Here is a 51691-nt window from a genome sequence, read left to right on the forward strand (position 1 = left end):
CGATGGTACTGCAGGGGGGACCCTGTGGGAGAGTAGGACGCCGCCGAACAATCATTCACAGAGAACCCCCATCCGGGAAACCGGATGGGGGTTCTTTGCATTTGTGGAGATGTGGCCTGGTGGCCGGCTCCTCTCCCAATGGGCAGCGACACGGCGGCGGGGCGCGCGGTGGGTGGGGCGCAGGGCGGGCAGGGCCTGCCATGTCGAATGTGTGTTCGTGTGGGTGCGTCGGAATGGGGGGATGGGGGAAGAACAGGGGGAGAGGTCGCCTCTCGGATGCCGTGGAGGACCGATGCGCCGGAACGGACGGGTGGCGGATGCCCTGCTCGCGTCGCTGAGCCGGGACTGGGCGGGAGTGCCGGTCGCGGTGCTGGTGGTGGGTGTGGGGGTCGGGCTGGTCGGGGGCGGTGCGGGATGGCTGGTGGCGCTCGGGTGCTTAGTGGTGACTGTGGGTGTGGTGCTGGCGGTCGGCGCGGTGCGGCATCTGGTGCTGGTCGGCCGGGGCGCGGGGGCGGGCGGGGCGCCGGGGCGGCTGGTGGGGGTGGGCGGACGCCGGATGCACGTCCTCGCCGAGGGGGTTGCCGGGGATGGGCCGACGGTGGTCTGGATGCCGGGCGGGCACGCGCCGGGCGAGGAGTTCGGGCAGTTGCACGCGATGATGGCGGCCCGGACCCGCTCGGTGCTGGTCGACCGGTTCGGCTCGGGCTGGAGTGACGTCGGGCCCTTCCCGAGGACGACGGCGGCCGAGGCGGAGGAGCTGGTGGCCGCGCTGGAGGCGGCGGGGGAGCGGGCCCCGTACGTGTTCGTCGGCCATTCCTTCGGCGGGCTGCTGGTCGCGAATGCCGCCAGGCGGCGGCCGGACGTGGTGGCCGGACTCGTGCTGTTGGATCCGACGCCCCTGGAGGTCATCGCCTTCGCGCCGCCCAATCGGCTGGTCGCGGGCATGCGCCGGGAGTTCCTGCTGACGGCGGTGCGGCACCTGTTCGGTGTTCACCGGGGCCGGGGCCGGGACAGTCGGACCGGCCAGTACTGCGCCGCCGCGTCGATCTTCGCGGAGCTCTCGCCCGTCGGCCTGGCGGAGGTGGGCTGGGAGACCGTGGTCTACGACGGGGACCTCGGCGACCTGCCGCTGGTGCTGGTCATACCCCGCGACCTCACGGGAGGGGAGACGGTGCTGGCCGCCGCTGGGGACGCCGCCGAGACCGAGCGGATGGCCCGCTTCTACCTCGGGGCCCGAACCCGCTACCTGGCGGCGTCGACCGCGTCCCGGGTGGTGCACACGCCGACGGGAACCGGCCATGACTTCCCGACCGAGGAGCCCGGGTTCGTGGTCGGGGTGGTCTCGGATCTGGTGAGCGAACTGCGCACCCTCAGCCCATGACCGTGCGGGCGGAGCCGGTCCGGGCCGGGCGGCGGCGGGAGAACGCGCCCAGGTCCACGACGTTGCCGGTGTGCTCGCAGCGGTAGCGGACCGGGTCGCCGTCATGGTCGTGGCCGGCCTCGACCAGGTCGATCAGGGACGCGAGGTAGCGGCCCACCAGCGGTGCGTTCTTGAACTGGTTGCCGCTCGTGCCCATGGCGACGTAGTAGCCGTCGAGGGCGGTGCGGTCGTAGATCGGGGTCCAGTCGTCGGCGACGTCGTACACGCCCGCGACGCCGACGGGCCGGCTGGGGACCGTGATCCCGGGGAAGCGGCGGGCCGCGCGGGTCACCTGGGTCCGGAAGCGGTGGGCGGTGGGGCGCGGGTCGGCTTCGTCCGGGTCGTCGATCCACTCCGGTGGGTCGCAGGCCGGCTGGGTGCCGCCGATGAGCAGGCGGCCCCCGGCAACCGGGCGCAGGTAGGTGCCGAGGTCGAGGTCGGCGACGACCGGAACCGGCCCGGGGCGGGCGCTGGGGCCGCTGGTGAGGCGGGTGGTGGAGCTGTCGGGCGCGGCGATCTGGTGGACCTCCTCGCGCAGGGGGCGTACACCGATGGTGAAGTCGCTGCCGACACCCGCCAGCCGGTTGAGGCCTCCCGACCACGGGCCGGCGGCGTTGACCACGACCGGCGCGGCGATCCGGGCCCCGTCGGCCAGATGGAGGCCTGCCACGCGGTCCGCGTGCCGGTCGACGGCCACCACGGTGCGGTGGAACAGGAAGCGCGCACCCAGCTTCCCCGCCGCGTCGGCGAGGTTCTGGGCCGCGAGCTGCGGGTCGTCGACGAACCCGGCGTCCGGGGTGAACAGGGCACCGAGCTCACCGGCCGGGCCGTCGAAGAAGGCGTCGTCGTCCACGGGCTTCGGCGGCCAGTACCGCCCGGCGTCGATCCCGGGCAGGCGCCCGCGCAGGGTCGCGGTGTCCCACCGTTCGTACGGGACGCCGGCCAGGTCGAACAGGGCCGCGGTGTCGGCGGGTTCGGGGAAGGGCGCGTCGAGCAGCACGGCGCCGGTGCGGTGGAAGGCCGCGAGCGGGCGGCGGTCGGTGGTGAGCCCGAGGTGCTCGGGCCAGGACGCCCACAGGTGGAGGGACTCCCAGGCCGTGGCGACGCCGTCGAAGGTGGAGTAGTTGAACCGGACGATCGCGCTGGACGCGCCGGTCGATCCGTGGCCGGCCGCGCCGGCCTTGTCCACCACGACCACCTGCCGTCCGGTGCGGGCGAGTTCGAGGGCGACGGCGGTGCCGATCACCCCGGCCCCGACCACCACCGCGTCGGGTCGGTCGACGGTCATCGGGACCTCCGGGAGGGCGGTGGGCCGGACAGGCGGGGGACGGCGGCGAGGAGCTCGCGCGTGTAGGGGTGCTGCGGGTCGCGCAGGAGGGCGTCGGTGGGGCCCGTTTCGACGATCCGGCCGCGCTGCATCACCGCCACCGTATCGGAGACGTAGCAGACCGCGGGCAGGTTGTGGCCGATGAACAGCATGGACAGGCCGAGCCGTTGCCGGAGTTCGCGGATCGTGTTGAGGACGGACGCCTGTACCGAGACGTCGAGTGCCGAGGTGATCTCGTCGGCGATCAGGAGTCCGGGTCCGACGGCCAGGGCGCGGGCGACGGCGACCCGTTGGCGCTGGCCGCCGGACAGCTGCCGGGGCAGGCGGCCGGCGAGCCGGGGGTCCAGTCCGACGAGGTCGAGCAGCGCGGCGACGCGCTCGGTACGGGCGTGCCGGTCGAGCCACTGGAAGACGGTGGCGGCCTCGACGAGGGTCTGGCGGACGGTCATCCGGGGGTCGAGCGCGGTGTCCGGGTCCTGGAGGACGATCTGGACCAGGCGGCCGAGCCGGCGCCGGGCACGGACGGTACGGACCCGGACGTCCTGACCGTCGACGAGGACCCGGCCCCCGTGCACGGGGGCGAGTCCGACGATCGCGCGGGCCAGGGTCGACTTCCCCGAGCCGGACTCGCCGACGAGCCCGAGCGTGGTGCCGGCCGGGACCTCCAGTGAGACGCGGTCCACGGCGGTGACGGGGCCGCGCGGGCCGTGGTGGCGGACGGTGAGGTCGCAGAGCCGCAGGCTGGTCATGACGGGTCCGCCTCCACCTGATGTTCCGTAGGTTCCGTCGCCCGGTCCGTCTCTGCCGGCGCCGGAGGGGGGTACCAGCAGGCGACCCGCTGGAGCGCGTCGACGTCGTCCAGCTGCGGAGTCTCCCGGGCGCAGCGGTCCTGCCGGTACGGGCAGCGGGGCTCGAACGGGCAGCCCGGGGTGAGGGCGATCGGGTCGGGCGGCGCGCCCGCCACGGTGGGCAGCGGCCGGTCGCGGTCCGCGGTGAGGTCCGGCACCGAGGCGACCAGGGCCCGGGTGTAGGGGTGCCGGGCGGCGGTGGCGAGCCGGTCGGCGGGGAGGGTCTCGACGACGGAGCCCGCGTACATCACCAGGACGCGTTCGCAGAATCCGCTCACGAGCGCGATGTCGTGGCTGATGAACAGGACGGCGGCGGAGGTGTCCCGCCGCAGGTCGGAGAGCAGTTCGGTGATCTGCCGCTGCACGGTGGTGTCGAGGGCGGTCGTCGGTTCGTCGGCGATGATCAGGCCGGGCCGCATCATCAGGCCGGCGGCGATCATCACGCGCTGGCGCTGGCCGCCGGAGAGCTGGTGGGGGCGTGACCGCAGCAGGGCGGGGGACAGGGCCACCCGTTGCAGGGCGTCCGCGGCATCGCGCAGGGCCTGGGTGCGGCTCGTGCCGAGATGGGTGCGGGGCGCCTCGGTGAGCTGGGTGGCGATCCGGAGCGACGGGTTGAGTGCCGTGGCCGGGTTCTGGAAGACCATCGCCAGGCCGGTCGCGAGGTGCTGGTCGCGCTGCTTCGGCGTCATGGCGTCCAGGTCGGCGCCGAGCAGCCGAAGGGTGCGGTGGGATACCCGGGCGCGCTCGGGGAGCAGGTCGGCGATCGCGAGCGCGGTGAGCGACTTGCCGGAGCCGGACTCGCCGACGAGTCCGACGATCTCGCCCGGCCGCAGGGAGAGGCTCACGCCGCGGACCGGCCGGATCACGCCTTCCGGGGTGGGGAGTTCGACGCTCAGCTCCTCGACCTGGAGGACGAGGCCGTCCTCGTCGGGCCCGCTCGGCCCGCTCGGTGCACTCGGCCCGCTCGGCCCGCTCGGTGCACTCGGCTCACTCGGCTCACTCGGCGCGATCCGCCGCCGGGGCGTACGGTCCGCACGGTCCGCCGGGCTGCGCCGGGCGGCGCCTCCGGCCAGGACCTCGCCGAGCAGTTGGAACGTCACCGCCGCGTAGAGGATGGCCAGGCCGGGGGCGAGGGCGGGCAGCGGCTGTGCGTAGATCCGGTCGAGCCCCTGGTTGAGCAGTTGCCCCCAGTCGTAGCCGGGCGGTTGGACGCCCAGGCCGAGGAAGCTCAGCCCGGAGAGCGCGACCAGGGAGGTGCCCGCCGCCGTGGTCGCGCTCAGCAGCAGCGGTTCGGCGATGTTGGGCAGGACGTGCCGCCACAGCAGCCGGTGCCGGCGCAGGCCGAGGACCCGGGCGGAGGCCAGGTGGTCGGTGCCCGCGACGGCGGCGGCGAGGGTCTGGGCGAGCCGGGCGAAGCCGGGTACACCGGCGACGGCGAGGGCGAGCATCGCCCCGGCCGCGCCCGCGCCGAACACGACCGCGAGGAAGAGCGCGACCAGGAGCGCGGGGAAGGCGAGCAGGAGGTTGATCAGTGCCGCGAGCAGGCGGTGGGCGCGGGGGCCGACGACGGCGGTGGACGCGCCGAGGAGGATGCCCGTGCTCGCGCCGATCGCGGTCGCGGCCAGCGCGAGCAGCAGGGAGGGCCGGGTGGCGGTCAGGACCCGGGCGAGCAGGTCCCGTCCGAGGTTGTCGGTGCCGAAGGGGTGGGCAGTGGAGGGGCCTTGGAGCACCGCCGAGGGGTCGGGCAGGTCGGCCGCCGCGCCCCAGACGAGCGGGCCCGCCAGCGCGAGCACGATCAGAGAGGCCAGCATGGCGGTGGCGGCCCAGGCCATGGGCGAGCGGAGGTACCTGGTGGGAAGGGGCATCGGCACCTCAGCTCTCCCGGATCGTCGAGCGCGGGTCGAGCAGCGCCAGCAGCACGTCGACCAGGAGGGCGGCGAGCAGGACGGTCGTGCCGAGGATCAGGACCATCGCCTGGATCACCGGGTAGTCCTGCGAGCTCACGGACTGCGCCAGGGCCGAACCGATGCCGGGCCAGGCGAAGACCTTCTCCACCAGCACGGTGCCGGCGATCAGGGCGGGCAGCAGGCCTCCGGCGACGGTGAGCGCGGCGGTGGCCATGTTCGGCGCCGCGTGCCGCAGGTAGCGGCGTGCCGGGGACAGCCGCTTCCCCCGGGCGGTGCGCAGGTAGTCCTCGGACAGCACCTTCAGCGCCTCCACCCGGACGATGCGCACCAGGACGGCGGTGGGCGCCACGGAGAGCGCGAGGACCGGCAGGACGAAGGACCCGGCGCCCGCCGTGCCGGCCACCGGCAGCAGTTGGAGGCCGACGGCCAGCAGCGCGGTGAGCCCGGTGGCCAGGACGAAGTCGGGGATCCCGGCCAGGCCGGCGGTGAGCGTGGTGAACGCCAGTTCGCTGCGCGGGTGCCGGCCGTCCCGGGTGCGGACGGCGGCGAGCAGGCCGCCGGGCAGGGCGACGGCGAGGGTGACGAGGAAGGCCAGGCCGGCGATCTCCAGGGTGGCCGGCAGCCGGGTGCGGACGAGTTCCGCGACCGGTGTCGAGGTGACCAGCGAGGTGCCGAGGTCGCCGTGCACGAGGCCGTCGACATAGTGCCGGTACTGGGCCAGGAAGGGTTCGTCGAGCCCGAGTTGGTGCCGGCGTGCGGCCACCAGGGCGGGGGAGGCGTCGACGCCGAGCGCCGCGCGGACCGGGTCTCCGGGCACCAGGCGGATCATCGCGAACGACGCGGTGAGCACGACCCCGAGCGAGAGGAGCAGCCGGGCGGTGCGCCGGCCGAGGAACGCCGTCCACGGGTGCCGCAGGAGGCGGGGCATGAGGTGCCGCGGCAGACGCGGCAGAGGCGGCAGAGGCGGCGAACGGCGGGGTACGGTCACGCGGGTTCCCCCGGTCATCGGTGCAGGCGGATGCTGGTGGGGACGAGCTGGCCGCCGAAGGTGGTGGCGAAGGTGGTGCTGCGCCCGTACACGGTGCTCCGGCCGTCGGCGATCGGCAGGGCGTCGGCCGATCGGAAGAGGGCGGCGGCGGCCCGGTTCCAGGTGGCGCAGCCTTCGGTGTCCGGTTCCCGGAGGGCCTGGGCGACCAGGGCGTCGTATTCGGGGTTGGCCACGCCCGCGAAGTTGAGGCCCTGGGCGGGGGGCGGGCCGGAGAAGAAGGGGATGAAGCCGACGGGCAGGGCGAAGCCGGGGGAGGTGCCGACCACGACGTCGAAGTCGCCGGTCTGGTACATGGCGTTGACGAGCGCGGGCAGGCTCTCGGTGACCAGCTTGACGTCCGCGCCCAGCACCGTCCAGGTCCGGGCCATCAGCTCGGCGACGGGTGCCAGCGTGGGGCCGAGGTCGGGGCTGGTGATCAGGCGCAGCCGGAGCGGCTTGCCGTCCTTGGTCAGCCGGCCGTCCGGGCCACGGGTCCAGCCGGCGACGCGCAGTGCCTCGGTGGCGTCCTGCGCGGGCAGGTTGGCGGTGGCGAGGTCGGCGTGGCAGACGGCGCCCTCGGCGTCGAAGTCGGTGGCGGGCGTGCCGGTGCCGCCGACGGCGACGTTGGCGAGGCCCTGGCGGTCGAGCGCGGACACCAGGGCCCGGCGCAGGGCCGGTTCGGCCAGCGGCCGGCCGGGGCGCTGGTTGAAGAAGGTCATCCCGACGACGGTCGCCACGTCGGTGGTGGACAGGCCGTGGCCGGTGAGCCGGGTGCGGTCCGGCCCGTTCACGTCCGCGATGTCGACGCCCCCGGTGAGCAGCAGGTTCGCGGTGGTGGAGGCCTGGGGCACCACCGAGATGACGAGGCGGGCCGGCAGGCCGGGCTCCGCGGTGGTCGCGCCGGCCGGGCCCCAGGTGTAGCCCTCGCGGACGGTGAACTCGTACGGCCCGCCCGGGGTGTAGTGGGTCAGCACGTACGGTCCGGTGCCCCGGGTGGAGCGGTCCAGCGTCCGGGGCCGGTCGAGGCCGGCGGGGCAGACGATCGGCAGCAGGCCGAGGGTGCGGGTGAGGAACGGGAAGGGGGTGGTGGTGGTCGCCGTCACGGTGCCGGTCGCGTCGTCGGCGCTCGCGGTGTACGGGACGCTGGGCAGGACGGTCTGGGCGCCGGCGAGCTGGTTGGCCGGGTCTCCGGCGTAGGTCAGCGCGCGGGCGACGGCCGTGGCGGTGAGGGGGGTGCCGTCGGAGCAGGTGATCCCCGGGCGGAGGGTGAAGACGGCCGTGGTGGTGGTGGCCTCCCAGGAGGAGGCCAGGCCGGAGACCAGGGTGGCGTCGGCGGAGACGTTGACCAGCGAGTCGTAGGCGTAGCGGGCCTGGGCGGCGCCGAAGGCCGTGTACGGGTCGAAGCTCGGCGTCTCGCTGGACGCGGCGATCCGGACGGTCCCGTGTTCGACGAGCGGGGTGCTCGTCGAGGGACGGGCCGCGCCCCCGCAGCCGGCCACCGTGACGGTCAGTGCGGCGGCCAGGACGGTGGTGGCGGCCGTCCGGACGGGCGGCGGGGTACGACGGGGCATGGCCGTCATGGTGCCATCGAGTTCTGCCACTGGCGAGTCAACTCGCTTGCCCGGTAAGAGTGTTCGAATGTGGCACGGTGGTCGGGGTCAGGCGTGCCGGAGGCAGAGGGTGCCCCACTGGAAGCCCGCGCCGATCCCGGACAGGACGTAGGTGTCACCCGGTTGCAGGCCACCCGCGGCGACGGTGGAGTGGAGCGCGGTGAACAGGCCGGCCGATCCGGTGTTGCCGAGCCGGTCGACGGTGACGGGGACGCGGTCCTGAGGGACGCCCATGGCCTTCACGGTTTCGGTGAGGAGGTTCAGGTTGGCCTGGTGCAGGAAGAAGTGCCGGATCTCGTCGAGCGGCACGCCGGCCTGCCGGGCGGCGCTGGTGATGCTCTCGGGCAGGCGGGTGGTGGCGGTGTTCCAGACGGAGCGGCCGTCCATGCGCAGGTAGTGGGCGCCGGCGGCCAGGGTGGATGCGCTGGTGGGCAGCCGGGAGCCGCCGGCCGGGACCTGGACGTCGTAGGAGAGCTGGGAGCCCAGGTCGTAGGAGAGCAGGCCCGCGCCCGCGGTCTCGGAGCGGGTGAGCACGACGGCGGCCGCGGCGTCGCCGAAGAAGACGCCGGTGGTGCGGTCCGTGGGGTCGGTGATCCTGGAGGCGCAGTCGGCGGCGAGGACCAGGATGGTGGTGATGGAAGGGTTCTGGAGGAGGTGGGCGGCGATCAGCACGGCCTGGACGCCGGAGGCGCAGGCCGCCTGGGTGACGTCCAGGGACAGGGCCCGGTGGGCGCCCAGGGCGTCCTTGACGATCAGCGCGGTGGAGGGCAGGGGCTGGTCCCAGGTGTAGGTGGCGACGATCACCGCGTCCAACTGGGCGGGGGCGGTGCCCGCCGCGTCCAGGGCCTGGTGCGCGGCGTCGACGCACATGTCGGAGGTGGCCAGGTCCGGGGCCAGGCGGCGGCGTTCACGGATGCCGGTGCGGCTGGTGATCCATGCGTCGCTGGTGTCGAGGGAGCGGGTCAGCTGCTCGTTGGTGACGACGGTCGGGGGCAGGTGTACCCCGGTCCCCGCGACGGCGAACGGGGCGGGTAACCCCGCGCCGGTGTGGTGGTGCAGGGGCTTGTCCTGGGTGACGGTCATGCGACGGTGCTCCGCTCGGGCGCGATCAGGACCTCCGGGGCGGTGTGGCGGCGGCCGGAGGCGCAGGGGTCGCCGAGCACGCTACGTCGGGCGGTCCGGGGGGTGAGGGCGCCGCGATCCCGGGAACCGGCTGTGGCGCACGCACAGCCGACCCTCCCGGCGCGCCGACCGGGGACAAGTAAGCTCATCAGAACGTCCGTGCGCACGGTGACATCCCGGGGCTCCGGTTGATGCGGTCGCCTTCCGTGCGGGTCGGGGGCGAAACCCGCCGCCTCATCCGTTCGGGGGATACCGAGGCCGCTGTTTCGGGCGACCGGGCAGGGCGGCAGGCCCGGCACCGCCACACTGGCCGCATGAGCGCGAGGACGAACGAGCCGGGCCGGGCGACGAGCCATCTGGCGGACCGCTACTGGGAGTTCCTGCTGGAGCGCGATCCACTGCTGAGAGTCCGCCAGGGGCTCCCGGTCGAGACGCTCCCCGGAGCGTCGCCCGCCGAGGCCGAGGAGCGGGCACGGTTCGCCGAGGAGGTGCTGGCCCGGGTGCGGACGCTCGACGGCGCGGAGCTGTCCGGTACCGATGCCGACACCGTCGGATTCCTCGCGGGCTTGGCCGAGCAGGAGGTGCGCACCCACCGCTGCTACTGGCTGATGCCCGCGGCCACGCCGTACCGGCTGTTCCCGCTGTCGCAGTACGTCGACGTGGTCCTGCGGGGCCACCGGTTCGGCGAACCAGCGGACGCCGAACGGTACTTGGTGCTGGTGCGCGAGCTGGCCCGGGTGGTCGGCTCGATCGGTGACAAGGCGGCGGGGCAGGCCGCGCGCGGCTTCCGGGTGCCCGCTCCGGCCCTGTCCGGGGTGCGCGCCACCCTCGCGGGCCTGCGGGCGTCGGTGGCGGAGCGCGTGGAGGTGGACGAGGCCCGGCTCGGTGAGTTGGGGCCGGCCGAGCGCGGACGGGTCCGGAGCGGCGTGCGGCGGCTGGTGGAAGCCGAGTTGCTGCCGGCCTTCGACGGCCTGCTCGCCGTCCTCGACGACCCGGGCTACCTGCGCGAGGCGCCGCGGGCCGTCGGCTGGGCCCGGTACGAAGGCGGTGAGGAGGCGTACCGGGAGTTCGTCCGGATCCACAGCGGGGGCGACACGCCGCCCGAGCGGCTCCACGAGCTCGGCCGGGAGCAGTGCCGGGAGCTCGCCGAGCGGATGCGGGAGGCCCGAGCCGCCCTCGGATTCCACGGCCCGGAGGGGGAGTTCCACGAGCGGCTGCGCACCGAGCCCCGGCTCTACGCGCGGACTCCCGAGGAGGTCGAGGCCCGCTACCGCGGCTACCTCGACCGGCTCGCCCCGCTGCTGCCGCGCTGGTTCGCGGTGCTGCCGGCCGCGCCGTACGGACTGGCGCGGCTGGATCCGGCGCTGGAGGCGGGGATGACCTTCGGGTACTACGAGCTGCCCACTCCGGCCGCCCCGATCGGGCGCTACCGCTACAACGGTTCCGGTCTGGAAGGGCGCTCGCTGATCGGCGCGGCCTCCCTGATCCACCACGAGCTGGCCCCCGGGCACCACTTCCACCTCGCCCGGCAGGCCGAGAACCGCGTGCTGCCGCAACTGCGTCGTGAGGTGGCCGAGTTCGGCGCCTTCAACGAGGGCTGGGCCGAGTACGCGGCGGGCCTCGGCTGGGAGATGGGCCTCTACGACGACCCCTGGGACGCCTACGGGCGCCTTGCGCAGGAGCGATTCACCGCGCAGCGCCTCGTCGTGGACACCGGGCTCAACCTTGGGACGATGAGCCTGGAGCAGGCCCGGGACTTCATGCGCGCCAACTCCACCGAGGCGGACGGCCAGATCGCCTCGGACCTGCTGCGGTACTCGACGGACCTGCCCGGGCAGGCGCTGTCCTACCGTGCGGGCTACCTGGAGTTCGTTCGGTTGCGGGCCCGGGCGGAGGCCGAGAAGGGGGCCGGTTTCGAGGTGCGGACCTTCCACGAGGCCGTGCTGGGTGGTGGCGGGCTGCCGTTCCCCGTGTTGCGCCGACGGGTGGAACGAGGGGCCCAGGACGGGACCTGATAGTTAAATAGGATAATTGGCTTATTTGGTGAGTATGCATATGTTAACCCGTGGAGGCGGATTGGATTTAAAGCACTCGCACGGGTGAATTCGGCCAAGGACGTTTGCTCTCGGTGGACCTGGCTCGACTACGGTGACCAGGGAGCGGGCGGTGGACCCCAGAGGAATTTTCGGCCCAGCAGGGAATCCGGCACGGGAACGAGGAATTTCGGACATGGGTGCTTCCGTCCGCCCTGTTGTGTGTGCTCCGGAGTTCGCAGTGCCCCCGGGGTCCCCTGTCATCCGTCTGCGTGGAGAGGTTGGAGCATCATGCCGCCCGTAGTACCGCCCTTCCTGATCGGCCTCATCGTCGCGCCGCTGGCCAAGCGGCTCCTCAAGCCGCTGGTCCGTGGCGTCGTCAAGACGTCCGTCGGCATCGCCATGGAGGTGAAGAAGGCGGCCCATGAGGCCGGAGAGGGAATCCACGACCTCGCGGCCGAGGTGGCCGCCGACATGGTGGCCGCGCAGATCACCTCCGACGAGTACCACCGGGCCGCCGAGGGCCCCGTCCCGCACAAGGAGAAGACCGAGCCCGTCCACCGGGTCGAGCACGAGTCGAGGGCCCCGAAGATCCGCGCGACCGCGACCGTCGGCGCCGGCAAGACTCCCTGACGCTCCGCCCCGCGGACCGATCAGTCGCTCGGGCGCATGTTTCGACCGGTCTCGGAAGATGTGCCCGAGCAGCTACCGCCGCCCTGTCGGCCGTATCGCTTTCCCCTTCAGACTTTCCATTTGCCGCGGTGCTCCGTCATGCCCAATGACGGTCCATCCGTGACCTCCGCAAACAGGTGATCGTACACATGCCATCTCTGCTGGCCGCAGCAGCCGGGAACCTTCCCGTGGATTCGGACGTGCGCCCGCGCTCGGTCATCCCGGGGCGCCAGCGCTGGGACGTCAAGCCGGTCCTCGGACGGCCCCGGACGGCCGAGATCCTCGCCGCCGCCCTGCGGCGCGTCCCCGGGATCACCGAGGCGCAGGCGAGTCCGGTCACCGGTGGGGTGCTCGTCCGGCACGACGCGCGGGTGCGCGCCGCGGACGTCGGCCGGATCGTCCGCAGGGCCGTCGCCCTGGTCGTGCAGGGGCCGACCGGGACGGTGAGTCCGGCGTCGGCGCGGCCCGCCGCACCGGCCCCGCGCCCGGACCGCGGCCTCGTCGTGCGACCGGTCCTCGCCGTCGGCGGCGGGGTGGCGGCCGGCGTCGCGCTGATCCGGGGGTCGGCGCTGAGCAGGCAACTGGTGGCACTCGGCGGGGTCGCGACCGCGACCGTGGCCGTCCTTCGGAAGGCCTGGCGCGGAACGGCCGACACGGCCGGCCAGCCGGCCGGGACCGGAACCGAACGCCACCCCCTGCTGGAGGTCGTCGGACCGCACCGGAGCCGGCTCTTCCGCGCCTCCGCGCTCTCGGTCGCCTGCCAGGTCGCGGAGATGGCGCTCGCCACCTTCCTCGGCTGGACCGCGCTGGTCCTCATCAAGGGCGAGGCCGCGCCGTTGGTCCGCATCGGTCTGACCACCGCGTCCGCCCAACTCTGGGGCCTGGCAGGGCTGGTGGCCGTCGCTTGTGCCGCCGTCGCGGGCCTCTCCTACTCCTCGAACCTCCAGTGGCGCCGACTCGGCCAGGACATCGAGCACGACTGGCGGAGCCGCACGTACGACCACGTCCAGCACCTCGAACTGCGGCACCTGGAAGGCGAACGGACCACCCGGATCGCCGGCGTGCTCACCGACGACGTCCGCCAGCTGGGCGCCTTCTTCACCACCTCGGCCAACGACGTGCTCCAGCTGGGCACCAGCCTGGCCATCCTGGTGCCGGTGTTCCTCCTGCTGGCACCGCAGATCGCCTGGATCGCGTTCCTGCCCATCCCGGTCATCGCCTGGCTGTCGCTCCGTTACCAGGAGAAGGTCACGGCCGACTACGCCGTCTCCGGTGAGGACCGGGCCAGGCTGCACAGCCAGCTGGTCAACAGCCTGGAGGCCGGCGCCACCGTCAAGAGCTTCTGCACCGAGGACTACGAGGCCGAGCGCATCGACCGGCTGAGCGCGGCGGCCCAGGAGAGCAACGAGCGGACCGACCGGAGCACGATCCGCCACGTCGAGACCGTCCGGGTCTGCACGACCAGCTCGATGGCCGGCACCCTGCTGATCGGCGGCCGGTCGGTGCTCGACGGCAGCCTGCCGTTCGAGGTGTTCAGCCCGCTGATCGGGCTGCCCCAGATGGTGCTGCTGCGGATGAACCGACTCGGCGGCATCGTCGACCAGTACCAGCGCACGCTCGCCGCCTACGACCGGGTCCACCACCTGCGGGCCCTGCCCGTCGAGGCCGAGGGCACCGGCGGACCGCTCGACACCGGGAAGGTGCGGGGCGAGATCGTCCTCGACGACGTGACCTTCGCCTACCCCGGCCGCCCGCCGGTGCTGGAGGACCTCTCGCTGACCATTCCCGCAGGCCAGGTCACCGCCCTCGTCGGCGCCACCGGCTCCGGCAAGACGACCGTCGCCAAGCTGCTGATGCGCTTCCAGGACGCGGAGTCCGGCGCCGTGCTGCTCGACGGGCGCGACGTGCGCGACCTGCCGCGCCGGGACCTGCGGGACGCGGTCGGGTTCGTCGCCCAGGACCCGTTCCTCTTCGACGGCAGCATCGCCGACAACATCCGCTACGGCAGCTTCGGCGCCTCGGACGAGGCCGTGGTCGAGGCGGCCATGATGGCCGAGGCGCACGCCTTCGTCGCGACGCTGCCGGACGGCTACGACACCCTGATCGGCGAACGCGGCGCCGCGCTCTCGGGCGGCCAGCGGCAGCGGATCGCCCTGGCGCGGGCGATCCTCAAGGACGCGCCGGTCGTGATCCTCGACGAGGCCACCTCCGCCGTGGACAACGAGACCGAGGCCGCCATCCAGCGCACGCTCCGGAGGTTCGCCGCCGAGCGGACCATGGTCGTGATCGCCCACCGGCTCTCCACCGTCCGCCACGCCGACCGGATCTACGTCATGGACAAGGGCGGCGTCGTGGCCGAACAGGGCACCCACGACGAACTCCTCGCCCAGCACGGACTCTACGCATCCCTCTGGCAGCTCCAGGCCGGCGAACTCGCCGCCTGACCGCAGCAGCCGCGCCACCCGAGCACCCACCGCGTGACGTCACCGCGATCGGTGTGCTCCGGCGCGCCCTGCGACCACGCCTGCCCACACTTTCGGAGGTACCCCCATGTCCCGTCGCGATGGCGACACCCTTCCCCTGACAGCCGCCCAGCGCGAGATCTGGCTCGCCGAACAGCGGTCCCGGAACCCGATCCCGGGCTACCGCGTCGGTGAGTGCCTGGAGATCCACGGGCCGGTGGACCGGGAGCTGTTCGAGACCGCGGTGCGCCGGGTGGTCCACGAGGTCGACGCCCTGCACGTGAGCTTCCTCGACGACGGCGAGGGCCCGCGCCAGGTCCTCCGGGAGAGTTGGGACTGGGCGCCGGCGCACCTCGACCTCAGCGGGGAGCCCGACTCCCGTGCGGCGGCCCGGGAGTGGATGGAACGCGACCTGCTGCGCCCGCTGGACCTCTCCCGCGACCCGCTGTTCGGGCACGCGCTGATCCGGCTGTCACCGACCGAGTACCTCTGGTACCTGAACTACCACCACGTGGTGCTGGACGCGCTGAGCAGCTCGCTGGTCCGGCAGCGGGTCGGCGAGGTGTACTCGGCGCTGGCCGGGGGCGGCGCCGTGCCGCCGTGCCCGTTCGGTTCGCTGCGGGACCTGGTCGACAGCGACGCCGCCTACCGCTCGTCCGCGGACTTCGCCGCCGACCGCGCCTACTGGACGGAGCGGTTCGCGGACCGGCCCGCCCCCACCCGGCTCACCGGCGCCTCCCCGACCGACCCCAACCTCGCCCTCCGGCTGGCCGAGGAACGGGAACTGCGGCGCCCGGACGCCCTGCGGGCGGCGGCCGGCCGGGTCGGCGTCCGGTGGTCCCGGCTGCTGATCGCGGCGACGGCGCTCTACGCTCACCGGCTGACCGGCGCCCAGGACGTGGTGCTCGCCCTGCCCGTCACCGCCCGCCGGGGCGCCGACCGCGACCTGATGGCCGTGCCCGGCACGATGTCCAACGTGGTGCCGCTGCGGATGACGGTGCGGCCGGACATGTCGTGGCGCGAGCTCGTCGCCCAGACGGCACGGGAGGTCGAGGCGGCCGTCGCGCACGAGCGCTACCGCAGTGAGGACCTGCTGCGCGACCTCGGTGCGCCCGGCGGCATCGGGACGGCGTTCCCGCTGATCGTCAACATCATGGCCTTCAACTCCAGGCCGAGCTTCGCCGGGCACCCCGCCTCCGTGCACCACTTCGTGTCGGGCTCGACCACCGACCTGGCGGTCTGGGTGTTCGACTACCGGGACGGCAACCCCCCGCTGCTCAGGCTCCACGGAGCACCGCAGGCGTACGGCGACGACGACCTCACCGCGCACCAGCAGCGGCTGCTCCTGCTGCTCGACACCCTCGCGGACCGCGACCCGGACGACCTGGTGGGCCGGATCGAGCTGCTCACGGCCGAGGAACACGGCGAGCTGGCGGCCGTCGGCAGCGGGCCGGCGGCGGCGGTCCCGGCCCCGAGCCTGCCGGAGCTGTTCCGGGAGCACGTGCGGGCGACCCCGGACCTCGTCGCGCTGGTCTGCGGGGACGTCTCGCTGACGTACGCGGAGCTGGACGCGTGCGCGAACCGGCTGGCGCACGCCCTGATCGCCCGCGGCGCCGGGCCGGAGCGGCTGGTGGCGGTGGCGCTGCCGCGCTCGGCCGAGCTGGTGGTGGCGATCCTCGCGGTGCTGAAGACCGGCGCGGCGTACGTCCCGGTCGACCCGGAGTACCCGGCCGCCCGGATCGGGTACCTGCTCGACGACGCGCGGCCGACGCTGCTGGTGACCGACGCCCGCAGCGGCGAGCGGCTGCCCGAGGCGGGCCCCGTCGACCGGCTGGTGCTTGACACCGCCGACCTGGACGCGCTGCCGGATACGGACCCGAGGGTGGCCGTCGATCCGGCACACCCGGCGTACGTCATCCACACCTCCGGCTCCACCGGCCGGCCCAAGGGCGTGCTGCCGACGTACGGCGGCCTGCTGAACCTGCTCACCGACCACCGGCAGGCCATGTTCCGGCCGGTGCTCGACGGACGGCAGCGGCTGCGGGTCGCGCTGACCACGTCGGTGTCCTTCGACGCCTCCCTGAACCAGCTGCTCGCCCTGTTCGGGGGCCACGAGCTGCACGTCCTGGACCACGCGACCTGGACCGACCCGGACGCCTTCGTCGGCTACGCCGCGCGCTGCGGGCTCGACTACATCGAGGCCACCCCGTCCTACCTCCGGGTCCTGGTCACGCACGGGCTGTTGAGCGATCCGCAGTGGCGGCCGACGCTGGTCGCGGCGGGCGGCGAGGCCGTCCCCGAGCAGCTCTGGGCGGACCTGCGGGAGGCCGGAGGGGTTCGCGGACTCAACCTCTACGGGCCGTCCGAGTGCACGGTCAACTCGGTGGTCGCGCCGGTGGGTTCGAGCCCGCGCCCGGTCATCGGCCAACCCGTCACCAACGCCCGGCTGCACGTGCTCGACGGCGCCCTGCGGCCACTGCCGACCGGCGTGCCGGGTGAGTTGTACATCGCGGGCGCGGGACTGGCCCGCGGCTACCTCAACCGGCCGGGCTTGACCGCCGGGCGCTTCGTGGCGAACCCGTTCGGGCCGTCCGGATCGCGGATGTACCGCACCGGGGACCTGGTGTGCTGGAACCCGGACGGGAACCTGGAGTTCCTCGGCCGCACCGACGACCAGGTCAAGATTCGCGGCTTCCGGGTCGAGCTCGGCGAGATCGAGGCCGTGCTCGCCGAACACCCCCAGGTCGCCCGGGCCGCCGTGACGGTGCGCAACGAGGAGGAACCCCGGCTGGTCGCCTACGCCGTTCCCGCGGCGGGGCAGGTCGTCCAGCCGGACGACCTGCGGGCCCGGCTGCGCGAGCGGCTGCCGGAGTACATGGTGCCGTCGGCGTTCGTGGTCCTGGACGTACTGCCGCTGACGCCGAACGGCAAGCTGGACCGCCGGGCCCTCCCCGCGCCCGAGTCACAGCCCGCCACGCCGGGCCGTGCCCCGCGCACCGCGACCGAGCACCTGCTCGTCGGGCTGTTCGCCGAGGTCCTCGGGGTGTCCGAGCCCGGCTTGGACGACAGCTTCTTCGACCTCGGCGGGCACTCGCTGCTGGCCACCCGGCTGGTCGCCCGGGCGCGGACGACCCTCGGCGTGGAACTGCGGCTGGGCGACCTGTTCGACGCGCCGACGGCGGCGGAGCTGGCGGCGGCGGTGGACGCCGCCGGCCGGGCACGGCCGGCCCTGGGACGGCGGGAGCGGCCGGGGACGGTCCCGCTGTCCTTCGCGCAGCGCCGGCTCTGGTTCCTGCACCGCATGGAGGGCCCGAGCGCCACGTACAACATCCCGCTGACGCTGCGGCTGTCCGGAGAGCTGGACCAGCGGGCCCTGGCGGACGCCCTCGCGGACCTGGTCGAGCGGCACGAGAGCCTGCGCACGGTGTTTCCGGCGGTCGACGGCGTGCCGTACCAGCGGGTACTGGACCCCGACGCGGCCCGGCCGCGGCTGCGGATGACCGAGGTCGGCGAGCGTGACCTGCCGGACCGGCTGGCCGAGGCGGCCCGGCGCGCATTCGACCTCGCCGCGGAGCCGCCGCTGCACGCCGAACTGTTCCGGCTGGGACGGGAGGAGCACGTGCTCCTCCTGGTGGTGCACCACATCGCCGGTGACGGCTGGTCGACGGGGCCGCTCTCGCAGGACCTGACGACCGCCTACGCGGCCCGCGCCGAGGGCGCGAAACCGGACTGGGCGCCGCTGCCCGTCCAGTACGCCGACTACGCCCTGTGGCAGCGGGACCTGCTCGGCGACGGCTCGGACCCGGACAGCCTGCTGAACGGTCAACTCGCCTACTGGCGCGCGCAGCTGGCGGACCTGCCCGAGCAGGTGGAGCTGCCGTTCGACCGGCCCCGGCCGACGGCGATGTCCTACCGGGGCGCCCAGCTGCCGGTGCGGATCGACGCCGAGCTGCACCAGGGCCTGCGCGCGCTCGCCCGGGACGGCGGGGCCAGCCTGTTCATGGTGCTCCAGGCCGGGCTGGCCGCGCTGCTGGGCAAGCTCGGCGCCGGTACCGATGTCCCGATCGGAACGCCGATCGCCGGACGCACCGACGAGGCGCTGGACGACCTGGTCGGCTTCTTCGTCAACACCCTGGTGCTGCGCACCGACCTGTCGGGCGACCCGTCCTTCACCGAACTGCTCGGCCGGGTGCGCGCCGACGCGCTCGCCGCGTACGCGCACCAGGACGTGCCGTTCGAGCAGTTGGTGGAGGCACTGAACCCGTCCCGGACGCTGGCGCACCACCCGCTGTTCCAGACCATGCTCGCCCTGCAGAACGCTCCGCTCGGCGCGTTCGAGCTGCCGGGGCTGCGGGTGGCGACCGATCTGGTCCAGACCGGGACGGCCAAGTGCGACCTGACCTTCGTCCTGGCCGAGCAGCCCGACGGCCTCTCGGGCGTCCTGGAGTACAGCACCGACCTGTTCGACGAGGCCACCGCCGCCGGGATCGTCGAGCGGTGGCTGCGACTGCTGCGGGCCGTGGCCGCCGACCCCGGCCGGCGGATCGGCCGGGTGGACGTGCTGTCCGCCGACGAGCTGAGCGCGCTGCTCCCGGACGGCGGAGGCCTCGGCGCGCAGGCGCCGGAGAGCAGCATCACCGCGCTGTTCGAGCGGCAGGTCCGGGCGAACCCGGCCGCGGTCGCGCTCACGGACGGCGAAACCAGCCTGACGTACGGCGAGTTGAACGCCCGGGCCAACCGGCTGGCGCACGCCCTGATCGGCCGGGGCGTGGGGCCGGAGCGGCTGGTGGCGGTGACGCTGCCGCGCTCGGCCGAGCTGGTGGTCGCGATCCTCGCGGTGCTCAAGGCCGGCGCCGCGTACGTGCCGGTGGACCCGGAGTACCCCGCGGCCCGGATCTCCTACCTGCTCCAGGACGCCCGGCCCGCGCTGCTCGTGACGACCGGCCGGACCGGCGACCTGCCCGGAGCGGACGGCGTGGACCGGCTGCTGCTGGACACCGCCGACCTGGACGGACAGCCGGACACCGACCCGGAGGTCGCGGTCGACCCCGCCCACCCCGCCTACGTCATCCACACCTCCGGCTCCACCGGCGACCCCAAGGGCGTCGTGGTCCCGCACCGGAACGTGGTGCGGCTGTTCGACACCACCCGGGAACTGTTCGGCTTCTCCGCCGAGGACGTCTGGACGCTCTTCCACTCCTACGCCTTCGACTTCTCGGTGTGGGAGCTGTGGGGCGCGCTGCTGCACGGCGGCCGGCTGGTGGTCGTGGACCACGAGACCAGCCGCTCGCCCGGCCGCTTCCTGGAACTGCTCGCCCGCGAGCGGGTGACCGTGCTCAACCAGACGCCGTCCGCCTTCCACCAGCTGATCCAGGCGGACGCCGAGGCGCCCGGGACCGGCCGTGAACTCGCCCTGCGCACGGTGGTGTTCGGCGGCGAGGCGCTGGAGCCCGCCCGCCTCGCGAGCTGGTACGAGCGGCACCCGGACGACGCGCCGCGGCTGGTCAACATGTACGGCATCACCGAGACCACGGTGCACGTCACCCACGCGGCACTCGACCGGTCCGGTACCCCGGCCGGCCAGATCGGCACGGCGATCCCGGACCTGCGGGCGTACGTGCTCGACGGCGGTCTGTGCCCGGTCGCCCCGGGCGTCGCGGGCGAGCTGTACGTCGCGGGCGCGGGCCTGGCGCGCGGCTACCTGAACCGGCCGGGTCTGACGTCCGGGCGGTTCGTGGCCGACCCGTTCGGGCCGGCCGGCTCCCGGATGTACCGCAGCGGCGACGTGGTGCGCCGGGCGGCGGACGGCAGCCTGCGCTACGTCGGTCGGGCCGACCAGCAGGTGAAGGTGCGCGGCTTCCGGATCGAGCTCGGCGAGATCGAGGCGGCCCTCGCCGCGCACCCCGGCGTCGCCCAGGTCGCCGTGCTGGCCCGGCAGGACCGCGCCGACGACACCCGGCTGGTCGCCTACCTGGTGCCCGCCACCGGCACCGCACCGCGCGCGGCCGACCTGCGCGCGCACCTGGCCGGGCGGCTGCCCGAGCACATGCTGCCGTCGGCCTTCGTGGTGCTGGACGCGCTGCCACTGACCGCCAACGGCAAGCTGGACCGCCGGGCCCTGCCCGCTCCCGACCTCGCCCCCGCGGGCACCGGCCGCGCGCCGCGCACCCCGCAGGAGCAGGTCCTGTGCGAGCTGTTCGCCGAGGTCCTCGGCGCGACCTCGGTCGGCGTCGAGGACGGCTTCTTCGACCTGGGCGGGCACTCGCTGCTGGCCACCCGGCTGGCCGCCCGGATCCGCGCGACGCTCGGCGTGGAAATGCCGCTGCGGACCCTGTTCGAGTCGCCGACCCCGGCCGGCCTGGCCGCCGCCCTGGCGGCGGCCGGACCGGCTCAGGCCGCCCTGGTACGGCGCGAGCGCCCCGAGGTGATCCCGCTGTCGTTCGCGCAGCGGCGGCTGTGGTTCCTGCACCAGCTGGAGGGCGCCGGCGCCAACTACCACATCTCCCTGGCCTGGCGGCTGTCCGGGGCCCTGGACCGGCGGGCCCTGGAGGCCGCCCTGGCGGACGTGGCCGGGCGGCACGAGAGCCTGCGGACCGTCTTCCCGGCCGTCGACGGCGTCCCGTACCAGCAGGTGCTGGACGTCGCGGCGGCCCGCCCGCGGCTGCTCGTGAGCCGGACCACCGAGGCCGAGCTGCCCGCCCTGATGGCGGCGGCGAAGGACCGGCCGTTCGACCTGGCGGGCGATGCGCCGCTGCGGGTCGACCTGTTCGAGCTGGCGCCGGACGAGCACGTGCTCCAGCTGGTGCTCCACCACATCGCGGGTGACGGCTGGTCGCTGGGCCCGCTCACGCAGGACCTGACCGCCGCCTACGCCGCGCGCTGCCGCGGCGAGGAACCGCAGTGGGAGGAACTGCAGGTCCAGTACGCCGACTACACCCTCTGGCAGCACGAGCTGCTCGGTGGATCCGCCGAGCCGGACAGCCTGCTCGCCCGCCAGGCGGCCTACTGGACACGGCAGTTGGCCGATCTCCCGGAGCGGATCCAGCTGCCCGCCGACCGGCCCCGCCCGGCGGTCGCCTCGCACCGGGGCGGCTTCGTGCACGTCGGACTGGACGCGGAGCTGCACCGCGGTCTGCGTGAGCTCGCCCGGGAACACGGCACCAGTCTGTTCATGGTCCTCCAGGCCGGACTGGCGACACTGCTGAGCAAGCTCGGCGCGGGCGACGACATCCCGGTCGGCAGCCCGGTCGCCGGCCGGACCGACCAGGCACTGGACGAGCTGGTCGGCTACTTCGTCAACACCCTGGTCTTCCGCACCGACACCTCGGGCGATCCGACCTTCGCCGAGCTGCTGGCGCGGGTCCGGGACACCTCGCTGGCCGGGTACGCCCACCAGGACCTGCCGTTCGAGCACCTGGTCGAAGCCCTCAACCCGGCGCGGTCGCTGGCGCACCACCCGTTGTTCCAGGTGATGCTGGCGCTGCAGAACGCGCCCCGGGCCGACTTCGCCCCGCCCGGGCTGCACGTCGACGACATGCCCCTGGCGACGACCACCGCCAAACTCGACCTGATCTTCACCATGTCCGAGCGGCAGGCGCGGGACGGTTCCCCGGAGGGAATCGACGGGATCGTCGAGTACGCCGACGACCTCTACGACCCGGCCACCGTCGAGACGATGTTCGGGCGCCTGGAGCGACTTCTCCGCGCCGCGGTCGCCGACCCGCAGCGGCGGCTGAGCCGGTACGGCCTTCTCTCCGCGGAGGAGCGCGATGAGCTGACGGCACTGGGCACCGGACCGGAGGTGGAGCTTCCGGCCGCGAGCGTGCCGGAGCTGTTCCGGGCACAGGTGCGGGCGACGCCGGACCTGGTGGCCTTGGTGTGCGGTGACGTCTCGCTGACGTACGAGGAGTTGGACGAGCGGGCGAACCGGTTGGCGCACGCCCTGATCGTGCGGGGCGCGGGGCCGGAGCGGCTGGTGGCGGTGGCCCTGCCGAGGTCGGCCGAGCTGGTGGTGGCGATCCTCGCGGTGCTCAAGACCGGGGCGGCCTACGTCCCGGTCGATCCCGAGTACCCGGCCACGCGGATCGGGCACATGATGGACGACGCCGGCCCGGTCCTGGTGGTGACCGATGCCCGGACCCGGGACCGGCTGCCGGAGGCCCGCCCGGCCGGGTGGCTGGTGCTCGACGACCCGGCGACAGCCGCGCTGGTGGCCGACTGCCCCGCGACGGACCCCCTGGTGGCCGTCGAACCGAGGCACCCGGCCTACGTGATCTACACCTCCGGCTCCACCGGCCGGCCCAAGGGCGTGGTGTCGACCCACGGCGGCCTGCTCAACCTGTTCGTCAGCCAGCGTCCGCTGCTGTTCCCCCGGGGGACGAAGGAGCGGCTGCGGATCGGGCTGACCACCTCGGTGTCCTTCGACGCCTCTTGCGACCAGCTGTCCAGCCTGTACGCGGGCCACGAGCTGCACGTCCTGGACGAGGCGACCTGGTCCGACCCGGACGCCTTCGTCGACTACGTCAAGCGCGCCGGCCTGGACTACGTCAACGCCACCCCGTCCTATCTGCAAGTGCTCGTCGGACGGGGGCTCCTGGACGACCCGGGGCGCCGTCCCGCGGTGGTCTCGATGGGCGGGGAGGCCGTTCCGGACCAGCTGTGGGAGCGGCTGCGGGCCGTCGACCGCGTGTCCTGCCTGAACTACTACGGGCCGTCCGAATGCACGGTGGACGCCGTCGTCGCACCGCTGGAATCGAGTCCGCGCCCGGTGATCGGCCGGCCGCTCGGGGGTATCCGGCTGTACGTCCTCGACAGCACGCTGCAGCCCGTGCCCGCGGGCGTGGCGGGTGAGCTGTACCTCGCCGGCGCGGGCCTGGCCCGCGGCTACCTGAACCGGCCGGCGCTCACCGCGGCACGGTTCGTGGCGGACCCGTTCGGTCCGCGCGGTACGCAGATGTACCGCACCGGCGACCTGGTGCGCTGGGGCGCCGACCGGAACCTGGAGTTCCTCGGCCGGACCGACGACCAGGTCAAGGTGCGCGGCTTCCGGATCGAACTCGGCGAGATCGAGGCGGCATTGGCGGAACATCCGCAGGTCGCCCAGGTCGCGGTGACCGTCCGGGAGGACCGCGCAGGGGACGTGCGGCTGGTCGCCTACCCGGTGGCCGTCGCCGGGGCGGAACTCCGGCCGGACGAGCTGCGGGCCCACCTGCGCGAGCGACTGCCGGACTACATGGTCCCGGCTGCCTTCGTGCCCCTGGGGAGCCTGCCGCTGACCGCCACCGGCAAGCTGGACCGGCGCGCGCTGCCCGCACCCGCCCACACCGCGCCGAGGACCGGCAGGGCCCCGCGCACCCCGCAGGAACACGTCCTCGCAGAGGTGTTCGCCGAGGTGCTGGGCGTGGCCGAGGTCGGGGTCGACGACGACTTCTTCGAGCTCGGCGGACACTCGCTGCTGGCGACCCGGCTGGTGGCCCGGGCGCGTGCCACCCTGGGCGTCGAACTGGAACTGCGCAGCCTGTTCGAGACGCCGACGGTGGCCGGGGTGGCCGCCGGACTCGGCCGAGCCGGCCAGGCGCGGCTCGCGCTGCGCCACGCTGACCGGCCCGACCGGGTCCCGCTGTCCTTCGCGCAGCGCCGGCTGTGGTTCCTGGACCAGTTGGAGGGCGCCGGTTCGGTCTACAACATGCCGCTGGCGTGGCGGCTCTCCGGCCCGCTGGACCGGACGGCCCTGGAGGAGGCGCTGGCTGACGTCGTCAACCGGCACGAGAGCCTGCGCACGGTCTACCCGCAGGTCGACGGGGTGCCGTACCAGGACGTGCTGGACGCGCGGACGGTCCGGCCGCAGCTGCCGGTCACCAGGACCGGCGGGACGGACCTGCCGGAGCTGCTGGTGGCGGCCGCGGCGCGCGGATTCGACCTCGCCACCGAACCACCCCTGCGTGCCGAGCTGTTCGAGACGGCACCGGACGAGCACGTGCTGCTGGTGGTGGTCCACCACATCGCCGGTGACGGCTGGTCGCTGGGCCCGTTGTCGACCGACCTGGCCACCGCGTACGCGGCGCGCTGCCGGGGCGAGGAACCGCAGTGGGCGCCGCTGCCCGTCCAGTACGCCGACTACACCCTGTGGCACCACCAGCTGCTTGGCGACGCGGCCGACCAGGACAGCCTGTTCGCCCGCCAGACGGCCTACTGGACACGGACGCTGGCGGACCTGCCCGAGCAGATCCGGCTTCCCGTCGACCGCCATCGCCCCTCCGCACCCTCATATGCCGGCGGCCACCTCGCGATCGACCTGGACGCGGAACTGCACGGCGCACTGGTGCGCCTGGGCCGGGAGCACGGGGCCAGCGTCTACATGGTGCTGCAGGCCGCGCTGGCGGCGGTGCTGGACAAGCTCGGCGCGGGCGACGACATCCCGGTCGGCAGCCTGATCGCCGGCCGGACGGACCAGGCGCTGGACGACCTCGTCGGCTTCTTCGTCAACACCCTGGTGCTGCGGACCGACACCTCGGGCGACCCGTCGTTCGCCGAGCTGCTGGGCCGGGTCCGGGAGGACGCGCTCGGCGCGTACGCCCACCAGGACCTGCCGTTCGAGCACGTCGTCGAGGCCCTCAACCCGTCCCGGTCGCTCGCCCGTCAGCCGCTGTTCCAGGTGCTGCTCGCGCTGCAGAACGTGCCCCGCACGGAGTTCGAGCTGAGCGGTCTGGGCGCCGAGATCCTCCTGGTCCGCACGCCCACGGCGATGTTCGACCTCGGCTTCCACCTGCTGGAGCGCGGCGGCACCGGCGGGCCGGCCGAGGGCATCGTCGGGCGGGTCGAGTACAGCACCGACCTGTTCGAGCACACCACGGTGGAGGCGCTGGTCGCCCGGTGGCTGCGCCTGCTGGCGGCGGTGGTCGCCGAGCCGGACCGGCCGCTGAGCCGGATCGACGTCCTCACCGCCGAGGAGCGGCACGAGCTGCTGGTGGCGCGCAACGACACCGCCCGACCGGTTCCCGCCGACGGCCTGCCGGCCCTCTTCGAGGCGCAGGTCCGGGCGACCCCGCAGGCCCCGGCGGTGGTGTTCGAGGACACCGTGCTGACGTACCGCGAGCTGAACCGCCGGGCCAACCGCCTGGCGCACGCGCTGATCGCGCGCGGGGTGGGGCCGGAGCAGGTCGTCGCCCTGCGGCTGCCGCGCTCCGCCGAGCTGGTGGTCGCCGTCCTCGCCGTGCTCAAGACGGGCGCGGCGTACCTGCCGATCGACCCGGACTACCCGGCCGCCCGCATCGCGTACATGCTGGAGGACGCCCGGCCGGCCGTCGTCCTGGACGACCTCGCGGCCGTCACCCCGGCAGAGGAGTGGCCGGAGCACGACCCGGCCGTCGCCGTGGACGCGCGGCACCCGGCCTACGTCATCTACACCTCCGGCTCCACCGGCCGGCCCAAGGCCGTGGTGATGCCCGCCGCAGGGCTGCTGAACCTGCTGGCGTGGCACCACGAGGCCGTCGGCGGCGAACCCGGCACCCGCACCGCGCAGTTCACCGCGATCAGCTTCGACGTCTCGGTGCAGGAGGTGCTCTCCGCGCTGCTGTACGGCAAGACCCTGGTCGTGCCGACCGAGGAGCAGCGCCGCAGCGCCGAGCTGTTCGCGCACTGGCTCGACCGGCACCGGGTCGCCGAGCTGTTCGCACCCAACCTGGTGGTCGAGGCGCTGGCCGAGGCCGCCGAGGAGGCCGGGCTGGAGCTGCCGAGTCTGCGGCTGGTCGCGCAGGCCGGTGAGGCGATGCGGCTCGGCGGCGCGGTGCGCCGCTTCCAGGCCCGCCGCCCGGGCCGGACGCTGCACAACCACTACGGGCCTGCCGAGACCCATGTGATCACCGCTTTCCCGCTGCCGGCCGACCCCGCCGACTGCCCGCTTCCGGTGCCGATCGGCCGTCCGATCGACAACTGCCGGGCGTACGTGCTGGATCCGGCCCTGCGGCCGGTCGCCCCCGGCGTGACGGGTGAGCTGTACCTGGCCGGGGCGGGGCTGGCCCGCGGCTACCTGAACCGGCCCGGGCTCACCGCCACGCGGTTCGTCGCGAACCCGTACGGCCCGGCGGGCGCGCTGATGTACCGCACCGGTGACCTGGTCAGGTGGTCGGCCGACGGCGAGCTGGAGTTCGCGGGCCGGGTGGACCACCAGGTGAAGGTGCGCGGCTTCCGGGTCGAGCCCGGCGAGATCGAGGCGGAGCTGGCCGCGCACCCGGGCGTGGCCCAGGTCGCGGTGCTCGCCCGCGAGGACCGGCCGGGCGAGACCCGGATCGTCGCGTACGCGGTGGCCTCGACGCAGGACCCGGCCACCGCGGCGGCACTGGCGGCGTACCTGCGCGAGCGGCTGCCGGACCACCTGGTGCCGTCGGCCTTCGTGCTCCTGGACGCACTGCCGCTGACGCCGAACGGGAAGCTGGACCGCGCGGCGCTGCCCGCCCCCGACCTCGGCCCGGCCGGAGCCGGGCGCGCGCCGCGCACCCCGCAGGAGCAGATCCTGTGCGAGCTGTTCGCCGAGGTCCTGGGCGTGCCGCGGGTCGGGGTCGACGACGACTTCTTCGACCTGGGCGGGCACTCCCTGCTCGCCACCCGCCTGATGTCGCGGGTCCGGGCGACCCTCGGCGTCGAGCTGGAGCTGCGCCGCCTGTTCCGGACGCCGACGCCCGCCGGGCTCGCGGCCGGGCTGAACGGCGCGGGCACCGCGCGGCAGGCCCTGGTGCCCCGGCCGCGCCGTGAGCCGATGCCGCTGTCGTTCGCCCAGCGCAGGCTCTGGTTCCTCCAGCAGTTCGGCGCACCGAGTGCCACCTACCACCTGCCGCTGGCCCTGCGGCTGTCCGGCCGCCTCGACCGGGCCGCCCTGGGCGCCGCGCTGGTGGACGTGGTGGCCCGGCACGAGACCCTGCGCACGGTCTTCCCGCACACCGGCGGAGTCCCGCACCAGCGGGTGCTGGAGGCCGCCGAGGCCGTCGTCCCGCTGACGGCGCGCGCGGCCGGCGAGGCGGAGCTGCCGGCTCTGCTGCGCGAGGCGGCGGTGCGCGGCTTCGACCTGACCTCGGACGTGCCGCTGCGGGCCGAGCTGTTCGCGGTCGCGCCGGACGAGCACGTGCTGCTGCTGGTGATGCACCACATCGCCGGCGACGGCTGGTCGATGGACCCGCTGGCCCACGACCTCGCCACCGCCTACGCCACCCGGCAGGGCGGCGGGACACCCGCGTGGCCGCCGCTGCCGGTGACCTACGGCGACTACACCCTGTGGCAGCGCGAGATCCTCGGCGACGAGCACGACGCGGGCAGCGTGTTCGCCCGCCAGATCGGCTACTGGACCGAGGCGCTGGCCGGGCTGCCCGACCAGCTGCAACTGCCCGCCGACCGGCCGCGCCCGGCCGCCATGACCTACGGCGGCGACCTGCTGGACATCCGGATCGACGCCGAACTGCACGCCGCCCTGGTGGAGTTGGCGCGGCGATCGGGTGCGACGCTGTTCATGGTGCTGCAGGCGGCGCTGGCGGCGCTGTACACGCGGTTGGGCGCGGGGACGGACATCGCGATCGGGAGCCCGATCGCGGGGCGCACGGACGAGGCGCTGGACGACCTCGTCGGGTTCTTCGTCAACACGCTGGTGCTGCGCACGGACACCGGCGGTGATCCGTCGTTCGCCGAGCTGGTGGGGCGGGTGCGGGAGACGGCGCTGGAGGCGTTCGGGCACCAGGACGTGCCGTTCGAGCACCTGGTGGAGGCACTGAACCCGTCCCGGTCGCTGTCGTACCACCCGCTGTTCCAGACCGGGCTGGTCGTGCAGAACGCGCCGGGCGGCGACTTCGAACTCCCCGGCCTCCGGGTCTCCGGAGTGGCAGTGCCCACCGGGACTTCGCGGCTCGACCTGACCTTCGGCCTCGCGGAGGAGTACGGGCCCGGCGGCGCGCCGGCCGGGCTCGGCGGCGCGGTCGAGTACAGCACCGACCTGTTCGACCGCACGACGGTCGAGACGTTGGTCGCCCGCTGGACCAGGTTGCTGGCCGCGGTCGCCGCGGCTCCGGACCGGCGGATCGGCGGGATCGACCTGCTGTCCGCCGAGGAGAGCGGCGAGCTGCTCCCCGCCGTGGAGGAGGGGGAGGCCGCGGCGAGCCTGCCGGCGCTGTTCGCGGCGCGGGTGGCGGCGGCACCGGATGCGGTCGCGCTGGTCTCCGGCGGTGTCGAGCTGACGTACCGTCAGTTGGACTCCCGGGCGAACCGGTTCGCGCATGCCCTGATCGCCCGGGGTGTGGGTGCGGAGCAGTTGGTGGCGGTGGCGCTGCCGCGGTCGGTGGAGTCGGTGGTGGCCGTCCTGGGTGTGTTGAAGGCCGGGGCGGCGTACCTGCCGGTGGATCCGGCGTACCCGAAGGCGCGGATCGCGTTCATGCTGGAGGACGCCCGTCCGGCGCTGGTGGTCGACGATCCGGCGCTGGTGTCCGAGGGCGACTGGCCGGACACCGATCCGGTGGTCGTGCCCGACGTCCGGCACCCGGCGTACGTGATCTACACCTCGGGCTCGACCGGCCGCCCCAAGGGCGTGGTGGTGAGCCACAGCGGCGTGTCGGGCCTGGTGGCGGCGCAGGTCGAGCGGCTTGGCGTGGCACCCGGCAGCCGGGTGCTCCAGTTCGCCTCGCCCAGCTTCGACGCGTCGTTCTGGGACCTGTGCAGCGCCCTGCTCAGCGGTGCCGCCCTCGTCCTGGCCCCGGCGGACGCCCCGCTGGAGGCGCTGACGGACCACCGGCTCGGCGTCACCCATGTGACGCTGCCGCCCTCGGCCCTGGCCGCGCTGGACGGCGCCGAGCTCACGGCCACCACCCTGGTGGTGGCGGGTGAGGCCTGCCCGCCGGAGCTGGTGGCGCGCTGGGCGCCCGGGCGGCGGATGGTCAACGCGTACGGTCCGACGGAGACGACGGTGTGCGCGACGATGAGCGCCCCGCTGGCGGCGGGCTCGGGCGTGCCGCCGATCGGCCGGCCGGTCGCGGGCTTCCGGGTGTACGTGCTGGACGAGCGGCTCTGCCTGGTGCCGCCGGGCGTGGCGGGGGAGCTGTACGTCGCGGGGCCGGGGCTGGCGCGCGGCTATCTGGACCGGCCGGGCCTGACGGCGGGGCGGTTCGTCGCCTGCCCGTTCGGGGCGGTCGGCGAGCGGATGTACCGCACCGGGGACGTGGTGCGCCGCCGGGCCGACGGGGAGCTGGAGTACGTCGGCCGCGCCGACGACCAGGTGAAGGTCCGTGGCTTCCGGGTCGAACTCGGCGAGATCGAGGCGGCCCTGGCGGGGCACTCCGCCGTCGCGCAGTCCGCGGTCCTGGCCCAGGACGACCGGCTCGTCGGCTACGTCACGGCTCGTCCGGGCACGACCGTCCGTCCGGCGGAGTTGGCGGCGTACCTGCGTGAGCGCCTGCCGGACTACCTGGTGCCGTCGGCGTTCGTGCTGCTGGAGGCGCTGCCGCTGACGCCGAACGGGAAGTTGGACCGGGCCGCGCTGCCCGCGCCCGAGGACGTGACCACGGCTGTGGGACGGGCACCGCGCACCCCGCAGGAGCAGGTCCTGTGCGAGCTGTTCGCCGAGGTGCTGGGTCGCCCGCAGGTCGGGATCGACGACGACTTCTTCGACCTCGGCGGGCACTCGCTGCTCGCCACCCGGCTGGCCGCCAGGGTGCGCTCGGTGCTCGGCGTGGAGCTGGGGCTGCGCGCGCTGTTCCAGGAGCCCACGGTGGCGGGTCTGGCCGGGTCGTTGACGGAGGCTGGCAACGCCCGCCCGGCGCTGACCGCGCGGGAGCGGCCGGAGGCCGTACCGCTGTCCTTCGCCCAGCGCCGGCTCTGGTTCCTGCACCGCATGGACGGTGCGGCCGCGACCTACCACATCCCGCTGGCGCTCCAGCTGACCGGGACGCTCGACCGGGCGGCGCTGGACGAGGCGCTGGCCGACGTGGTGGCCCGGCACGAGAGCCTGCGGACGGTGTTCCCGGAGGTGGGCGGCGTCCCGTGCCAGCGGGTCCTGGACCCGGCGGAGGCCCGGCCCCGGGCCGGGTTGACCGAGGTCTCGCAGGCCGAGCTGCACCACCGGCTCGCCGAGTTCGCCCGGCGGCCCTTCGACCTGGCGGCGGAGCCGCCGCTGCGGGCGGAGCTGTTCGCGGTGGCGCCGGACGAGCACGTGCTGCTGCTGGTGATGCACCACATCGCCGGTGACGGCTGGTCGACCGGCCCGCTGGCCCGCGACCTGGCCGAGGCGTACGCCGCCCGGAGCGAGGGCCGTGCGCCGAGTCGGTCGAACCCGCCGGTGCAGTACGCCGACTACACGCTCTGGCAGCGCGACCTGCTCGGCGACGCAGCCGACCCGCAGAGCCGGTTCGCCGAGCAGCTCGGCTACTGGAAGCGCCAGCTGTCCGACCTGCCGGAGCTGCTCCGGCTGCCCGCCGACCGGCCGCGGCCGGCCGTCGCGGGCTGGCACGGGGACCACGTCGGCCTGGAGCTGAGCCCCGAACTGCACGCCGCTCTGACCGAGCTGGCGCGGAACACCGGCACCAGTCTGTTCATGGTGCTGCAGGCGGCGCTGGCGGCGCTGTACACGCGGCTGGGCGCGGGGACGGACATCCCGATCGGGAGCCCGATCGCGGGCCGTACCGACGAGGGGTTGGACGACCTGGTCGGGTTCTTCGTGAACACGCTGGTGCTGCGCACCGACACCAGCGGTGATCCGAGCTTCGCCGAGCTGCTCGGGCGGGTGCGGGAGACGGCGCTGTCGGCGTACGCCCACCAGGACGTGCCCTTCGAGCACCTGGTGGAGGCGCTGAACCCGTCCCGCTCGCTGTCCCACCACCCCCTGTTCCAGACCATCCTGGCCGTGCAGAACGCCCCGATGGGCCGGTTCTCGCTGCCGGGCCTGGAGGTGGCCACCTACGCGGTGGCCACCGGAACCGCCAAGTTCGACCTCGGGGTGAGCCTCGTCGAGCGGTTCGGCCCCGACGGCAGCCCGGACGGGATCGTCGGCGCGGCGGAGTACGCCACCGACCTGTTCGACCGTTCGACGGTCGAGGCCCTCGTGCGGCGCTGGACGCTCCTGCTGGAGGCGGTCACCGCCGACCCGGACCGGTCGATCGGGGGGATCGACCTCCTCGACTCCGACGAGCGGCACCGGCTGCTGGAACGGGGCAACGCGACCGCCCGCGAGGTGGGCGCCGTCCCGGTGCCGCAGGCCTTCGCGGCGCAGGTGGCGGCGACGCCGAACGCGGTCGCCCTCGTCCGCGGCGACGTCGGGTTGACGTACCGGGAGTTGAACGCGCGGGCGAACCGGTTCGCTCACGCGCTGATCGCCCGGGGGGTGGGCCCGGAGCAGCTGGTGGCGGTGGCCCTGCCGCGCTCGGTGGAGGCGGTGGTCGCGGTCCTGGGCGTCCTGAAGGCCGGGGCGGCGTACCTGCCGGTGGATCCGGTGTACCCGCAGGCGCGGATCGACTTCATGCTGGCGGACGCCCGCCCGGCGCTGATGGTCGACGACGCCGCCATGGTGGCCGAGGGCGACTGGCCGGACACCGACCCGGACGTCGCACTCGACGTCCGGCACCCGGCCTACGTGATCTACACCTCGGGCTCGACCGGCCGCCCCAAGGGTGTCGTGGTCCCCCACGGTGGTGTCGCGAGCCTGGTCGCCGCCCAGATCGAGCGGTTCGCGATCGAACCCGGCAGCAGGGTGCTCCAGTTCGCCTCGCCCAGCTTCGACGCCTCGGTGTCGGAGATCTACACCGCGCTGCTGCGCGGCGCGGCCCTGGTACTGCCCCCGGCGGCGGACCCGGTGGCCGCGCTGACCGACCCGGGCCTGGCGGCCACCCACGCGACCGTGCCGCCGTCCGTCCTGGCCGCCGTGCCGGAAGGCTCGGTGGCGGTGTCGACACTGGTCGTGGCGGGGGAGGCCTGCCCGCCGGAGCTGGTGGTCCGGTGGGCGCCGGGGCGGCGGATGATCAACGCGTACGGTCCGACCGAGACGACGGTGTGCGCGACCATGAGCGACCCGCTGTCCCCGGGGGCGGGCGTACCGCCGATCGGTCGGCCGATCGCCAACGCCCGGGTGTACGTGCTGGACGACCGGCTGCGGCCGGTGCCGCCCGGCGTTCCCGGCGAGCTCTACGTCGCGGGCGCGGGTCTGGCCCGCGGTTACCTGAACCGGCCGCGCCTGACGGCCGGACGGTTCGTCGCCTGCCCGTTCGGCCCAGCCGGTGCTCGGATGTACCGCACCGGCGACCTGGTCCGCTGGCTCGGCGACGGGCAGCTGGAGTACGTCGGCCGCGCGGACGATCAGGTGAAGGTGCGCGGTTTCCGGGTCGAGCCCGGCGAGGTCGAGACGGCCCTGGCCGAGCACCCGGCCGTCGCCCGGGCCGCGGTCCTCGCCCAGGACGACCGGCTCATCGGCTACGTCGTCCCCCGCCAGGAGGAGGCCCGCGACAGCGCCCTGGAAGCGGACCACGTGGGCGAGTGGCAGGACATCTACGACGCCCTGCCCATCGCTCCCGAGGACGCCGGCTTCGGCCAGAACTTCGTGGGCTGGAACAGCAGTTACGACGCGAGCCCGATCCCCGTCGAGCAGATGCGGGAGTGGCGGGACGCCACCGTCGCCCGCATCCTGGCCCTGCGCCCCCGCCGGGTGCTGGAGGTCGGCGTCGGCACCGGTCTGCTGCTCTCGCAGATCGCACCGCACTGCGAGACGTACTGGGCGACCGACTTCTCCGCCACCGCGATCGAGGCGCTCACCGCCCAGGTGGCCGGGCAGGAGGACCTGGCCGGGCGCGTGGTGCTGCAGACCCGCCCGGCGCACGACACCGACGGGCTCCCGGCCGGGGAGTTCGACACCATCGTGATCAACTCGGTGGTGCAGTACTTCCCGTCCGCCGAGTACCTCGCCGACGTGATCGGGAAGCTGATGGGGCTGCTCGCCCCCGGCGGCGCGCTCTTCGTCGGCGACGTCCGCAACCTGCGACTGCTGCGTCCGCTGGCCACCGCCGTCCAGCTCCACCGGGTCGGCGAAGGTGCGGACCTCACGGCGGTGCGCCGCACGGTGGAGCAGGCCCTGCGGGTGGAGAAGGAGCTCCTGGTCGACCCGGACTTCTTCACCGCCCTGCGGGAGCACGGTACGGACATCGGCACGACGGCCGTCGAGGTCAAGCGCGGCCGCCACCACAACGAGCTGACCCGCTACCGCTACGACGTGACGCTGCACAAGCCGCCGGTCACCCCGACGGCTCCGGAGCGGTCCGTCGAGCTGGCGTGGGGGCGGCAGGTCGCCGGGCCGGCCGAACTGCGCGAGCTGCTCGCCCGGCCGTCCGGCGGAGTGCTGCGGATCACGGGGGTGCCGAACCGCCGCGTGACGCGGGAAGCCGCTCTGGCCCGGGCCGTGCAGAACGGGGACGGCTCGCTCGCCGAGCTGCTGGAACGGATGCACGCCCCGGAGGACGGCGGCCTCCCCGATCCGGAGGACTTCCACGCCCTCGGGTCGGAGTTCGGCCGCTCGACGGCCGTCACCTGGTCGGCCACCGCGGCGGACGCCGTGGACGTCGTCTTCACCGACCCCCGGGCGCTCCACGGCTCCCCGGTCGAGGCGTACCGGCCGGCCCGGGCCACGGGATCGTCGCTGTCCTCGCTGACCAACCGCCTGACCGGCAACCGGGGCGCCGGCGCCCTCCTGGGCGAACTCCGCGACTGGCTGCGGGACCGGCTGCCCGACTACCTGGTCCCCTCGGCGTTCGTGGCGCTGGAGGCGCTGCCGCTGACGGCCAATGGCAAGCTCGACCGCCGCGCGCTGCCCGCACCGGACCTCGGCCCGGTCGCGGCCGGACGGGCGCCGCGCACCCCGCAGGAGCAGCTCCTCGCCGAGCTGTTCGCCGAGGTGCTCGGCCTGGCCCAGGTCGGCGTCGACGACAGCTTCTTCGACCTGGGCGGGCACTCGCTGCTGGCGACCCGCCTGGCCTCCCGGGTCCGGGCGGTCCTCGGCGCGGAGCTGGAGGTCCGGACGCTGTTCGAGACCCCGACCGTGGCCGGGCTGGCCGCCGGCCTGGAGGGCTCCGGAGCTGCGCGGCCCGCACTGACCGCCCAGGCCCGCCCCGACCGGGTGCCGCTCTCCTTCGCCCAGCGCCGCCTGTGGTTCCTGCACCGGATGGACGGGCCGAGCGCCACCTACAACATGCCGCTCGCGCTCAGCCTGACCGGCGAACTGGACCGCCCGGCCCTGCACGCCGCGCTCGCGGACGTGGTCGCCCGGCACGAGAGCCTGCGGACGGTCTTCCGCGAGATCGACGGCGTGCCGTACCAGGTCGTGCTGAGCGCCGCTCAGGCGCGCCCCGCACTGCCGGTGATGGAGATCGACGAGAGCGCACTGGCCGAACGGCTGGCGGAGACGGCCCGGCGCGGCTTCGACCTGGCCGCGGAGCCGCCCATCCGGGCGGAGCTGTACGCGCTCGCCCCCGACCGGCACGCGCTGCTGGTCGTGGTGCACCACATCGCCGCCGACGGCTGGTCGATGGGCCCGCTCTCCGGTGACCTCGCCGCGGCCTACGCGGCCCGCTGCCGGGGCGAGGCCCCGCAGTGGTCCCCGCTGCCGGTGCAGTACGCCGACTACAGCGCCTGGCAGCGCGACCTGCTCGGGGACGCCGCCGACCCGGACAGCCTGTTCGCCCGGCAACTGGCCTACTGGAAGGACGAGCTGGCCGGCGTCCCGCAACAGCTGCAGCTGCCCGCCGACCGGCCGCGGCCGCCGGTGGCCTCCCAGCGGGGCGACCGGGTCGCGGTCCGGCTGGACGCCGACCTGCACCAGGCCCTGCGGGACCTGGCCGCCGCGCGCGGCGCCAGCATGTTCATGGTGCTCCAGGCCGGACTCGCGGCCCTGCTCACCCGGCTCGGCGCCGGCACGGACATCCCGGTCGGCAGCCCGATCGCCGGCCGTACCGACCAGGCGCTGGACGAGCTCGTCGGCTTCTTCGTCAACACCCTGGTGCTGCGCACCGACACCGGCGGGGACCCCGGCTTCGCCGAACTGCTCGGCCGGGTCCGGCAGAAGGCGCTCAGCGCGTACGACCACCAGGACGTGCCGTTCGAGTACCTGGTCGAGGTGGTCAACCCCGCGCGGTCGCTGGCCCACCACCCGCTGTTCCAGATCATGCTGGCCCTGCAGAACGCGCCGCTCGGCGAGTTCGCCCTGCCCGGCCTGGAGACCGGCCACCTGGAGGCGCCGACCGGGACCGCGCGGGTCGACCTGACCTTCAGCCTGGCCGAGCAGTTCCGCCCGGACGGGGCCCCCGACGGCCTGGTCGGCGCCGTGGAGTACGCCACCGACCTGTTCGACGCGCCCACCGTGGAGCTGCTGTTCGAGCGCCTGGCCCGTCTGCTGCGCGCGGCCGTCGCCGACCCCGACCGGCCGATCAGCCGGATCGACATCATGCCCGTCGAGGAACGCCGCCGACTGCTCGCCGGCTCCAACGGTGCCGCGGCCGAGCTGCCCCGGGCCGCGGTGCCGGAGCTGTTCGCCCGCCAGGTGCGGGCCACCCCGGAGGCGGTCGCGGTCGTGGCCGGCGGCACCGAGCTGACCTACGCGGAGCTCGACCAGCGGGCCGGACGCCTGGCGCGGGCGCTGATCCGCCAGGGCGTACGGCCGGAGACGCCGGTCGCGGTCATGCTGGACCGCTCGGCGGAGCTGGTCGTGGCGATCCTGGCGATCATCAAGGCCGGCGGCGCCTACGTGCCGCTGGACTCGCGCTTCCCCTCCTCCCGGATCGACCTGATCCTGCGGGAGAGTGGGGCCGCCCTGGTGCTCACCCGGGAGGTGCTCACCGCACTGGTGCGGTCCGAGGCCGCCGATCCGTCCGACGTCGAAGTCCCCTGTGAACCAGGGCAGTTGGCGTACATCATGTACACCTCCGGCTCGACCGGTCGACCGAAGGGCGTGGCCGTCACCCACCGTGACGTGGCGGGCCTCGCCCTGTCCCCCGAATGGCGGCGCGGTGGACACGAGCGGGTGCTGATGCACTCCCCGACGGCCTTCGACCTCTCGACCTACGAGCTCTGGGTGCCGCTGCTCAACGGCGGCCGGGTCGTCGTCGCCCCGCCGGAGCAGCTCGACCTCGACCTGCTCCAGCACACGATCGCCTCGAACGGGGTGACCGGACTGTGGCTCACGGCCGGACTGTTCCGCCTGGTCGCCGAGGAGCGCCCGGGCCTGCTCGCCGGGGTGCGCGAGGTGTGGACCGGCGGCGACGTGGTCTCCCCGGCCGCCGTCGCCCGGGTGCTGGCGGCCTGCCCCGGCATCGCGGTGGTCAACGGCTACGGGCCCACCGAGGCCACCACCCTGGCCACCTGGCACCCGGTGGGCGACCTCCCCGAACACGCCGCGACCGTGCCGATCGGCCGGCCGATGGCGAACACGCGCGCCTACGTGCTCGACGACCGGCTGCGCCCGATGCCGACCGGCATGGTCGGCGAGCTGTACCTCGCGGGGACGGGCGTGGCCCGCGGCTACCTCGGGCGGGCCGGCCTGACGGCGGAGCGCTTCACCGCCGACCCGTACGGGCCGTCCGGCAGCCGGATGTACCGCACCGGCGACCTCGCGTCGTGGCGGACCGACGGCGCGCTGGACTTCGCCGGACGCGCCGACCACCAGGTCAAGCTGCGCGGCCTGCGGATCGAGCCCGGCGAGATCGAGGCCGTCCTGGCGGGCTGCCCGGGCGTCCTCCAGGCGGCCGTGGTCGCCCGCGAGGACCGGCCGGGCGACAAGCGCCTGGTCGCCTACCTGGTGCCCGCCCCCGAGGGCGCGCCCGAGGCGGCCGAGCTGTCCGGCCGGCTGCGCCGCGACCTGCCCGACTACATGGTGCCGGCGGCGTTCGTCACCCTGGACGCGCTGCCGCTGACCGCCAACGGCAAGCTCGACCGGGCCGCCCTGCCCGCCCCCGAGTACGGGGCCTCGGATGCCGGACGCGGACCCCGGACGCCGCAGGAGCAGTTGCTGTGCGGTCTCGTCGCCGAGGTCCTCGGCCGGGAGCAGGTGAGCATCGACGACAACTTCTTCGACCTGGGCGGGCACTCGCTGCTGGCCGCCCGCCTGGCCTCCCGCGTCCGCGAGACGCTCGGCCTGGAGTTGGGCCTGCGCATGCTGTTCGAGGCGCCGACCGTGGCCGGTCTCACCGAGCGCCTGGTCATGGACAATCCCGACGACGCGTTGGACGTGGTGCTGCCGCTGCGTTCGACCGGGACCGGCACACCGCTGTTCTGCGTCCACCCCGGCGGCGGCATCAGCTGGTCGTACAGCGGACTGCTGAACCACCTCGGCCCGCAGCACCCGGTCTACGCCATCCAGGCACGCGGCCTCGGCCGGCCCGAACCCCTGCCGACGTCCTACGAGGAGATGGCGGCCGACTACGCCGACCAGATCCAGAAGATCCAGCCGGAGGGCCCCTACCTGCTCCTCGGCTGGTCCGCCGGTGGGCTGATCGCCCACGCGCTCGCCTGCGAGCTGCAGTCGCGCGGCGAACGGACCGCACTGCTGGCGATCCTCGACGCCTACCCGGTGAAGGACGTGCAGTTCGCGGAGGTGCCGGTGCCCACCGTGCGCGACGTGCTCGTCGGGGTGCTCGACGTCGACCCGGACGAGCTGGGCGACCAGGAGATCACCTACGCCGAGGTTGCCGAGGTCCTGAACCGGCGGGGCAGCGCGCTGGCCGGCCTGAACGAGCGACAGATCGAGGTGATCGTCGAGATCATGATCAACAACGCCAAGCTGGCGGTCGACTTCGTCCCCGGCAGGTTCGGCGGAGACCTGCTGCTGTTCAACTCCACGATCGACCGGGCCGAGGACAACGCGGGGCCCGCAATCTGGCGCCCGTACGTCGCCGGCCGGATCGAATCCCACGAGATCACCACCCGGCACGACCGGATGACCCAAGCCGGCTCGCTCGCCCAGATCGGGCCGATCCTGGCCGCCAGGATCACCGAGACGACCGGCGACACCGACGGCACCACCACCCTTTCCCACCAGGAGGACTGACCCATGACCAACCCCTTCGACGACCAGGACGGCACCTTCCTCGTGCTCGTCAACGACGAGAACCAGCACTCGCTCTGGCCCCAGTTCGCGGACGTCCCCGACGGCTGGACCGTCGCCCACGGCCCCGACACCAACGCCGCCTGCCTGGAGTACGTCGAGAAGTCCTGGACCGACATGCGGCCCAGGAGCCTCGCCGACGCCATGGACGCCCAGCGGTAACGCGGCCGACGTGACCTCCACCGACACCCTGGACGAGGCCCGCGGCAGCGCGGGCCTCGCCCCGCCCCACGACTTCGCCGCGGACCTGCTCACCCCCGAGGCCCGGCGCGACCCGTACCCGTTCTACGCCCGCATGCGGCGCGAGAGCCCGGTCCACCGCAGCGCCGAGGGCATCTGGCACCTCACCCGGTACGCCGACGTCGAGGCGGCCCTGGGCGACCTGCGGCTGTCCAACGACCGGGACCGGATGACCCGCGCCTACGGAGCGCTCGGCGGTGACCTGAAGGCCTTCAGCCGGCTCACCGACCGGCTCGGCCGGGTGATGACCAACACCGACCCGCCGGACCACGCCCGGCTGCGCAAGCTCGCCAACCGCGCGTTCACCGCCCGGCGGGTCGAAGCCCTGCGCGACGGCGTTCAGCGGATCGTCGACCGGCTCATCGACGAGGCGCTCGCGGCGGGCCCGGCCATGGACCTGATCGAGGCGGTCGCCTCCCCGCTGCCGATGTCCGTCGTCTGTGAGCTCTTCGGCATTCCGGACGAGGACCGCCCGCAGGTCAAGACCTGGTTCCGCCGCTTCGGCCGGCTGGGCGAGGACATCGACAAGTCCGAGGAGGCGATCGGGCAGTACGAGGAGTACCTGTCCGGGCTCATCCGGCAGCGCCGGCGCGAACCGGGCGACGACCTGATCAGCGCCCTGGTCGCGACGCAGGCGCAGGACGACCGGCTCACCGACTCCGAACTGCTGTCCACCTGCTTCGTCCTGATCACCGCGGGCGACGAGACCACCACCCACCTGGTCGGCAACGGCGTGCTCGCCCTGCTGCGCCACCCCGGCCAGCTGGCCCGGCTGCGCGAGGACCCGGGGCTGATCCGCGGCGCCGTCGAGGAACTGGCCCGCTACGACACGGTGACCCAGGCGATCGTCCGGGTCGTCGCGGAGGACCTGGAGATCGGCGGACGGACCCTGCGGGAGGGCGAGTTGGCGTACCTGTTCCTCGGTGCGACCAACCGCGATCCCGAGCGCTTCGAGGACCCCGACCGGCTCGACCTGACCCGCCCCGGCAACCGGCACCTGAGCTTCGGCCACGGACCGCACTTCTGCCTCGGCGGCCCGCTGGCCAAGCTCCAGGTGGAGGTGGCCGTCAGCAGGCTGGTCCGCCGGCTCCCGCAGCTGCGGCTGGCCGACGAAGCCGCCGGCGGGGCGGCCCTCGAATGGCGGCCCAACCCGCTGCAACGGCGGCTGAGCGCCCTCCCGCTCACCTACTGACACCCGACCGACGACGAAGGAGAACCGACCATGACCCGAGAGTTCGAGGTCCGCAAGGAACAGGACCTGCCCGCGACACCCGAACAGGTCTGGGCCGCGGTCGCCACCGGCGCCGGCAACCTGGGCTGGCTGTACCCGATGGAGGTCGAGCCGCGCGTCGGCGGAAAGGCCACCCGGTCCGACAGCACCGTCGTGGTGTGGGAGCCGCCGAGCCACTTCGCCGTCAGGGCGACCCTGGGCGACGAGTTCTCCAACACGCTCAGCTACCGGATCGAGCCGGTGGACAGCGGAACGAGCCACCTGCGGATGGGAATCCACTGGGTGCACGAGGGCGTCTGGGACGCGACCTGGGACACCAAGGCGGACGCGGCCGAGAAGCACGTCCACTTCTACCAGCACGGCCTCGCCGAGTACCTGCGGCACTTCGGCGGCCGCCCCGCCGTCTACGTCAAGGCCCAGCGCCCCGAACCCACCGCCGACCCGGCCGACTTCGCCGCCCTGCGCCGACGCCTCGGCCTCGCCGAGGACGCTGCCGTCGGCGACCGGCTCGAACTCCACGTCCCCGGTACGGACGGCGGCCCGGAGGCGGTCGTCGTGGACTGGCTCAGCCCCGACTTCATCGGCCTGCGCGGCCCGGACGCGCTGTACCGGTTCTTCAACGGCGGCACCTGGAACTGGCCGATCTGGCTGGGCCACCACCTGTTCGCCGAGGGAGCGGACGAGGAGCAGGCGACCAAGGCGTGGAACGCCTGGCTCAACGGCTCCTGACCCGCCGTACGACAGACAACCGGAGGATCACTGGTGGAAGAAACACTGCTCTACGCCGCCGAACTCGTCGAGGAGGGCGGCACCTACAAGCTCGTCGTGCAGGACGTGGTCCGGGACACCGTCCAGGTCACCCCCGTCCCCAAGACCGCGGTGGACAGGCTCCCGACCTTCCTGTCGGTGCTCAGTGCCAAGCTCAACCCCGCACCGGCCCGCGGCCGCCGGTAGGACGCCTCGCACCCGAAGAGGCCGGCGCCGCGCCCCGGCGCCGGCCTCTTCGGCGCTCAGCCGCTGATGCTCGGGTGGCCGTTCTCGACGTGGCCCATGAGACGGCGGCGGAAGGACGCGTCCTCGGCGATCGCGAGGTCCAGGTCGTACCAGCCGTCGGCGGCATCGGTGTCCCAGACGAGGACGAGGGGTTTGCCCGTGACGACGGTCCCGGTCAGCGCCTTCGCGGTGCTGTAGTGCCGGGGCGCCACGGTGACGGTCTGCGGCGTGGCGCTCGGCGACGTGATCGTCAGGGTGAGAACGCGCTTCGGGGCGGTGGCGATGGCGGTGGCCACGGAGGTTTCGGCTGCGGCCCCGGCGGCCTTCCCGGCGAACTCGCGGCGGAATCCGTTGGGGCCGGTGAGGTAGAAGTCGTAACTTCCTTCGCGGACCTTCACTTTGGTGGCGGGCGTCGTGGTGCCGAGCACGTCGAAGTGCTGAGGTGCGTGGTAGGCGCCGGACGTGCCGACGTTGTCGTACAGGGTCAGGTGGACGGAGGCGGCGCCGGTGTTGGTCGGCTGGAGGACGAACGCGCCCTGCTTCTGGTCCAGGGCGCCGTGGGCGTCCGGCTGGTACGGCAGCGGGCGGGCCAGACGCCGGGTGGGGTCGGTGGGTTGCGGTGGCGGGTCGCCGGTGCGGTCGAAGTCGAAGACCGAGGTGAGGTTGCCGGCCACGGTGCGCCGCCAGCGGCTGATGGCGGGCTGCCGTACGCCCAACCACTCCTCCAGGAAGCGGACTTGTGAGGTGTGGTCGAAGACCTGGGAGTTGACGTAGCCGCCCACGGTCCACGGGGAGACGACGATCATCGGCACGCGCATGCCCAGGCCGATGGGCTCCTTGCCGACGTACTCGTCGTCGACGCCCTGCGGGGGCACCGGCGGCGGCACGTGGTCGAAGAAGCCGTCGTTCTCGTCGTAGCTGATGAACAGCACGGTGGAGTCCCACATGTCCTCGTCGGAGGCGATGACGTCCAGGACCTGGGCGACGACCTCCTCACCGGCCATGGGGGCCGAACCGCCGTCGCCCGGGTGCTCCGAGTCCGCGTCCGAGGGCACCAGGTACGAGACCCGGGGGACCCTCTTCGCCGCCACGTCCTGGGCGAACGCGTGGACGAAGTCGCGGTAGTTCTTCGGGTTCTGCTTCGAGTCCGGCGGGGGCGGGCAGCGGAAGAGCCCGCGGTCGTAGAGGCTCCGGTCGGCCGGCGGCAGGTCGGCGACCGCCTTGGCGAGGGCCTCCACGTCCTCCGGGCGCACGCGCTTCGGATCCTTGTAGAAGTCGTACAGGCTCAGGTAGTCGAGCTTGGCGCTCTTCAGCACGGTCTGGAAGATCCGCTTGAACTCGGCGTGGAACTCCAGGTTGTTGTCGTAGTAGTTGTCCCAGCCCTGGTAGACGCGCCAGCTGATCCCGTCGGAGCCGAAGGGGTCGTTGTTGACCTCCAGGATCTCGGGGTAGCTGGACCAGCCGTAGCCCGGCGTCCGGTCCCCCGCGTAGGTCGCATCGGGGTTCTCGCGGTCGTGCGCGGCCGATCCGGTGACCCGCGACCCGTCGGGCTCCCAGCCGCCGAATCCGCTGAAGAGGTAGTTGCGGTTCGAGGTGGTCTCGCTCATCACCGAGCAGTGGTAGGCGTCGCACACGGTGAACCGCTCGGCCAGTGCCCGGTAGGTGCCGACGACCTCCGGCTGGTCGAAGTAGCCCATCGTGACGGTCCCCTTGGCCTTGATCCACTGGTCGTAGCGGCCGTTGTTCCACGCCTGGTGGCCGGTGGGCCAGTTGTGGGCCGCCGGCTCGGCCGTACCCTGGTCCGGTCTGAGCTGGTAGGGCCGCCGGGGCGTGGACGGGTGGTCCGGGTCGGGCTGGTCGAGGACGGTGCGGCCGCCGGTCCCGGGGAACGTGACGAGGTTGCGGTCGTCGTACCCGCGCACTCCTCGGAAGTTGCTGCCGAAGTAGTGGTCGAAGGAACGGTTCTCCTGCATCAGGAAGACCACGTGTCGGATGGCCTTCAGACCGCCGGGGCGGGGTTCGCGCTTGAGGGCCTTCAGCAGCGAGTCCGGCAGCGACGGAGCGCTCTGCGGGGAGTGGGGAGTGTTCACGCGTTCTCCTGGTCCGGCGTGGCGGGCGAACCGGAGGATGCGTTCTCGGTGGCCCGGAGGTAGTCGAGGTAGATGAAGTCGCCCTTGGCGCCCTTGTTGAGATCCGTGTCGACGCGGGTGTAGCCCGTCCTGGGAGGGATCTCCTGCGCCCCGTCCTTCCAGTGCGTGACGGTGAGGTCGACGATGGGCCGGCCTGCTCCTTCCTGGCGGGTGACGGCCAGGAACAGGGCCGTGCCGTGTGCGGGCGTCCCCCTGTTGAGGTCGACCGGCAGCTGCTGGTACCCGGCGGGCGGCTTCTCGTCGTCCTTCAGGACGCGGATGCCGGTGACGGGCCGGTCGTCGGCGGACCGTTCGAAGACGAGGTACAGGTAGGCGCCGTGCGCGCCCTTGTTCAGGTCGACGTCGATCCACTCCCACCCGGTGGGTGTGTGGAACGGACTCCGCACCGGGTCGTCGTAGGCGACCAGGAGGTTGACGTCTGTGACGAACTGACCCATGGGCAGGTCTCCGATCGGAGCGGGTGAACGTGGGCGGGGGAGGTGGGGCGGACGAAGGGACCGACGGCTCGGGGCACGTACGGGTACGGGAGACGCCCGGCCGGGGGTGGCCCGGCCGGGCGTCCAGTGCTGGGTGCGGCGGGTCCGGTGCGGTCCGGGCACCCGAGGCGGCCGTCAGCCCTTGGTGAGGCCTTCCCACTCGCTCAGCGGCGCCGGACCGTAGGTCCTGGTGTCCGTGTGCGGCTCCCCGTTGGCGACGTTGATCCGCACGAACCGGTCGCCGGAGAAGACCCAGTACTCGTTGCTGCCGTCCGGGACCTTCATGACGGCGTCGATCTTCGCGAAGTCCGACAGGCTGGGCCAGTCCTCGCGGATGGTGCCCTTGAGGATGAGCTTGTCCGGGTACGGGTGGCTGCTCGTCACGGTGATTTCGACGCGCCGGTAGTCGGTGTTGGAGAACACCCAGAACTGGTTCGGCTTGTCGGGTACGGCCATCACCGCGTCGACATGGTTGAAGCCCATGGCTGAGCCTTTCTGAATTCATCTGTTCGTGTGCCGCCGAAGCTGTGCTCGGGCGGATCTGCGACTCAGTCCCATGCCTCGCGTGCGGCGAGGAACGTCCGGGAGGAGCGCCGCGAACCACGCTAGGTCGGCCGGTCCGGGGGCGCGATGCGAAAAGGCCTGGTGACCTGCATCCCAGTGACAGGTAATTTTGCTACGAACCTTTGGCGCGAGAAGCGCGAGAAGTCGGTCCGGCGCTTCGGGAGGCCTTGACGGCCTGCTCCGCGGCCGTCCGGGACCGAGGACGAGCCGCCTCCCCGCCGACGGCTTCCGCGAGGCTCGACGACGGCGTTCCTTCGAGTGGACCGGTGACCGGTGGCCGGTCGCGGCTGGGGGAGTGCGCCTGACACCCGACCCGGCCGGCTGCGTCAACGCGGCCGTCGAGGCGCGGGGGCGTGGGGTGGGGCGTGGGGCGGGAATGGCTTGAGTCGATCGTGATTCATATGATGGACAGCCAGTAGTTGTTTTGCCGGTGTCATGATCCTCGGAGGGCGCCCCGGACCAAGGTGCGCCCATGGAACCGGGCCGGTCTCCGGATTCGCTCCGGTCCTCGGGCTTGATTCAGGGAGTATCATGCGCGGCACCGTGCTCGCCGACCGCTACCGGTTGGTGGACCTGCTGGGCGGCGGGTCGATGGGCGACGTGTGGCTCGCCGAGGACGAGGTCCTGGGCCGCCGGGTCGCGGTCAAGGTGGTGAAGCCGGCCCTACTGGACGAATCCGGCTTCGCCGAACGCTTCCACGCCGAGGCCCGCGTCATGGCGCAGCTGCGCCACCCGGGCATCGTCGGCGTGTACGACTACGGGCACAGCGCCGTGGACGGGCGGCCCTCGGTCGGCTACCTGGTCATGGAGCTGATCGACGGGGAACCGCTGAGCGCCGTGCTGGAACGCCGCGGCGCGCTGCCGGTGGAGGAGACCCTCCGGATCGCACTCCAGGTGCTGGAGGCGCTGGAGGCCGCGCACGAGTCCGGGGTGGTCCACCGGGACATCAAACCGGCCAACCTGATGGTCCGCGGCGACCGGACGGTGATCGCGGACTTCGGCATCGCCCGGCCCGGCTGCGACGCCCGGCTGACCGTACCGGGCATGGTGCTCGGCACCGCCGCCTACCAGGCACCCGAACAGGCCTCCACCGGGACGGTCACCGCCTCGGCGGACCTCTACGCACTCGGCGTCGTCCTCTACGAATGCCTCGCCGGCAAGCTCCCCTTCGACGGGGAGACCGCCCTCGAACTGATCCTCAAGCACCTGACGGAGCCCGTGCCGCCGCTTCCGGAGGACGTGCCCGCGCCGGTGTGGGCGTTGGTCGAGCGGGCGATGGCCAAGGATCCCGGCGAGCGCTGGCCCGACGCGGCGACGATGGCCGCGGCGGTACGGGACGCCCTCGCACCGGCCGAGGAGACGGCGCCGCCGGTTCCGGTCGGTCCCCGGCCGGTCGCCGGACGCGCACCGTGGGCCAGGTTCCGCCTGCGCGGGCTGATCGGGGTGACGGCGCTGTCGCTGCTCTGCGTGGTCGGGGCCTCCGGCGCGACGGTGATCCGGTCCGACGAGGACGACGCTCCGGACGCCGCCGCCGTCGCGGGCCCGGTGGCCGGCCTCTCGGGCCCGGCCGTTCCCGCGGCGGTGGCAGCCGACCGTCAACCCGCCGGACAGCAGTCCGCCGAGCCGGCGGCCCCGGTGCCGTCGCCCGGACCGGCAGCGGGTGGGAGCCCCACGCCCGGCGCCGAGCCCGAGCCGGTCGCCGGGCGGACCTCCGCCTCCCCGTCCCAGCCCGGTGTGCCGGCTCCGGCCTCCGGCGCGCCCACCGCCGGCCAGAACCCGGCCCCGCCCGCGCCGACCTCCGCCTCCCCGTCCCAGCCCGGTGTGCCGGCTCCCGCCTCCACGGGGCCCACCGCCGGCCAGAACCCCGCCCCGCCCGCGCCGACCTCCGCCGTCCCGTCCCCGCCCGCTTCCCACGAACCGCCCACGCCGTCCGCGACGTCGGCGCCGCCCACGTCGCCCACGCCGGAGCCGAAACCGCAGCCACAGCTGCCCTCCCAGGCACAGATCACCGGCGTCAACGGCGCGCTGGACAACTCCTACTCCGGGGACCAGAACGGCAACCGGGTCGGCACCTTCAGCGTCAACGGCACGTCGGCCCAGGTGTGGCGGCTGGAGAAGGTCTTCGAGGGGAAGTACTTCCTGCGCAACGCCTCCAGCAACTACACCAAGGTGCTGGACCTGGACACGGGCGACGGGCGCGTGCAGATCTGGACGAGCCCGCCGTACACCGACAACCAGCTCTGGTCCCTCACGCCGCTTCGGGGTGGCTACCAGATCGTCAACGGCGCCACCAAGGGCTGCCTGACGTCAGACGGAGCCGGTTACTACGTCAGGGTGGCGGCCTGCTCGAACGCGGAGAACCAGGTGTGGGAGCTGCACTGACCCGTCGGCCCGGCAGCCGAACACCCCCGGGGCGAGGGGAGGATCAGGCCGGCAGCCAGGACGGCCACTGCCGGCGGGGCCGGTCGGCGGCCCCGCCGAGGCCGATCAGGGCGCGCAGCCGGTCGGCTTCGGGGGAGCCGATGGAGGCCAGGATGTCGTAGGCCTCCGACCGGCACGCCCGGGCCGCGTCCTCGGCGCCGCCGCGGTCGGCGAGCGCGTCACCGAGCGCCGCCAGGGCCAGCCCCCGCCCCCGGCGGTCGCCGTCGAGCGTCAGCACCTCGACCGCCCGGTCGGCCGCCTCCACCGCCTCGTCGCCGCGGCCGACGGCCCGCAGCGACTCGGTGAGCCGCAGGAGCGTGCGGCCCGTCCGGCGCCGGTCGTCCGGCCGCAGCAGGGCGAGGGCGCCGCGGTGGTGGCGCAGGGCCTGCTCGAACTCGCCGCGATCGTGGGCGATCGTCCCCAACGAGTCGAGGGCGAGCGCCTGGAGCTCGTGGTCGGCGAGCTGGTGGCAGATCAGCAGCGACTGGTCGACGACGCGGACCGCCGCCTCGGGCCGGCCGAGCTCGGTGAACGCACCGGCCAGGTTGAGCAGTTCGCCCGCCACCGAGCGCCGGTCGCCGAGCCGCTCCCAGACCGCGATCGCCGCCGCGAAGCCGTCGACCGCGTCGCCCGGCCGACCGACCTGGACGAACAGGGCGGCCAGGGAGGCGTGGGCCAGGGCGAGCAGCGGCCCCGGCAGGCCGTGGGCGATGCACAGGTCGCGGGACCTGATCAGCTCGCCGAGGGCCGCGGGTTCGGAGCCGACTTCGGTCAGCAGCCGACCGAGCACCAGCCGGGCCCTGACCTCGGCCGTTCGGTCGCCCTGCCGGACGGCGGCCTGGAGCAGGACCTTGGCCGCGTGCCCCAGCGGCCGGGCGGCCTGGCCGGTCTCGCACAACAGGCTTCCCCCGAGCAGCAGTTCGGCCACCAGATCGAGCCGGGGCGGCTGGGGGAGCCCGGCGTACTGGCCGACCAGAGCGCCGATGCCGTGGTACTCGCCGCGACCGCGGGCCACGGCGCGGCAGTCGGGAGCGTACGGTGCACCGGCGCCGGTCAGGGCCGCGCGGGTGGCGGCCGGGCCGAGGGCCGCGACGGTCTCGGCGTGCTGGCGGATCACCAGGCGGGTGAGGACGGCGGCCGGGCGGTCCGCCTCCGGGGCCGAGCCCGCGCCGGCCTCGACGTCGGCCGCTGTCTCCGGGACGAGCCGCTGGGCGAAGGCGCGCAGCAGGTCGTGGTACCGGTAGCGGTCCGGCGGCGCGGTCTCCAGCATCGAGCAGTCGACCAGCGACTCGGCCAGCTCCTCGGCCTCGTGCTCGGGCAGGTCGAGCACCGCCGCGACCGCGCCCGGCGACAGGTCGGGCACGTCCGGCACCGCCAACAGACAGAAGGCCCGGGCCTGGTCGGGCGTCAGCTGGTCGTAGCCGAAGCGGAACGCCGACTCGACGGCGAGGTCCTCGGTGCGCAGCACGTCCAGCCGACGACGATTCTCGGACAGCTTGTCGAGCAGCCGGGCCATGGTCCAGCCCGGCCGGCAGGAGAGGCGGGCGGCGAGGATGCGCACGGCCAACGGGAGGTGACCGCAGATCCGCACGAGCTCCCTGGCCGTGTCCGCCTCGGCCCGCAACCGCTGCCCGCCGACCACCTGGCCGAGCAGGTCGAGGGCCTCCTCCGGGGCGAAGGCCGGCAGCTCGACGACGTGCGCGTTGGGAAGTGAACCGAGCCTGGCCCGGCTGGTGACGAGCACGGCGCAACCGGGCCTGCCGGGCAGCAGCGGCCTGATCTGTTCGGCGTCCCGGGCGTTGTCGAGGACCATCAGCACGCGTCGGCCGGAGAGCAGCGAGCGGAACTGGGCGGAGCGTTCGGCGAGCCCGGCGGGCAGCGCCTCCGCCGGCACGCCGAGGGCGCGGAGGAAGGCGCCCAGCACCTCCTCGGGCGGGGTCGGGCGGCCGTCGGCCCCGTGCAGGTCGACGTAGAGCTGGCCGTCGGGGAAGTCGGCGGCCAGGCCGTGCGCGACATGGACGGCCAGGGCCGTCTTGCCCATGCCGCCCAGGCCCGACACCGTCGCCACGGGCACGGTGCGGGGCGCGAGCAGGACGGCCCGCACCGCCTCCGTCTGCGCCTCGCGGCCGGTGAAGTCGGCGAGGTCGGCCGGTACCTGGGTCGGCCGGATCGGCGCGTGGTACGGCGGGCGGGCCGTGGTGGTGGTGTCGGGCCGGGGCGGCGCGGGTGCCACGAGGGCGGTGTCGGCCACCAGGATCCGGCGCTGCAACTCGCGCAGACCGGGCCCGGCGGCGACGCCGAGCTGCGCCCGCAGCCGCCGGTCCGTGTCGCGGTACACGCTCAGGGCCTCGGCCTGCCGCCCGGCCCGGTAGAGGGCGAGCATCAGCAGCTCGGAGAACCGTTCCCTGAGCGGGTGCTCGGCCGCGACCGCGGTCAGTTCGGCGACGGCCTCGCCGGACGGTCCGGCCTCGACCTCGGCCTCCAGACACGACTCCAGGACGGTCACCCGGCGTTCGGTCCACTCGCCGCGCTGCCGCTCGGCATAGGGGCCGGAGAGCCCGGACATCGGCTCGCCCTGCCAGAGGGCCAGCGCCAGGCGCAGCGTGGCGGCGGCGCGGGCGTGCTCCCCGGCGCCGCTGAGCTCCTTCGCCGCGCCGACGAGCTCCTCGCAGCGGTGGGTGTCCAGCTCCCCGGGATCCACGGTGAGCAGGTAGCCCCCGCTGAGCGAGGTCAGCGGGGCGGGCCCGAGGACGCGGCGCAGGCGGTGGACGTACGTCCGGATCACGGCTACGGGCTTGGCGGGCGGCTCCTCGCCCCACAGGTCGTCGACGAGCTGACCGGTCGACACGGGGTGGTTGGCCCTCAGCAGCAGCGAGAGCAGCAGGTTCCGCTGCTGCGGCGACCCGAGTGCGAGCTCGCCGCCGTCCCGCCACCCCCGTATCGGTCCCAGCACCGTGAACCGCAACCCACCCACCGACCGTTCCCCTCTGCCTGCAAACGAACCCCCGGGCGCATGATACCGACCGCATCACCGCTGGCCGGGGCCGCTTCTCGCGGGGTCGGCCGCGGGGAGACGGAGGGGAGACGAAGGTGTCCGTGGAGGGCGGCCGACGCGGCAGCGGTGAAAAAGAAGAAGGTGCCCCGCCCGCGCGACATGCTGCCGCCTTACGTAGTCATGAGGGGTATGCACGGGGATCACAGGACAAGGGAACAGGCGGGAACCGAGTGAAATCAGCACAGGAGGATGAGTACCTGGCGTTCGTGGCGGCGAGGGCGAAGGCGTTGTACCGCTCCGCGTACGTCCTCGCGGCCGGCGACGCGCATCTTGCCGAGGACCTGGTCCAGGAGACCCTCAGCCGGGTGTACGTGCACTGGAAGCGGGTGGCCAAGGCGGACAACCCGGCCGCCTACGCCCAGACGGTCCTGGTCCGCACCTTCCTCAGCCTGCGGCGTCGACGGAGCAGCGGCGAGCGCCCCATCGGGAACATGCCCGACAGCGCGGCGGCAGGCCCCGACACCGCACTGCGACTCACCCTGCTGGACGCGCTCGGCCAACTTCCGCCCCGCGACCGGGCGGTGCTGCTGCTGCGCTACTGGGAGGACCGCAGCATCGAGGAGACCGCCCGGATGCTCAAGCTGAGCAGCAGCGCGGTCCGCTCCCAGGGCACCCGGGCGCTCGGCAGGGTGCGTGCCCTGCTCGGCGACAGCCTGTCCGACCTGGTTCCGCACTGAGCATCGGTGCGCGCAGGTCGAAACCGCCACGAAGCCCCCATCAGCGACAGAAATAGGTGACGCCAGCATGCCGTTCGAAGCAGACCTCGCACACGCCCTGGACCGCACGACCGACTCCCTCGAACCAGACCTCACCACGCTCATGCGCGGAGCCGTCCAGCGCGGGCGGATCCGCCGGCGTCGGCGCACGGCCGGCGTCATCGCCGGGGTCGGCGCCTGCACCGTGATCGCGGCGGCCGGCCTGGTGATCCCCGACGTGCTCGCCGGGATGCACTCCGAAGGATCCGACATCAGGGTGGCGGCGATGGCGATGCCGCGTTCCGCGATCACCGACACCCAGATGATCCAGGCTCTGGAGGCGACGTTCCCCGGCGGCCGGTTCAGCGCGGAGAGCGGGCAGAGCAACAACCCCTCGGATCCGTCCAACGGACGCGTCGCCAACGGCGGACTGGTCCTCGACGACGGGCACGGCGCCGCCTTCGTCGGTGTCTCGGCCGTGCGGCTCCAACTGCCGCTCAAGGACGGCGACGGGCTGAGCTGCGAGTGGCAGCCCAAGCGTGACGGTGACACCTGCAAGATGAGCGAGCTGCCGAGCAGTGCCGAGATTCCCGGCGGGGCCCTGGTGATGTTCCAGCAGAACGCGGCCGCGCACCCGGTCCGTCCCGACACCGCCCGCCGCTGGACGGTGACGGTGACCCTGAAGTCGACCGGCGCGCAGCTTCAGATGGTGCAGTGGAACAGCACCGGCGGCGGCACCGGCGCCGAGACGCCGAAGCCGACCCGTGCCGCTCCTCCGCTCTCCGAGCAGCAGGCGGTGGCCGCACTCACCGGTGCCGCCTGGGCGCCGATCCTCGGTGCCGTCGGCTGACCCTGCGCGTCGCGTTTCGTAGGGGGTGCGTCCGCCGAGGTCGAGCACGGTCTGTCCGTGCGCGCCTTGGCGGGCGCACCCTGGGCTGGGCATTTGTTTCGGGCGCTGAGTAGGGGTACTGTCAGCCAGTCGCTCGGCAGGGAGCACCGGACACGCATCGGCGCGGACGGTCCCGGGGCGGCCAATCCTTTCGAAACATCACGTCCCGGGTCCGGGCCGGGTCGGCTTGCCATGCGCGAGCGAGGCCCGGTGTGTATATCGGTGTGCTCGTTTTATTGGATTGCGGTCGATTCGCTTTTCGGAGCAGGGATCGGCTAGAGTTTGAAACGTCGGACGGGGCGTCAAGCCGCAGAAGACACCAGCGAGTTGGATGAACGAAGCGCCGAAAACGGGGCGGAAAACATCTGGTAAGCTGGAAACACGAAAGAACGAAGCGCCCGGAGGGCCCGCTGGAAGGCGGCCTGAAGGAAGTGTCCGTTCCTTGAGAA

22 protein-coding genes are annotated in these 51691 nt (G+C 73.7%); 12 read left to right on the forward strand and 10 right to left on the reverse strand.

Annotated features, from left to right (window positions below):
• Positions 1–292 precede the first annotated feature (292 nt).
• Positions 293–1381, forward strand: coding sequence for an alpha/beta fold hydrolase (locus ACIO9K_RS36365; protein WP_400336149.1), 1089 nt, complete (start codon positions 293–295; stop codon positions 1379–1381).
• On the opposite strand, the gene ACIO9K_RS36370 is transcribed toward ACIO9K_RS36365, so the two are convergent.
• The 6 genes from ACIO9K_RS36370 to ACIO9K_RS36395 form a co-directional block, all read right to left on the reverse strand.
• Complete coding sequence (locus tag ACIO9K_RS36370; RefSeq protein WP_400336151.1) at positions 1371–2708, reverse strand: NAD(P)/FAD-dependent oxidoreductase; 1338 nt, start codon at positions 2706–2708, stop codon at positions 1371–1373. The two genes, ACIO9K_RS36365 and ACIO9K_RS36370, sit on opposite strands and share 11 nt — an antisense overlap.
• Positions 2705–3496, reverse strand: coding sequence for an ATP-binding cassette domain-containing protein (locus tag ACIO9K_RS36375; protein ID WP_363625564.1), 792 nt, complete (start codon positions 3494–3496; stop codon positions 2705–2707). Before ACIO9K_RS36375 ends, ACIO9K_RS36370 begins: the two co-directional genes overlap by 4 nt.
• Complete coding sequence (locus ACIO9K_RS36380) at positions 3493–5460, reverse strand: dipeptide/oligopeptide/nickel ABC transporter permease/ATP-binding protein (protein ID WP_400336154.1); 1968 nt, start codon at positions 5458–5460, stop codon at positions 3493–3495. The genes ACIO9K_RS36375 and ACIO9K_RS36380 overlap by 4 nt, the downstream gene beginning before the upstream one ends.
• Positions 5461–5467: 7 nt before the next feature.
• Positions 5468–6430 carry an ABC transporter permease gene (locus ACIO9K_RS36385; RefSeq protein ID WP_400336156.1) on the reverse strand — a complete coding sequence of 321 codons (963 nt, stop codon included), beginning with the start codon at positions 6428–6430 and terminating at the stop codon, positions 5468–5470.
• A 74-nt stretch (positions 6431–6504) separates the two neighbouring features.
• Positions 6505–8100 carry an ABC transporter substrate-binding protein gene (locus ACIO9K_RS36390; protein WP_400336158.1) on the reverse strand — a complete coding sequence of 532 codons (1596 nt, stop codon included), beginning with the start codon at positions 8098–8100 and terminating at the stop codon, positions 6505–6507.
• Between the two features lie 87 nt (positions 8101–8187).
• A complete protein-coding gene (locus ACIO9K_RS36395) occupies positions 8188–9222 on the reverse strand; it encodes a 3-oxoacyl-ACP synthase III family protein (RefSeq protein ID WP_400336160.1) in 1035 nt (344 codons plus the stop codon).
• Positions 9223–9575: 353 nt separating this feature from the next.
• On the opposite strand from ACIO9K_RS36395, the gene ACIO9K_RS36400 reads away from it, so the two are divergent.
• From ACIO9K_RS36400 to ACIO9K_RS36435, 8 genes are all read left to right on the forward strand, one after another.
• Positions 9576–11276 carry a DUF885 domain-containing protein gene (locus ACIO9K_RS36400; RefSeq protein ID WP_400336162.1) on the forward strand — a complete coding sequence of 567 codons (1701 nt, stop codon included), beginning with the start codon at positions 9576–9578 and terminating at the stop codon, positions 11274–11276.
• 309 nt (positions 11277–11585) lie between these two features.
• The gene (locus ACIO9K_RS36405) at positions 11586–11927 is read left to right on the forward strand and encodes a DUF5132 domain-containing protein (protein ID WP_400336164.1); all 342 of its coding nucleotides are present in this window, start codon (positions 11586–11588) and stop codon (positions 11925–11927) included.
• Between the two features lie 188 nt (positions 11928–12115).
• Positions 12116–14410: an ATP-binding cassette domain-containing protein gene (locus ACIO9K_RS36410; RefSeq protein WP_400336166.1), complete on the forward strand. Its 2295-nt coding sequence runs from the start codon at positions 12116–12118 to the stop codon at positions 14408–14410.
• 106 nt (positions 14411–14516) lie between these two features.
• Entirely contained in the window at positions 14517–38471 is a 23955-nt protein-coding gene (locus tag ACIO9K_RS36415) for a non-ribosomal peptide synthase/polyketide synthase (protein WP_400336168.1), read from the forward strand.
• A gap of 3 nt (positions 38472–38474) precedes the next feature.
• Positions 38475–38690 carry an MbtH family protein gene (locus ACIO9K_RS36420; RefSeq protein WP_363587266.1) on the forward strand — a complete coding sequence of 72 codons (216 nt, stop codon included), beginning with the start codon at positions 38475–38477 and terminating at the stop codon, positions 38688–38690.
• Between the two features lie 10 nt (positions 38691–38700).
• A complete protein-coding gene (locus ACIO9K_RS36425; protein ID WP_400336170.1) occupies positions 38701–39960 on the forward strand; it encodes a cytochrome P450 in 1260 nt (419 codons plus the stop codon).
• Between the two features lie 30 nt (positions 39961–39990).
• Complete coding sequence (locus ACIO9K_RS36430; protein WP_363632670.1) at positions 39991–40728, forward strand: SRPBCC domain-containing protein; 738 nt, start codon at positions 39991–39993, stop codon at positions 40726–40728.
• A gap of 33 nt (positions 40729–40761) precedes the next feature.
• A complete protein-coding gene (locus ACIO9K_RS36435; protein WP_244293816.1) occupies positions 40762–40953 on the forward strand; it encodes a hypothetical protein in 192 nt (63 codons plus the stop codon).
• Positions 40954–41009: 56 nt separating this feature from the next.
• On the opposite strand, the gene ACIO9K_RS36440 is transcribed toward ACIO9K_RS36435, so the two are convergent.
• The 3 genes from ACIO9K_RS36440 to ACIO9K_RS36450 form a co-directional block, all read right to left on the reverse strand.
• Entirely contained in the window at positions 41010–43082 is a 2073-nt protein-coding gene (locus ACIO9K_RS36440) for an alkaline phosphatase family protein (protein WP_400336173.1), read from the reverse strand.
• Complete coding sequence (locus tag ACIO9K_RS36445; protein WP_400336175.1) at positions 43079–43579, reverse strand: hypothetical protein; 501 nt, start codon at positions 43577–43579, stop codon at positions 43079–43081. The genes ACIO9K_RS36440 and ACIO9K_RS36445 overlap by 4 nt, the downstream gene beginning before the upstream one ends.
• Before the next feature lie 174 nt (positions 43580–43753).
• Positions 43754–44101: a hypothetical protein gene (locus tag ACIO9K_RS36450; protein ID WP_363625539.1), complete on the reverse strand. Its 348-nt coding sequence runs from the start codon at positions 44099–44101 to the stop codon at positions 43754–43756.
• 612 nt (positions 44102–44713) lie between these two features.
• Here ACIO9K_RS36450 and ACIO9K_RS36455 point away from each other — a divergent pair.
• On the forward strand, positions 44714–46564 hold the full coding sequence (locus ACIO9K_RS36455) for a protein kinase (protein ID WP_400336177.1): 1851 nt from the start codon (positions 44714–44716) through the stop codon (positions 46562–46564).
• Between the two features lie 43 nt (positions 46565–46607).
• Here the strand turns inward: ACIO9K_RS36455 and ACIO9K_RS36460 are convergent, their stop codons facing one another.
• Positions 46608–49556: an AfsR/SARP family transcriptional regulator gene (locus tag ACIO9K_RS36460; protein ID WP_400336179.1), complete on the reverse strand. Its 2949-nt coding sequence runs from the start codon at positions 49554–49556 to the stop codon at positions 46608–46610.
• 272 nt (positions 49557–49828) lie between these two features.
• Here ACIO9K_RS36460 and ACIO9K_RS36465 point away from each other — a divergent pair, with 272 nt between their 5' ends.
• Both ACIO9K_RS36465 and ACIO9K_RS36470 read left to right on the forward strand, forming a co-directional pair.
• Positions 49829–50335 (forward strand): SigE family RNA polymerase sigma factor, encoded by a 507-nt coding sequence (locus ACIO9K_RS36465; RefSeq protein WP_363587258.1) that lies wholly within the window; start codon positions 49829–49831, stop codon positions 50333–50335.
• A 67-nt stretch (positions 50336–50402) separates the two neighbouring features.
• A complete protein-coding gene (locus ACIO9K_RS36470) occupies positions 50403–51203 on the forward strand; it encodes a hypothetical protein (RefSeq protein ID WP_363625533.1) in 801 nt (266 codons plus the stop codon).
• Positions 51204–51691 lie beyond the last annotated feature (488 nt).

It is taken from the genome of Kitasatospora sp. NPDC087271, from assembly GCF_044744605.1.
GTDB lineage: Bacteria > Actinomycetota > Actinomycetes > Streptomycetales > Streptomycetaceae > Kitasatospora.

What these genes read in the sequence shown, in the direction of transcription:
- ACIO9K_RS36365 (WP_400336149.1), top strand. Translation starts at nt 293, where the DNA reads ATGCGCCGGAACGGACGGGTGGCGGATGCCCTGCTCGCGTCGCTGAGC.
- ACIO9K_RS36370 (WP_400336151.1), bottom strand. Translation starts at nt 2,708, where the DNA reads ATGACCGTCGACCGACCCGACGCGGTGGTGGTCGGGGCCGGGGTGATC.
- ACIO9K_RS36375 (WP_363625564.1), bottom strand. Translation starts at nt 3,496, where the DNA reads ATGACCAGCCTGCGGCTCTGCGACCTCACCGTCCGCCACCACGGCCCG.
- ACIO9K_RS36380 (WP_400336154.1), bottom strand. Translation starts at nt 5,460, where the DNA reads ATGCCCCTTCCCACCAGGTACCTCCGCTCGCCCATGGCCTGGGCCGCC.
- ACIO9K_RS36385 (WP_400336156.1), bottom strand. Translation starts at nt 6,430, where the DNA reads ATGCCCCGCCTCCTGCGGCACCCGTGGACGGCGTTCCTCGGCCGGCGC.
- ACIO9K_RS36390 (WP_400336158.1), bottom strand. Translation starts at nt 8,100, where the DNA reads ATGCCCCGTCGTACCCCGCCGCCCGTCCGGACGGCCGCCACCACCGTC.
- ACIO9K_RS36395 (WP_400336160.1), bottom strand. Translation starts at nt 9,222, where the DNA reads ATGACCGTCACCCAGGACAAGCCCCTGCACCACCACACCGGCGCGGGG.
- ACIO9K_RS36400 (WP_400336162.1), top strand. Translation starts at nt 9,576, where the DNA reads ATGAGCGCGAGGACGAACGAGCCGGGCCGGGCGACGAGCCATCTGGCG.
- ACIO9K_RS36405 (WP_400336164.1), top strand. Translation starts at nt 11,586, where the DNA reads ATGCCGCCCGTAGTACCGCCCTTCCTGATCGGCCTCATCGTCGCGCCG.
- ACIO9K_RS36410 (WP_400336166.1), top strand. Translation starts at nt 12,116, where the DNA reads ATGCCATCTCTGCTGGCCGCAGCAGCCGGGAACCTTCCCGTGGATTCG.
- ACIO9K_RS36415 (WP_400336168.1), top strand. Translation starts at nt 14,517, where the DNA reads ATGTCCCGTCGCGATGGCGACACCCTTCCCCTGACAGCCGCCCAGCGC.
- ACIO9K_RS36420 (WP_363587266.1), top strand. Translation starts at nt 38,475, where the DNA reads ATGACCAACCCCTTCGACGACCAGGACGGCACCTTCCTCGTGCTCGTC.
- ACIO9K_RS36430 (WP_363632670.1), top strand. Translation starts at nt 39,991, where the DNA reads ATGACCCGAGAGTTCGAGGTCCGCAAGGAACAGGACCTGCCCGCGACA.
- ACIO9K_RS36445 (WP_400336175.1), bottom strand. Translation starts at nt 43,579, where the DNA reads ATGGGTCAGTTCGTCACAGACGTCAACCTCCTGGTCGCCTACGACGAC.
- ACIO9K_RS36450 (WP_363625539.1), bottom strand. Translation starts at nt 44,101, where the DNA reads ATGGGCTTCAACCATGTCGACGCGGTGATGGCCGTACCCGACAAGCCG.
- ACIO9K_RS36455 (WP_400336177.1), top strand. Translation starts at nt 44,714, where the DNA reads ATGCGCGGCACCGTGCTCGCCGACCGCTACCGGTTGGTGGACCTGCTG.
- ACIO9K_RS36470 (WP_363625533.1), top strand. Translation starts at nt 50,403, where the DNA reads ATGCCGTTCGAAGCAGACCTCGCACACGCCCTGGACCGCACGACCGAC.